The organism is Ensifer sp. ENS11 (genome assembly GCF_014851895.1).
GTDB lineage: Bacteria > Pseudomonadota > Alphaproteobacteria > Rhizobiales > Rhizobiaceae > Ensifer > Ensifer canadensis.
In genome coordinates this window covers 1-57,291 of record NZ_JACVAN010000005.1, presented here as the reverse complement: position 1 = coordinate 57,291, position 57,291 = coordinate 1, and the positions used below count along the sequence as shown (strand labels likewise).

At 62.3% G+C, this 57,291-nt stretch carries 52 protein-coding genes; 33 read left to right on the top strand and 19 right to left on the bottom strand.

The genetic code is table 11. From position 1 onward, the window contains the following. The 5 genes from IB264_RS11600 to IB264_RS11580 all read left to right on the top strand — a co-directional run bounded on the left by IB264_RS11600 (window position 1) and on the right by IB264_RS11580 (window position 4,847). Complete coding sequence (locus tag IB264_RS11600) at window positions 1-924, top strand: amidohydrolase family protein (protein WP_025430362.1); 924 nt, start codon at window positions 1-3, stop codon at window positions 922-924. Window positions 925-942: 18 nt separating this feature from the next. Further along, window positions 943-1,887 (top strand): amidohydrolase family protein, encoded by a 945-nt coding sequence (locus IB264_RS11595; RefSeq protein WP_025430361.1) that lies wholly within the window; start codon window positions 943-945, stop codon window positions 1,885-1,887. Between the two features lie 61 nt (window positions 1,888-1,948). Then, entirely contained in the window at window positions 1,949-3,322 is a 1,374-nt protein-coding gene (locus IB264_RS11590) for a UbiD family decarboxylase (protein ID WP_192433357.1), read from the top strand. 3 nt (window positions 3,323-3,325) lie between these two features. Beyond that, a complete protein-coding gene (locus IB264_RS11585; RefSeq protein ID WP_057207107.1) occupies window positions 3,326-3,913 on the top strand; it encodes a UbiX family flavin prenyltransferase in 588 nt (195 codons plus the stop codon). A 1-nt stretch (window position 3,914) separates the two neighbouring features. Beyond that, window positions 3,915-4,847: an XdhC family protein gene (locus IB264_RS11580; protein WP_107027020.1), complete on the top strand. Its 933-nt coding sequence runs from the start codon at window positions 3,915-3,917 to the stop codon at window positions 4,845-4,847. A gap of 42 nt (window positions 4,848-4,889) precedes the next feature. Here IB264_RS11580 and IB264_RS11575 read toward each other — a convergent pair whose 3' ends face one another. Then, entirely contained in the window at window positions 4,890-5,894 is a 1,005-nt protein-coding gene (locus IB264_RS11575) for a LacI family DNA-binding transcriptional regulator (protein ID WP_192433355.1), read from the bottom strand. A 135-nt stretch (window positions 5,895-6,029) separates the two neighbouring features. Between IB264_RS11575 and IB264_RS11570 the strand changes: the two genes are divergently transcribed. Genes IB264_RS11570 through IB264_RS11560 form a run of 3 tightly spaced genes read left to right on the top strand, consistent with a single transcriptional unit; the run spans window position 6,030 to window position 9,492 of the window. Further along, the gene (locus tag IB264_RS11570; RefSeq protein ID WP_245449133.1) at window positions 6,030-7,391 is read left to right on the top strand and encodes a uracil-xanthine permease family protein; all 1,362 of its coding nucleotides are present in this window, start codon (window positions 6,030-6,032) and stop codon (window positions 7,389-7,391) included. Further along, complete coding sequence (locus IB264_RS11565) at window positions 7,388-8,788, top strand: amidohydrolase (protein WP_192433353.1); 1,401 nt, start codon at window positions 7,388-7,390, stop codon at window positions 8,786-8,788. The genes IB264_RS11570 and IB264_RS11565 overlap by 4 nt, the downstream gene beginning before the upstream one ends. Next, window positions 8,785-9,492 (top strand): sulfite exporter TauE/SafE family protein, encoded by a 708-nt coding sequence (locus IB264_RS11560; protein ID WP_057207115.1) that lies wholly within the window; start codon window positions 8,785-8,787, stop codon window positions 9,490-9,492. The genes IB264_RS11565 and IB264_RS11560 overlap by 4 nt, the downstream gene beginning before the upstream one ends. A gap of 456 nt (window positions 9,493-9,948) precedes the next feature. On the opposite strand, the gene IB264_RS11555 is transcribed toward IB264_RS11560, so the two are convergent. From IB264_RS11555 to IB264_RS11525, 7 genes are all read right to left on the bottom strand, one after another. Further along, a complete protein-coding gene (locus tag IB264_RS11555; protein WP_025430353.1) occupies window positions 9,949-10,653 on the bottom strand; it encodes a GntR family transcriptional regulator in 705 nt (234 codons plus the stop codon). A 188-nt stretch (window positions 10,654-10,841) separates the two neighbouring features. After that, window positions 10,842-12,038 carry a cyanate transporter gene (locus IB264_RS11550; RefSeq protein ID WP_192433351.1) on the bottom strand — a complete coding sequence of 399 codons (1,197 nt, stop codon included), beginning with the start codon at window positions 12,036-12,038 and terminating at the stop codon, window positions 10,842-10,844. Window positions 12,039-12,178: 140 nt separating this feature from the next. Beyond that, a complete protein-coding gene (locus IB264_RS11545; protein WP_156408056.1) occupies window positions 12,179-12,316 on the bottom strand; it encodes a hypothetical protein in 138 nt (45 codons plus the stop codon). Continuing rightward, complete coding sequence (locus tag IB264_RS11540; protein ID WP_057216876.1) at window positions 12,313-14,052, bottom strand: ABC transporter ATP-binding protein; 1,740 nt, start codon at window positions 14,050-14,052, stop codon at window positions 12,313-12,315. The genes IB264_RS11545 and IB264_RS11540 overlap by 4 nt, the downstream gene beginning before the upstream one ends. Window position 14,053: 1 nt before the next feature. Continuing rightward, window positions 14,054-14,950, bottom strand: coding sequence for an ABC transporter permease (locus IB264_RS11535; protein WP_025430350.1), 897 nt, complete (start codon window positions 14,948-14,950; stop codon window positions 14,054-14,056). Further along, a complete protein-coding gene (locus tag IB264_RS11530; protein ID WP_057216878.1) occupies window positions 14,950-15,915 on the bottom strand; it encodes an ABC transporter permease in 966 nt (321 codons plus the stop codon). Before IB264_RS11530 ends, IB264_RS11535 begins: the two co-directional genes overlap by 1 nt. Before the next feature lie 160 nt (window positions 15,916-16,075). Continuing rightward, window positions 16,076-17,650 carry an ABC transporter substrate-binding protein gene (locus IB264_RS11525; protein ID WP_057216880.1) on the bottom strand — a complete coding sequence of 525 codons (1,575 nt, stop codon included), beginning with the start codon at window positions 17,648-17,650 and terminating at the stop codon, window positions 16,076-16,078. A gap of 164 nt (window positions 17,651-17,814) precedes the next feature. On the opposite strand from IB264_RS11525, the gene IB264_RS11520 reads away from it, so the two are divergent. From IB264_RS11520 to IB264_RS11470, 11 genes are all read left to right on the top strand, one after another. Further along, complete coding sequence (locus IB264_RS11520; RefSeq protein WP_192433349.1) at window positions 17,815-19,239, top strand: amidohydrolase family protein; 1,425 nt, start codon at window positions 17,815-17,817, stop codon at window positions 19,237-19,239. After that, window positions 19,214-20,410 carry an amidohydrolase gene (locus IB264_RS11515; protein WP_057216882.1) on the top strand — a complete coding sequence of 399 codons (1,197 nt, stop codon included), beginning with the start codon at window positions 19,214-19,216 and terminating at the stop codon, window positions 20,408-20,410. Before IB264_RS11520 ends, IB264_RS11515 begins: the two co-directional genes overlap by 26 nt. Before the next feature lie 214 nt (window positions 20,411-20,624). After that, window positions 20,625-21,341: a GntR family transcriptional regulator gene (locus IB264_RS11510; protein ID WP_025430345.1), complete on the top strand. Its 717-nt coding sequence runs from the start codon at window positions 20,625-20,627 to the stop codon at window positions 21,339-21,341. Window positions 21,342-22,113: 772 nt separating this feature from the next. Then, window positions 22,114-22,770, top strand: coding sequence for a flavin reductase family protein (locus IB264_RS11505; protein ID WP_057216884.1), 657 nt, complete (start codon window positions 22,114-22,116; stop codon window positions 22,768-22,770). Continuing rightward, entirely contained in the window at window positions 22,770-23,585 is an 816-nt protein-coding gene (locus IB264_RS11500) for an aspartate/glutamate racemase family protein (protein ID WP_025430343.1), read from the top strand. Before IB264_RS11505 ends, IB264_RS11500 begins: the two co-directional genes overlap by 1 nt. Window positions 23,586-23,689: 104 nt before the next feature. Then, window positions 23,690-25,087 carry an amidohydrolase family protein gene (locus IB264_RS11495; protein ID WP_246811737.1) on the top strand — a complete coding sequence of 466 codons (1,398 nt, stop codon included), beginning with the start codon at window positions 23,690-23,692 and terminating at the stop codon, window positions 25,085-25,087. A 553-nt stretch (window positions 25,088-25,640) separates the two neighbouring features. Then, a complete protein-coding gene (locus IB264_RS11490) occupies window positions 25,641-27,218 on the top strand; it encodes a nickel ABC transporter substrate-binding protein (RefSeq protein WP_025430341.1) in 1,578 nt (525 codons plus the stop codon). A gap of 12 nt (window positions 27,219-27,230) precedes the next feature. Further along, complete coding sequence (locus IB264_RS11485) at window positions 27,231-28,166, top strand: ABC transporter permease (RefSeq protein ID WP_192433347.1); 936 nt, start codon at window positions 27,231-27,233, stop codon at window positions 28,164-28,166. After that, window positions 28,157-29,065, top strand: a complete 909-nt coding sequence (locus IB264_RS11480) for an ABC transporter permease (protein ID WP_025430339.1) — start codon at window positions 28,157-28,159, stop codon at window positions 29,063-29,065. The genes IB264_RS11485 and IB264_RS11480 overlap by 10 nt, the downstream gene beginning before the upstream one ends. Beyond that, window positions 29,058-30,053 (top strand): ABC transporter ATP-binding protein, encoded by a 996-nt coding sequence (locus IB264_RS11475; RefSeq protein ID WP_057207128.1) that lies wholly within the window; start codon window positions 29,058-29,060, stop codon window positions 30,051-30,053. Before IB264_RS11480 ends, IB264_RS11475 begins: the two co-directional genes overlap by 8 nt. Continuing rightward, on the top strand, window positions 30,050-31,066 hold the full coding sequence (locus IB264_RS11470) for an ABC transporter ATP-binding protein (RefSeq protein WP_025430337.1): 1,017 nt from the start codon (window positions 30,050-30,052) through the stop codon (window positions 31,064-31,066). The genes IB264_RS11475 and IB264_RS11470 overlap by 4 nt, the downstream gene beginning before the upstream one ends. A gap of 178 nt (window positions 31,067-31,244) precedes the next feature. On the opposite strand, the gene IB264_RS11465 is transcribed toward IB264_RS11470, so the two are convergent. Continuing rightward, complete coding sequence (locus IB264_RS11465) at window positions 31,245-32,177, bottom strand: LysR family transcriptional regulator (RefSeq protein WP_057216886.1); 933 nt, start codon at window positions 32,175-32,177, stop codon at window positions 31,245-31,247. 91 nt (window positions 32,178-32,268) lie between these two features. Between IB264_RS11465 and speB the strand changes: the two genes are divergently transcribed. The 5 genes from speB to betA all read left to right on the top strand — a co-directional run bounded on the left by speB (window position 32,269) and on the right by betA (window position 38,235). Beyond that, complete coding sequence (speB, locus tag IB264_RS11460) at window positions 32,269-33,240, top strand: agmatinase (protein WP_192433345.1); 972 nt, start codon at window positions 32,269-32,271, stop codon at window positions 33,238-33,240. Window positions 33,241-33,268: 28 nt separating this feature from the next. Continuing rightward, window positions 33,269-34,777 carry an aldehyde dehydrogenase gene (locus tag IB264_RS11455; RefSeq protein ID WP_192433343.1) on the top strand — a complete coding sequence of 503 codons (1,509 nt, stop codon included), beginning with the start codon at window positions 33,269-33,271 and terminating at the stop codon, window positions 34,775-34,777. A 120-nt stretch (window positions 34,778-34,897) separates the two neighbouring features. Further along, complete coding sequence (locus IB264_RS11450; RefSeq protein ID WP_107027011.1) at window positions 34,898-35,068, top strand: hypothetical protein; 171 nt, start codon at window positions 34,898-34,900, stop codon at window positions 35,066-35,068. A gap of 1 nt (window position 35,069) precedes the next feature. Continuing rightward, entirely contained in the window at window positions 35,070-36,533 is a 1,464-nt protein-coding gene (locus IB264_RS11445; RefSeq protein ID WP_192433341.1) for a cytosine permease, read from the top strand. 16 nt (window positions 36,534-36,549) lie between these two features. After that, the gene (gene betA / locus IB264_RS11440; RefSeq protein ID WP_057221077.1) at window positions 36,550-38,235 is read left to right on the top strand and encodes a choline dehydrogenase; all 1,686 of its coding nucleotides are present in this window, start codon (window positions 36,550-36,552) and stop codon (window positions 38,233-38,235) included. Window positions 38,236-38,367: 132 nt separating this feature from the next. Here the strand turns inward: betA and IB264_RS11435 are convergent, their stop codons facing one another. After that, window positions 38,368-39,852, bottom strand: a complete 1,485-nt coding sequence (locus IB264_RS11435; RefSeq protein WP_057216894.1) for a PLP-dependent aminotransferase family protein — start codon at window positions 39,850-39,852, stop codon at window positions 38,368-38,370. A 223-nt stretch (window positions 39,853-40,075) separates the two neighbouring features. Between IB264_RS11435 and IB264_RS11430 the strand changes: the two genes are divergently transcribed. The 6 genes from IB264_RS11430 (at window position 40,076) to IB264_RS11405 (ending at window position 45,870) form a co-directional block, all read left to right on the top strand. Next, window positions 40,076-41,194: an ABC transporter substrate-binding protein gene (locus tag IB264_RS11430; RefSeq protein ID WP_084814045.1), complete on the top strand. Its 1,119-nt coding sequence runs from the start codon at window positions 40,076-40,078 to the stop codon at window positions 41,192-41,194. Window positions 41,195-41,265: 71 nt separating this feature from the next. Further along, window positions 41,266-42,150, top strand: a complete 885-nt coding sequence (locus IB264_RS11425; protein WP_057221074.1) for an ABC transporter permease subunit — start codon at window positions 41,266-41,268, stop codon at window positions 42,148-42,150. Then, window positions 42,147-42,935: an ABC transporter permease gene (locus IB264_RS11420; protein ID WP_025430328.1), complete on the top strand. Its 789-nt coding sequence runs from the start codon at window positions 42,147-42,149 to the stop codon at window positions 42,933-42,935. Before IB264_RS11425 ends, IB264_RS11420 begins: the two co-directional genes overlap by 4 nt. A gap of 2 nt (window positions 42,936-42,937) precedes the next feature. Next, on the top strand, window positions 42,938-43,996 hold the full coding sequence (locus IB264_RS11415; RefSeq protein ID WP_084814044.1) for an ABC transporter ATP-binding protein: 1,059 nt from the start codon (window positions 42,938-42,940) through the stop codon (window positions 43,994-43,996). A 63-nt stretch (window positions 43,997-44,059) separates the two neighbouring features. After that, window positions 44,060-45,082, top strand: coding sequence for a sugar phosphate isomerase/epimerase (locus IB264_RS11410; RefSeq protein WP_084814043.1), 1,023 nt, complete (start codon window positions 44,060-44,062; stop codon window positions 45,080-45,082). Beyond that, the gene (locus tag IB264_RS11405) at window positions 45,079-45,870 is read left to right on the top strand and encodes an inositol monophosphatase family protein (RefSeq protein WP_084814042.1); all 792 of its coding nucleotides are present in this window, start codon (window positions 45,079-45,081) and stop codon (window positions 45,868-45,870) included. Before IB264_RS11410 ends, IB264_RS11405 begins: the two co-directional genes overlap by 4 nt. A gap of 136 nt (window positions 45,871-46,006) precedes the next feature. Here the strand turns inward: IB264_RS11405 and IB264_RS11400 are convergent, their stop codons facing one another. After that, a complete protein-coding gene (locus tag IB264_RS11400; RefSeq protein WP_025430324.1) occupies window positions 46,007-46,381 on the bottom strand; it encodes a VOC family protein in 375 nt (124 codons plus the stop codon). Between the two features lie 346 nt (window positions 46,382-46,727). Beyond that, window positions 46,728-47,432 (bottom strand): SDR family oxidoreductase, encoded by a 705-nt coding sequence (locus IB264_RS11395; protein WP_025430323.1) that lies wholly within the window; start codon window positions 47,430-47,432, stop codon window positions 46,728-46,730. 107 nt (window positions 47,433-47,539) lie between these two features. On the opposite strand from IB264_RS11395, the gene gcvA reads away from it, so the two are divergent. Beyond that, window positions 47,540-48,439, top strand: coding sequence for a transcriptional regulator GcvA (gcvA, locus tag IB264_RS11390; RefSeq protein ID WP_084814041.1), 900 nt, complete (start codon window positions 47,540-47,542; stop codon window positions 48,437-48,439). Between the two features lie 234 nt (window positions 48,440-48,673). On the opposite strand, the gene IB264_RS11385 is transcribed toward gcvA, so the two are convergent. The 7 genes from IB264_RS11385 to IB264_RS11355 all read right to left on the bottom strand — a co-directional run bounded on the left by IB264_RS11385 (window position 48,674) and on the right by IB264_RS11355 (window position 55,544). Continuing rightward, a complete protein-coding gene (locus tag IB264_RS11385) occupies window positions 48,674-49,543 on the bottom strand; it encodes a DMT family transporter (RefSeq protein ID WP_051509330.1) in 870 nt (289 codons plus the stop codon). 830 nt (window positions 49,544-50,373) lie between these two features. Continuing rightward, a complete protein-coding gene (locus IB264_RS11380; protein WP_025430319.1) occupies window positions 50,374-50,619 on the bottom strand; it encodes a DUF982 domain-containing protein in 246 nt (81 codons plus the stop codon). Window positions 50,620-50,745: 126 nt separating this feature from the next. After that, the gene (locus IB264_RS11375; RefSeq protein WP_025430318.1) at window positions 50,746-51,048 is read right to left on the bottom strand and encodes a DUF982 domain-containing protein; all 303 of its coding nucleotides are present in this window, start codon (window positions 51,046-51,048) and stop codon (window positions 50,746-50,748) included. 817 nt (window positions 51,049-51,865) lie between these two features. Beyond that, window positions 51,866-52,129, bottom strand: a complete 264-nt coding sequence (locus tag IB264_RS11370) for a hypothetical protein (RefSeq protein ID WP_025430317.1) — start codon at window positions 52,127-52,129, stop codon at window positions 51,866-51,868. A gap of 346 nt (window positions 52,130-52,475) precedes the next feature. Then, window positions 52,476-52,844 carry a hypothetical protein gene (locus IB264_RS11365; protein ID WP_025430316.1) on the bottom strand — a complete coding sequence of 123 codons (369 nt, stop codon included), beginning with the start codon at window positions 52,842-52,844 and terminating at the stop codon, window positions 52,476-52,478. A gap of 498 nt (window positions 52,845-53,342) precedes the next feature. Continuing rightward, window positions 53,343-53,621: a MarR family transcriptional regulator gene (locus tag IB264_RS35585; RefSeq protein ID WP_057225945.1), complete on the bottom strand. Its 279-nt coding sequence runs from the start codon at window positions 53,619-53,621 to the stop codon at window positions 53,343-53,345. A gap of 960 nt (window positions 53,622-54,581) precedes the next feature. Further along, a complete protein-coding gene (locus tag IB264_RS11355) occupies window positions 54,582-55,544 on the bottom strand; it encodes a LysR family transcriptional regulator (RefSeq protein ID WP_192433339.1) in 963 nt (320 codons plus the stop codon). Window positions 55,545-55,683: 139 nt separating this feature from the next. Here IB264_RS11355 and IB264_RS11350 point away from each other — a divergent pair, with 139 nt between their 5' ends. Together IB264_RS11350 and IB264_RS11345 are read left to right on the top strand one after the other, a co-directional pair. Continuing rightward, window positions 55,684-56,286: an NADPH-dependent FMN reductase gene (locus IB264_RS11350; protein WP_025430311.1), complete on the top strand. Its 603-nt coding sequence runs from the start codon at window positions 55,684-55,686 to the stop codon at window positions 56,284-56,286. A gap of 67 nt (window positions 56,287-56,353) precedes the next feature. Further along, window positions 56,354-57,088 carry an NmrA family NAD(P)-binding protein gene (locus tag IB264_RS11345; RefSeq protein WP_025430310.1) on the top strand — a complete coding sequence of 245 codons (735 nt, stop codon included), beginning with the start codon at window positions 56,354-56,356 and terminating at the stop codon, window positions 57,086-57,088. Window positions 57,089-57,291: the final 203 nt, after the last annotated feature.

Below are 57,291 nucleotides of genomic sequence, written 5' to 3'. Positions count from 1 at the left end.
ATGATAATTGATCTAAGCTGCTACCCCACCGATTTGGTGGATCTGGCTTGGCGCCACGACGGGGCGCCGTTCACCGGTGAGCGGCTGCTGCAGATGATGGACGGCCCCTATTACGTCAACGGCAAGCCGCGCCGTATCGACAAGGCCTTCATCCAGCCGCCGCAGGGCAACACCATTTATACCCACGAGGTCATGGACCTGGAAGGCAAGGCCGCCATCCGCCAGTACATGGCCTATACGGAAAAGATGGTGACGGAGCATCCCGACCGTTTCCTCGGCTGCTTCGTCTACAACCCGCGCTACGGCACGGCAAATGGTGCCGAAGAGATCGAACGCTACGCCAAGGAGTTCGATTTCAAGATGGTGCAGCTCCAGGCGAACATGCACGCCTACCGCCCGGACCGCGCGCTTGATTGGTTACGGCCGGCCATGAAGAAATGCGCCGATCTCGGCCTGATGGTGAAGGTGCATACCGGGGACGGTCCGTATTCAATCCCGACGGAGTTCTACCCGATCATCCGTGAGTTCCCGGAAGTGAACTTCATCCTGGCGCATTTTGGCGTCCAGACCGGCGGCGTCTATGTGTTCGAGCCGATGCAGATGGCGCTCGACACGCCGAGCGTCTACGTGGAATCCGGCTGGTGCCTTCAGTCGCGTATCGTCGAATTCGCCAAGGTCCTGCCCAAGCACAAGATCCTCTTCGGTTCCGATACGCCGCCGAACGAGCCGGGCATGTGGATCAACCTTCTGGAAGTGCTGTGCCACGAGCCGCCGCAGGGCCTCAACCTCGATGAGGATACGCTCGAAGATTATCTCGGCAACAACGTCGCCCGGATGATCGGGCTGGAAGCGACGAAACCACCGGCCACCGTCGAGGAAGCCGAGGCGTATCTGCGCCAGCACGGCGTAGCACTTGCCGCGTAAATTTGAACGGAGTGAACAATGATCATCGATACCCATCTTCACCCGACCAACCTCGTCGACGAGGCGTGGCGTCATACCGGCGAGCCCTTCACTGGCGAGCGCATGCTCAAGCTGATGGACGGCCCCTATATGATCAACGGCAAGCCGCGCCGGATCGACATGGGCTTCATCCAGCCGCCGCCGGGCAATACCGGCTACCGCGACGGCAACCGCAAGGGCCGCGACGGCATTCGCGACTACATGGCCTATTGCGCCGAGCTTTGCCAGAAATACCCGGACCGCTTCATCGGCAACTTCAACTACAACCCGCGCTGGGGGCCTGAAAACGGCGCAGCGGAGCTGGAATTCCATGTCAAGGAATACGGCTTCAAGATGCTTAAGCTGCACGCCAACATGCACGGCTATCGCCCCGACCGCGCGCTCGATTGGCTGCGTCCAGCAATGAAGAAGTGCGCCGAACTCGGCGTGGTTGTGCTGATCCACACCGGCGACGGGCCCTACACGATCCCCACGATGTTCTACCCGATCATTCGCGAATTCCCGATGGTCAACTTCATCATCGGCCATTTCGGAATTCAGACGGGCGGCAACTATTCGTTCGAGTCGTTCTGGATGGCCATGGACACGCCCAATGTCTATTGCGAATCCGGCTGGTGCTTCCAGTCGCGCATCGTCGAGTTTGCCCAGCAACTGCCGAAGAACAAGATTGTCTTCGGGACGGACAGCCCACCGAACGATCCGGGCATGTGGCTGCGCGAACTCGAGGTGCTTTGCAAGGACCCGCCGCACGGCATCAACCTCTCCGAGGACGATCTGGAAGGCTATCTCGGCAACAATATCGCAAAGCTCGTAGGCATCGACCCATCGCCGCCGCCACGCGACCTGAGGGACGCCCAGGCGCGCCTGAAGGACAGTTATGCCGGTGTCGATCGTGCCACCGGCCGGCATCTGGAATTCGCCTGATTTGACGACAGCGGCGCCCTTTGGGGGCGCCGCCACCCATCCGCAGCATCGAGGCCGAGACATGACCAAGTATCACAAGCAAGACGTTCGCCGTTTCCTGGCCGACTACCGGGAAGACCATGGCCAGGACGTCATCACCATCGACCGGCCCGTCTCGGACGATCAGGACGTGACCGCGCTGATCTGGACCCTTGCCAACAAGGGCCAGCATCCGATGCTGCACCTCACGAATGTCAGCGGCATCGGAGCTGGGGTGCTCTCGAACATCTTCGCCTCGCGTGACCGCATCGCCCGTCTTCTGGGCTCGACCGCCGACGCCCTGCATGAAGCCTATCAGGCGCGCGCCAACCGGCCGTTCACGCCGGAGCTTCTGGAAAGTGGCCCGGTCACTGACGAGATCATTTCAGGTGATGCCGTCGATCTCCACGCGCTGCCCATGCTCAAGCACTTCGACACGGACCGCGCGAAATACATCACCAGCGGTATCATCATCGGCGAGCATCCCAAGACCGGTGCCGGCAATCTCAGCTATCACCGCGCGATGATCCATTCGAGGAATTCGCTCGCGACCTCGCTGCATTCACGCGGCCATCTCTGGCGGTTGATGAATATGGCGAAGGAGAGGGGCGAGCCCATGCCGGTCGCCATGGTGATCGGCGGCCATCCGCTCTTCATGCTCGCCGCCTCCGCCCGCCTTGCCTTCGGCGAGGATGAGCGGGATGTGGCCGGCGGTCTGATGGGCGAACCCCTGCAGGTGGTCCGCACGCCGAAATATGGTATCCGCGTTCCCGCCCATGCCGAAATCGTGCTGGAGGGTGTGCTGGATCCGGAAGCCCATGTGGAAGAGGGGCCGTTCGGCGAATTCACCGGCTATTCCTCCGACCGCTCGACGAACAATCTCTTCACCGTCGAAACCATTATGCGTCGGCGTGATGCCATCCTCGTCAGCGTTGCGGGCGGCAATTCCGCCGAACACCTCAATCTCGGCCGTGTGCCGCGTGAGGCGGAAGTGGTGGAAAAGCTGAGGGCTCGCTTCCCTTCGATCACGGCAGTGCATTACCCGTCCTCTGGCACTCATTTCCACGCCTATATCGCGATGAACCAGATGCGCGAGGGTGAGGCCCGACAGGTCATGCTCGGCCTCCTCGGCTGGGACCAGTATCTGAAGACTGTCGTCGTCGTGGATGCGGATGTAGACATCACCCGCGACAGCGAGGTGCTCTGGGCGCTCGCCACCCATTTCCAGCCCCACAAGGACGTCGTCATCATCGAGGGCCTGCCGGGCAATGCGCTCGATCCCTCGGCAAGCGGCATTGGCACGACCTCGCGCATGGGCCTCGATGCCACGCGCGGGCCGAATTTCCACGGCGTGCGCGCCCGCATCAGCGACGAGGCATCCGCCCGTGCTGCGGCGCTCCTCGAAAGTGTGGGGTAGGCGATGACGACGCGGCCCAGACGTATGATCGTCGGTATTTCGGGCGCTTCCGGCGTGGTCTACGGCAAGCGCATCCTCGAAGTGCTGCGCGACCTCGACATCGAAACGCACCTGATCATGTCGCGTGCGGCCTGCATCACGCTTGCGGCCGAGGCGGATTTTTCGAAGCAGGATCTCGAGGCGCTCGCCACGACCACCCATTCCAACAAGGATATCGGAGCCGTCTGTTCCTCCGGCTCCTACAAGACGCTCGGCATGATCGTCGCGCCCTGTTCGGTAAAGACGCTGGCAGAGATCGCGACCGGCACGACCGACAACCTGCTCTCGCGCGCCGCCGACGTGGTGCTGAAGGAGCGCCGCCGCCTCGTGCTGATGCTGCGCGAGACGCCGCTCCATCTCGGCCACATCCGTAACATGGCGCAGGTCACGGAGATGGGCGGTATCATCTATCCGCCGGTGCCGGCCTTCTACGCCAAGCCCCAAAGTCTCGGCGAGATGGTCGACCATACGGTTGGCCGCGTGCTCGACCTCTTCGACCTCGACCCTGGCATCGTACGGCGCTGGCAGGGAACGCAGGCAGGGGCCGAATAGCATGACCGCCCGCATTGCTCCCGACCTGGAACCGATCGCGCAAGTTCCCCGCGCCGCTTTCCTGTCGGACGATGCGATCGACATCCTGCGCTTTGCCGCAAAGTCTCTTGAAGACGGCTACGTTGCCGCCCTGGTTACGCTCGTTCAAATCCACGGCGGTGCGGCCCGCGCTATCGGCGCGCAAATGGCGGTGCGGCAAGACGGCCTCTATTGCGGGTTTGTTTCCGGCGGCTGCACCGAGGCGGCGGTTGCGGCTGAGGCCGTGATCGCCCTGCAAAATGGCACGGACCGAAATCTCCGGTTCGGCGAAGGTTCGCCCTTCCTCGACATCGTGCTGCCCTGCGGCGGTGGCATCACGCTCGCGATCCACGTCATCCGCGATGCAGCCGTTCTGCTCCGGACACTTGCGGCCTTACAGCAGCGCACGCCCGTTCGCCTGCGCTACCATCCCCGCCAACGGACGCTCGTCTTCGAGCCGGGCGAGGGGGCGACCGGTTGGCAAGGGGATTGCTTCGTGCGCGCCTACCGCCCACGGCAGAGGCTTCTCGTCGCCGGTACGCCGATGGAAGCCGGCGCCGTGGCACGCGTCGCAGCCGCGTCCGGCTACGAGATCATTGCCGCCGAGTGGGGCCGGATGCCTCCGCAGGATCAATTGGACGGGGATACCGCGGTCGCGCTCCTGTTCCACGATATCGACCGGGAATTGGCATTGCTCGAGCGTGCCTTGGCATCGCCGGTCTTCTACATCGGAGCACTCGGAAGCCGGCGCACCCATGCCAAGCGCTGCACGGTCCTACGGCAGCGCGGTTACGGTGAGGCCGACCTTGCCCGCATCAAGGCTCCAATCGGAATCTTCGACAAGGCAAGGGACGCGAATTCGCTTGCCCTTTCGGTCGTTGCAGATGTCGCGAAATCACGCGTTGCGTCCGAGTAGTCAGGGAAATGTCCGGTGCCCCCAGGATTGCAATGTACAAACCTACACCGGTGGCGCCCCCGACGAAGCTCGCGGCACCAGCGTTGGTGGCGACACAACGCCTGGTTCGTGGTCGTGGTGGCCCAGACGGGCCAGGAGCAGATCGACCGCCGCCGCCGCCACCTGATCGAGATGAAGATTAACCGCCGTGAGGGGCGGGGTGGCCAACTTGGCACGCATGCCGTCATAACGGGTCGCAAGGCGGAGGTCCTGGGGAACCTTGCGTCCGACGGAGCGTGCCGCGTCCAGAACGCCAGTCGCAAAGGCGTCGACCGGCACGCATAGGGAAGAAATGGTGGGGTCCGCCCGCAGGAGAGCTTCGGCGGCCACGGCCGCGGCCTGTTCGCCCCCCCGTTCGTCAACGCGAACGGCAAGGGGTGAGAGGCCGGCTTTCGCCATGCGCTCCGCATAGATGGTTTCCATCTCGATATAGGAATTGCGTCTTTGCACGCCGGTTATCAGCCCGACGCGACCGCCGCCTGCGAGCAGGTGATCGAGCATTAGGTGGGCCGTTGCCCCACTCTGCAGATCCACGAAAGGAAGGTCGGCCCGGCCGGGTGCGCGTCCGATGGACACGACATCGACGCCGCGATTGAAGAAGAAATCCAGCACCGGATCATTGAGTTCCGGCTCGACGACGATGGCGCCATCCACTTCAAGCGCGTCCAGGCTGTCGCTCGGACCCAGCGGAGGGACAAGGCACAGCGCGATGCCGCGCGAAAAGGCTGCGACGGCTGCGGCTGCGGCGATCTCCATCAGGAAACCCAGGCGCGAGGGACCAGCAGCAACCGCGAATGGCATCGATGAGACGAGCGCGATCGATCCGGCCCTTCCGGTTCGCAAGCGTTGCGCACGGTAGTTGGGCCTGTAGCCAATTTCGTGTGCGAGTGCCTCGATGCGCTTGCGTGTTTCCGGCTCAACATAGCGGCGCCCGCTAAACGCGTGCGACACGGTGGTGACTGACACGCCCGCCGCCTTGGCTAGGTCGGCGATAGTAGGTTTTCCCATGATGCCTCCAGTTTGCCCGTCTTAGCATGTCGCCGGCACTCTGCAAAACGATTTGCATTCGACGAATTCCATGGTACGAGTCGTGTATGCAAAACGATTTGCATGGCGGCTTGAGGAGGCCGGGAGGAGGAAATGATGCAAAATGAAATGAATGGAGTGGTCGATCCGGCCGATGAAAGGCTGCCATTGCGCAGCCTGGTCTTGTTTGGCGTTCAGCATGTCCTGGTGATGGCGGCGTCTCCTATCACCGCCGTTTTTCTGGTGAGCAAGGCTCTTGGCTTTTCCGAGGCCGTGACGGTCTCGCTCATCAGCGCAACCTTTTTTGTCTGCGGCCTCGGTTCGATGCTCCAGAGCTTTGGCCCGAAGGGTTTTGGCGCGCGCTTGCCCTTTGTCATGGTACCGGGCGGCGCGCCGATCGCCATCTTCCTGGTGATCGCGCAGCAGACCGATGTCCAGACGGCGGTGGGCGCTGTCATTGTGACGGCCATCTTCTATTTTCTCGCGCTGCCCGTCTTTCGCCGACTTCTGCGCTACTTTCCGCCAATCGTCGTTGGAACGATGCTGCTCTTGGTCTCTGTCAACCTCGTGCGCATCTATGGCGTGACGATCACCGGCAAGCCCGGAACGGAAGGCTTCGCGGCGCCGATCGAGGTTGGTCTGGCCCTGATCACCATCATTCTGACGGTCGTCGCTGCGCGCGTCTTTCGCGGTACGCTTCAGCGGCTTGCCGTCATGCTCGGTCTGGTAGGCGGTTCACTCGTCGCTCTTGCCCTCGGCCATATGGATTTGTCCGGCGTCCTCGTCGGCCCGGTCGTCGCCGTTCCGCAGCTGTTTCCGTTCGGCATGCCGAAGTTCGATCTTATCGCCGCCGTGCCTCTCATCGTCTTCTCGATCATTTCGATGGCGGAGGCGACCGGTCAGACCATCGCCACCGCCGAGATCGTCGGGCGGAGGGGAGATGTGCATGCGATCGTTCCGGCAACCATTCGCGGCGATGCGTTGATGTCTCTCGTCGGCGGCCTGTTCGGCACCTCCTTGATCATCACCAGCGGCGAGAACGTCGGCATCGTGCGCGCCACCAATGTCAAGTCGCGCTACGTAACCGCCATGGCGGGCGCAATTCTCGTCCTGATCGCTCTCGTCGCGCCGGTCGGACGCATGGCCACGGCGTTGCCTGGTGCTGTCGTCGGCGGCACGGCGGTCATCGTCTTCTCGATTATCGGCGTCATCGGGATCGACCTTTTGCGTCGTGTCGATCTGCGCGAACACGGTCCGATGTTCACCCTGGCCTCAGCCCTGTCGATCGGCCTTCTGCCGATCCTGGTGCCGGGCGTCTACAGCCAGTTTCCGCAATGGACGCAGATGGTCCTCGGCAACGGGCTTGCCGCTGGCACCATCACGGCCGTCGTCGTCAACGCCTTCTTTTCCCATTACGGCGCCGGCACTGCGGCATCGGCGCCTTCACTGAAATCCACTGCCCAGGGAGCAAACGAGTGACCGCAATCCGCCAAAAACTGTCGACAACCGATGACCTGCTTCTGCGTCCAGGTTACATCCTGCTGCCGGAAGGGCCACGGGCCGGTATGGCCGTCGTCATACGCGCCGGCAAATTTCACAGGGTCGACACGGCGCAGGCGATAACCAGGGACTATCCGGAGCTCGCGCCGACCGACCTGCCGGGTCATCTGCTGATGCCCGGCTTCGTCGACACCCATACGCACCTGACCCAGTCACTCGGCAAAGCCCTGGTATTCGGGGAGCCGTCCGAGATCTTTCGGCGGATCTGGGTGCCGCTGGAAGGCAGTCTGGACGAGCGAATGGTCTATCTCTCTGCCAAGCTCGCCGCACTGGAGTGTCTGCGCGGTGGCTTCACCACCGCCGTCGATGCCGGCACCCGTTCGCAGGGCCATATCGGCGCGCTCGTGCGCGCCGCGCGCGAAGTCGGGCTTCGCAGCGTCGTCGGCTTTATCTGCAATGATCTTGGCGGCGCCGCGCATATCCCTGAACCAGACGTCATCCTGCAACAGGCCGAGGAGCACCTGTCGACCTTTGGCAGTGATCCGCTGATCCATCCCTCTCTGGCGATATCCATTCCGGAAGCCGCCAGCGATGCGATGTTGAAGGCGGTTTCCGACACGGCGGCCGCGGCCGGGGTCGTGTTCCAGACCCATGTCAACGAACATCTCGTTGCCGTGGAACGTTCGCTGGTGGCGAGGGGCCGCCGGCCAATCGAACACCTGGACCACCTGGGGGCCCTCGGCCCCCAGGTTCTGCTGGCGCATTCAACGCTCGTCACACCGCATGAACTCAACCTCTTGCGGAAAACCGACACCGCCGTCGCCTACAATCCAGTGGCAAGTCTGTGGAAGGGCAATGCGGTGGCGCCAGCGCTGCATATGGCAGCCCTCGGCATCCGCTTCGGGCTGGGCACCGACGGTACCCGCGCCGACGGGTTTCGGCTCATGGATGCGGCCGAAGGCTTGCAGCGCGCGGGCATTGGCCTTGCTACGGGAGATTCGTCCTGCGGTGGCGGCTCACTCTGGCTGGATCGTGCGACATCCGGTGCTGCGAACGTGGCGGGCCTATCGGCGGTAACCGGTTCGATTGCCGAAGGCCTTGCCGCCGACTTCCTGCTCGTCGATCTCGACCGGCCGGAGTTTACCCCCTCGCACGATCTCATGTGGGAGCTTGTCCGTTACGGCAATCGCGACCAGATCGATGCCGTCTTCACCGGCGGGCGCCTCAGGCTTTGGCAAGGCTGGCCCATCGACTGGGATGCGCGGGCATTGTTGGCGGAGATAAGGGGGGACGCGGCTGCTGTTATCGCGGCGGCGCCGATCCAGAGAATTCACCCGCTCTCCGAAACGCATCGCGGTCTTGGGCACTATCAATGAGCATTAGCCTTATCGCCATTCTGGCCATCGTGACGTTCGTCTCCGCGTTCATCCAAGGCGCACTCGGGATCGGCTTTGCCCTGATTGTCGCGCCGGTCGTCGGGATGTTGAAGCCTGAACTGCTTCCAGTGACACTGCTCCTGTTGATGCTGCCGCTCAATCTGCATGTCGCGCTACGCGAGCGCGCGCACGTCGACTGGTCGGGCGCGACCTGGATCACCGTTGGCCGGTTTGCTGGAACGTTCGCCGGTCTCTGGTTGCTGGCCGCGCTTTCACTCGACCAGCTGGACCTTGCGGTCGGTATTTTCACGGTGATTGCCGCCGCCGCCGCTCTTGTTGCCCCACCGTTTACGCCGAACAAACCGAGCGCCCTCGGTGTCGGCCTGTTCACGGGGGTCACCGAAACCGCCACCGGCATCGGCGGCCCACCTCTCGCCTTGCTCTACCAGCATGCCAAGGCACCGGTCTTGCGTGCAACGGTCGCCTTTTGCTTTCTCGTCGGGGAGGTGATGTCGCTGGTCGTGCTGGCTATCTCCGGACGACTGGGTTTTGAGCAGCTGCTTGCGGCACTCTATTTGACACCCGCCGTCCTGCTTGGAAGCGCGGTCTCCAGGTTGGCGCATCATCGTATCGGCGGACGCGGTCTTCGCGTTGCCGTTTTGAGCTTTGCCATCGTCAGCGGAGTGTTCCTCATTGTGCGCTGAGGCAAGGAGGGACGAAATTCCACACGCGCATGGGGGCCGGAAGGCGCCCGCTGGGTCTTGCAGCAAGCTCTTCATTGGCTACAGGCCGTCTGGGAAAGGTTAGGGTATTGGCTGTTTCGGCGGAGAGTTCCGTACTTTTCGGTGGCTTTGTGCGGATTGAATACAAGATTATAGGAGAAATGCATTCAATCTGGTTGGAGTTGCACGCCAGGTTACGTTGCAAGGAGGATGCTTGGCGTGGTGCCGGTCATCCTCGTCGTCTTCCTGCTCTTGCGGCTCAGTCTGGGTGATCCGGCGATCCTGACGTGTCGGATCGCAGCGCTCAGGGATACGAGGTCGTCACCGGTCTCACCCTGTTTCGTCTTCCGATTTAGACGGAATCGAACAAACGCTCTATCTCTTTGTTTTTACGCATTTCCTGGCGGAAAACCGCTTCGCACTTTTCCTGGAAATGCTCTAGGCAAGGCCCTCCGCCGCAGCGTAGGCGGACAGCACCTCCTTGATGTTTCGGTCGCCATCCGTGGGAAGGAGTGCGCGTGTCGTAACCGACTCGAGGTGATGCCCCATAAGGGTGGTCGCCTCGTCGGTCTTGCCAGCAATCAAGTTGTCCAGAAGGTCCCGGTGTTCCGATACGGCGCATTCCGAAGAATGCGGTCGGCCATAGAGCGCGAGGATCAGGGAACTTCGGGCGACCAGTTCGTTCACGTAACGAATTAGGCTCGTGTTGTTCGTCATCTGCGCAAGGAGGGTATGGAACTCGCCCGCCAGCCGGATCGACGGGGCCCGCTCCTTCTTAGCGGCTTCCTCGAGCGAAATATGCGTGGAAAGCACGTCGATTTGCTCGCTGGTCAATTTGCCCGAAAGTGTTTCCACCACGAGCCGTTCCAGCGCCATCCGAGTAAGGAACAGATTGCGCCCTTCTTCGAGCGTCGGCCGTGAAACCATCGCCCCCTTGTTCGGGCGTAACTCGACCAATCCCTCCTGGCTAAGGCGAACCAGCGCCTCGCGGACCAGGGTTCGGCTGACACCAAGCCGTTCGCCGATAGAATCTTCCGGCAGTTTTGATCCTGGCGAAAGCGCCTGGTCGAGGATTGCGCGTTTCAGGACACGATGAACGGCCTGAGCGCGGCCACCGCCTACATCGCTCTCTTTCTTTGCCATTCTGATTTCTCCAAATCCTGGTGATTGTCACCTCGAATTGCATACAAAATGGCGGCATGTCCAGTGCCTTGGTATCTCGAGAGGCAAGCTGTTTCGACACCCGTCCTGTGCGAGGTCCGAGGCATCAACGTCGACCGAACGTGACGAGGCCAAAGTGCCACCGCCGATTCAGAGCAAATCAATCTCGCTCAGATCGGTGATTGCATCTCTTGCGCATAGCGTGATGGGTTGAAGCGCATGTAAAGGAAGAACACGCTGGCGACGCAGAGAAGATGCATCACCCAGCCTGGGGCGAAGCTGCCGCTGACGTCGTGCAGGAATGCGGTGGCGAAGGGGCCGAGGGACGCGATCAGGAAACCGCCACCCTGCATCAACGCCACCAGCACGCCCGCCTCCTCCGGCCGCGGCAGGTGATCGAGGGCGGTGACGATCGCCAACGAGAAGCTGCTGCCGAGGCCAGCACCGCACAGGGCTGCCCAGACGGCGGGCGCTGCCTGCGGCATGAAAGCGAGACCGGCAAAGCCGACTGCCTGCATCGCCAGCGTCATGCGGAGGAACGCTCGCCGGTCGATGCTGCGGCGGGCAAGAACCGGCAGGGCGAGGGCCGCCGCTGCCTGACAGATTGCCATCAATGCCACGAGATTGCCGCTGTCGCCGCTGCTCCAGCCAAGAGATTGGTAATAGGAGGCCAGCCAGGCGACGGCGGAGGAGTAACCGGCGTTGACCAACCCGAAGGCGACGATAAGCGTCCATGTACGCGGCCGGCGGAGCAGCCGGCCGGTGAGCGTCTTGTCTGGACGGTCGCTGCGCGAGTCCGACAGGATGAAGCATGCGGCGCAGAGAGCGACAAGTGCGGGCGCCGCGAGCCAGGCCAGCGCTGGGCGCCAGCCATAACCGTGATTGACGAGAAGTGGCGTCAGCCGCGCGCCTAAGGCCCCGCCACCCATCAGGAACGCGGAATAGAGTCCAGTGACAACCGGGATGCTTTGGGGAAACTCCGCCTTGATGATGCCGGGAAAGGCCGCCTGGATGAAGGCGGCGCCGGCGCCACAAAGGGCGGCGGTTGTCACCAACGCTACGCCGCCGGGCGCGACGAGCCGCAGCAGGGAGCCGGCGGCTAGCACAAGCAGGGCGATGAGAATACCGCGGCGCGTACCGATCCTGGCCTGCAGCGAGGGCGACACGAAGGCGCCGACGCCCATCAGCATCATCGGCAGCAGCGTCAGCAAGGCCAGACTGCCATATCCCATCCCGGTTTCGGCGACGATCTCGGACAGCACGGGCCCCGGTGCGGTGAGAAACGGCCGCAAATTGACAGCAACCAGCAAGACGAGAGTGAGCAGCATCCATTGCCGGCCCGTCGCGGGCTGGGTTGATTTCGGCATGATCGGGTATTTCCTTTACGTCTTCTTTTTATTTTGCTGTGGCCCGAAAAGGCATGCGCGCGGCAGTGCACCAATTCGTTTGCGACGTGCAATAACTTCGGCACAGCAGCAAAGCCACGCCGTGCACGGGATTCATTCAATCAAATCCGTATCTCGGCTGTGACGCGGAAGACGCGCGGCGTTTCCAGCGTATCGCGCAAACCTGACCAGTCGATCATGAGATCGGCTTCAAGCTGGGCGGCATCGAGAACGGCGTGCCGGCAAGGGGAGATTCTCATCCGTTTTGCCATCCACGGCCAGGCCGAGGCGAGTTCGCGCCCAGGATGCGCTCAAGTGACGGGGCAAGGCGAAGAAGCTCACGGGTATATTCGTGTTGCGGCGCGGTGAAGAGCGTTTCGGTATCGGCAAGCTCGACGATCTGCCCTGACTTCATGACGGCCACGCGGTCGCACATCTGACGGATCACCGCGAGGTCGTGGCTGATGAACAGCATGGAGAGGCCGGCGAGGTCGCGCAGATCCTTCAGGAGGTTGAGGAGTTGCGCCTGTACCGAGACGTCGAGCGCGGAGGTCGGCTCGTCGCAGATGAGCAGCGAAGGGCGCGGCCCGAGCGCGCGCGCAATGGCGATCCGCTGGCGCTGACCGCCGGAGAAAGCGTGCGAGAAGCGCGACCCGGCATCGGCGGGAAGGCCGACAGCTTCGAGCAGCGTCCTGGCGTCCTGCCGGGCTTCCTGCGCATTGGAAGCGAGCTTGTAGAACAGGATGGGCTCGGCAATCGCGGAGTTGATGCGCAGGCGCGGGTTGAGTGCCGAATAGGGGTCCTGGAACACCATCTGCAGGGACTGGCGCACCGATTTTTCACGTCGGGCGCCGAGCGCCGTTCCCTGAAAATCGATGGTGCCCGAACTCTGGGTGACGAGGCCGGCTATGGAGTTGGCGACGGTGGTCTTGCCGCAGCCGGATTCGCCGACGAGGCCGAAAATCTCGCCGCGCCGGACGTCGAACGAGACGCCCTTGACCGCCTTGAAGACTGACGCCTTGCGGCCTGGGATCAACGAACGGCTGCCATACTCCACCGCAAGGTCGCGCACGGAGAGTACCACGTCGTCGCGGCTGCCCGCCTCGCTCTTTGCACTCTTGCGGCGCACGGTGGCGCGGGCGTCGAGCGACACCTGCGTTTCCTCACTCGGGACCGGTAGACGCTCGAGGCGTGTTTCGATCGGCGGCACGGCGGCGATCAGCGTGCGGGCATAGGGCGCCTTCGGCGCGGTCAGCACCTCGCGCGTCGGCCCGCTTTCCACCACCGCGCCGTTCTGCATGATGGTGACGCGGTCGGCGATCTCGGCGACGACACCCATATTGTGCGTGACGAGCAGAATGCCGACGCCGCGCTCGTCCGCAAGATTGCGGATGAGCTTGAGGATCTGGGCCTGCACCGAGACGTCGAGCGCGGTCGTCGGCTCGTCGGCGACGATAAGCTGCGGATTGCAGGCGAGTGCGGTGGCGATGACCACGCGCTGGCGCTGTCCGCCGGAAAGCTGGTGCGGATAGCTGCTGAGCCGGCGTTCGGGCTCCGGAATACCGACGGCCTTCATCAGTTCCAGCGCGCGGGCCTTCGCCTCCTTGGACGAAAGCTTCAGATGGGTGAGCATGCCTTCGCAGAGCTGGCTTTCCACCGTGAAGAGCGGGTTGAGGCTCGTCATCGGATCCTGGAAGATCGCGCCGACATCGCGTCCGGGCACAATGCCTTCGGTGCGGCCGGTGCGTAGGTCGATCTGCTTGCCGGCGATGACGATGGAGCCGGATGCGATTCTACCAGGGGCCTGCAGGAGACCCATCAGCGCATTGCCGACAGTGGTCTTGCCGGCGCCGGATTCACCGACGAGGGCGTGGATTTCCCCGGGGCGGATCATGAGATCGGTGTTCTTGACGGCCTTAAGCGTGTTGCCGTTGGCCAGCGGATACTCGACGCAGAGATTGCGAATGTCGAGGACGGGGAGCGTGGATTCGGTCATCTCAGCGAACCATCAGTTTCGGGTTGAAGTGGTCGCGCAAATAGTCGCCGATCACGTTGACGGCCAGCACAAGGACGACCAGTACAGTCGCCGGCATCACCGCAATCCACCAGAGGCCGGAGAACAGGAACTGATTGCCGATGCGGATCAACGTACCGAGCGAGGGATAGGTCGGCGGCATGCCGGCGCCGAGGAAGGAGAGCGTCGCCTCCGTCAGGATCGCGCCCGCAAGGTTGATGGTGGCGATGACCATCACCGAACTCATGATGTTTGGTAGAATGTGGCGGCCCATGATGCGGCCGGACGGCAGGCCGATGACCTTGGCGGCGCGCACGTAGTCGCGCGCAACTTCCACCATGGTCGAGGCGCGCACGGTGCGGGCATATTGCACCCATTCGTTGACGGCAATGGAGAAGATCAACACCAGCGGCGCCCAGGCAAGCATCGTTTCGGCGCTGAGCTGCGCGCGGGCGATGCCGCTGATGAGCAGTGCGACGAGGATGGTGGGGAAACTGACAAAGACATCGGCGATGCGCATGACGATGCCATCGATCACGCCGCCGAAGAAGCCGGCGACGAGACCGAGCACGACGCCGACCACGGCCGCGAAGACCACCGCGCCGACGCCGATGACGACGGAGATCCTGAGCCCGAACAGGATGACGGAGACGAGGTCGCGGCCCTGGTTGTCGGTGCCGAGCAGGAAGCGGGGATCACCGCCCTCCATGAACGCCGGGGGGATTTCCATGTCGATCAGCGAATAGGATGAGACGTCGCGAGGATCCATCGGCGCGATCAGCGGGGCGAAGATGACGAGGGTCAGCATGATGAAGAGCACCAGGCTGGCGATCATCACGGAAACCGGCGGAAGCCGGCGCATCAGGGATTGCGTAGCCATTATCGTGTCCTCAGGCGCGGATCGATGAAGGTGTAGAGAATGTCGACGATCATGTTGATCATGACGAACAGGAAGCCAACGAACAGAAGGTAGGCAGCCAACACCGGCACGTCGGGATAGCCGACGGCATTCGTGAAGAGCAGGCCCATGCCCGGCCATTGGAACACTGTCTCGGTGACGATGGCGAAGGCGATGAGCTGGCCGATCTGCAGGCCCGTAACGGTGACGACCGGCATTAGCGCGTTGCGTAGAGCGAGCCGCCCATAGATATAGGCGCGCGGCAAGCCGCGGGCGAAGGCGAAGCGGATATAGTCCGACGACAGCACGTCGATCATCTCCGAGCGCACCAGCCGCATGATCAGCGTGAGCTGGAACAGCGCCAGCGTGATCGACGGCAGGATCAGCGACTTCAGGCCCGAAAGGGTGAGGAAGCCGGTCTCCCAAAAACCGATATCGACGAGGTCTCCGCGTCCGGAGGACGGCAACCAGCGCAGGTTCACTGCGAAAACCAGGATCAGCAGCAGGCCGGTGACGAAGGTGGGCATCGAAATACCGACCAGTGTCGCAGACTGGGTCAGCCGGGAGAGAAAGGAACGCGGTTTTAGCGCGCAGAGCACTCCGAGCGGAATGCCGAGCGACAGGGCCAGCACGGTGGCGACGACAACCAGCTCCAGCGTGGCCGGAAGACGGCTGAGCAACAGGCTGGTCACAGGCTGCTGGTAGCGGTAGCTCGTGCCGAGATCGCCGGTCAGCACGTGGCCGACGAAATCGACGAACTGCACCACGACCGACCTGTCGAGGCCGAGCGCGACACGGACCGCGTCCTTTTCTGCCTGGGTTGCGCCTTCACGGACCATCGAGGCGACGGGATCGCCGACGAAGCGGAACATGACGAAGGCAATGGCAGTCACTGCGACCATCACGAGGATGGCCTGAAGCAACCTGACTGAAAAGAGTCTGATCATCGGATAGTCCTTGAGGGAGCGATCTTGCCCGAAGGGGCGAAAACCGGGCTGTTGCGCTCCCGCGTCCCCCGCGCCGCCAGCAACGCGGAAGGGTTGACCCGGTTTGAGCGCAGTCCCGGCAGGCTTCGCTTGCCGGGACTGCGCCTTGGGAGAATCCCGACTACTTCTTCATCTGTGCGAACCACGGACGCACGTACTCGTCCGGGAACTGCGGCATGTCGAGCTTGCTGCTCATCGCCCAGGCGACCGGCTGCTGGTGCAGCGGCAGGTAGAATACCTGATCATGGGTGATGCGGAAGGCTTGCTTCAGCATCTCGACGCGTTTGGTTTCGTCAGTTTCAACGGCTGCGGCATAGGCCAGCTTGTCGATCTCGGGATTGGAGAGCCCATCGGCGTTGCTGCCGCCGAAGGTGCCGTCATTGGTCGCCAGCAGCGCTTGCAATGGGCTGAAGCCGTCCATCGGCGGCAGCGAAGCCCAGCCGAGAAGATAGACGTCGAACTCACCCTTGTCCGTACGCGGGAAATAGGTCGTCTTGCTCTCGACACTCACATTGGCCTGGACGCCGATCTGCGCCCACATGGAGGCGACCGCAAGGCAGATCTGCTCGTCGGCGATGTAGCGGTCATTGGGGCAGGCGAGCCCCGTTTTGAAACCATCCGGATAACCGGCCTCGGCCAGCAGCGCCTTGGCCTTGTCGACATCATAGGGAAGCGGCACGTCGATGGTTTCGTCGTAGCCGGTCACCGCCGGTGCGACGAGCATCCCGGCCGTACGCGACTTGCCGCGCATCAGGCGCTTCTGGATCGTGTTGGTATCGATCGCGTGCCACAGGGCCTGGCGCACCCGCACATCGAGCAGCGGATTGGGCTTGCCGGGGGTCGCATGAAGTTCCGGCCGGTAGCTGAAAATGAAGAATATGGTGCGCAGCGACGGGTTCTCGACGACCTTCAGCCCATCGGTGGCGGCGATGCGATCGACGTCCTGCAACGGAACGGGCGCAATCATGTCGACTTCACCCGATAGCAGCGCCGCGACGCGGGTCGCGTCGGAGGCGATCGGACGGAACTCGACCTCGTCCAGATTGTGCTGCGGCTTGTCCCACCAGTCCTTGTTCACTTCGAAGACCGAGCGCGAATCCGGTTCGTAGGTCTTCAGCTTGAAGGCACCCGTGCCGTTGGCATGGTTGCTGGCATAGGTGACGACTCCGGTCGAAGCATTGCCCGGCTTCAGCGCGTCATGCTCCTCCATCCAGGGCTTGCTCATGATGTAGATGGCGGCAAGGTCGTTGAGGAGCAGCGGATAGGGCCCGCGCAGGATGAGGTCGACAGTGTATTCATCTACCTTCTCGACGCCGACGACGGTTGAAAGGTTCTCGCGGTTGCGCGCGCCGGGGTCGATCTGGCGCTGGATGGTCGCCACGACGTCGTCGGCGTTGAAGGGCTGGCCCTCATGGAATTTCACGCCCTGGCGCAGCTTGAAGCGCCAGCGGGTCGGCTCGATGACCTCCCAGGAGGTGGCGAGCGCCGGCTCGAGCTTCAGGTCCTTGTTACGGCGCACCAGAGGGTCGAAAACCATATGGTGCACGCTTTGGGTAAAGCTGTCGACCTGTGCGTTGGGGTCGTAGGAAATGACATCGCCGGATGAAGCCCAGCGCAGTGTCTCGGCGAGGGCGGGGGCGGAAAGCGGCGCCACAAGGGCGAGACCCGCCAAGAGGGTCTTCAAAGAGGTTTTCACTGGTTTCTCCCGTTTAGCGTATACATATTATCTGTGTTATTGGATACGAATGTTCCCAGTAATAGTGTACATCTGATGCAAACAATATCAAGATGGCAAAAGTGGTTTTGGCGACGCTTCTCAAAAAAGAACGCCAGGCCCGACAGCCGGAAAGGGAACTTCCGATGACGAATGCACTGCTGATTGAAAACGCCACGATCGTTACCATGGACGCGGACCGTCGCGTTCTTGAGCGCGGCCATGTTCTGGTCGAGGACGGGCGCATCGCCGGCATCGGCGAGGGAAGCTTTGCCGGAGAATGGCAGGCCGAGCGCATCGAGGCTGCCGGCATGGTCGCGATGCCTGGGCTGATCGACACACACGCTCATGCCGGACATATGCTGACCAAAGGGTTGGGCAGTGCAGCCGAGGACTGGATGGACGTGACCGGCCGCATTTACGCGACTGCGACCGACCCTGAGTTCTGGGCAGCGGAAGCGGCGCTGTCGGCGGCAGAGCGGATCAAGTGCGGCACGACGACTGCGGCTCTGTTGTTTGGCGGCGGCCCGGACATTATGCGCAGCGAGGCGCCAGAGGCGGCGGAGGCGCATCTCGCCTCAATTGCAGCTATGGGGGTGCGTGAGGTTCTGGCCGTGGGGCCGAACCGATCCGGGCAAAATCACGTGTATCGCCAGTATACGCCGACGTCCCACAACGACATCGTCGTCTCCCCAGACCGGCAGATAGACGTGGCCACCGAGTTGGTCGATGCCTGGGCTGGACGCGACGACCGGCTGCAGGTCGTGTTTTCGCTACCGGTTTTCGATGAGCAGGAACTGCGCGGGGAAACGGTATACAGGATTGCATGCAAAGTCCGCGACCGCGCGCGTGAGAGGCGAAGCCTTCTGGTGCAGGACGGTCATCGCGACGGATCCATCGCCGCCAACGATGCGCGACTTGGTCTCTTTGACGAGCGGTCGCTCCTTGCCCATTGCATAGACCTGACCGAGGCCGACCGGGCGGTCCTGAAGCGGACCGGTGCCAAGGTTGCGCACAATCCGAGTGCGCTGATGTCGGTCTATGGCCGCTGCCCGGCACCGGAGCTGATGGAGGACGGCATAGTGGTTTCGCTCGGCACCGATGCCGCGGCGCCCGATCGGTCCTTCGACATGTTCCGCAACATGTTCCAGGCCCATCGCTACCACGCGCGCCATTTCTCAGATGATACCGTGCTGCCGCCGCTGCGGCTGCTGGAGATGGCGACGATCGACGGCGCGCGCGCCCTGATGATGGAGGATGAACTCGGCTCGCTTGAAACCGGCAAGCGCGCCGATATCGTCCTTGTGAATATGCGTCAGCCCCATCTCTGGCCACCGCACGATCCGGTGCAGCGCCTTGCCCGATACGCCAATGGGGCGGACGTGGACACCACCATCGTCGGCGGGCGTGTCCTGATGCGCGGGCGACGCCTCGTCGGCCAGGACGAAGACGCGGTCCTCGACCGTGCCCTGCGCGCATTTCGGCTGGCGATGGCGCGGGCCGGACTTAGTGATCGCAAGGCGCTTGGACAATCGAGGATCTACAATGACTGCAGACCTTCTTATCCGTAATGCCCGCCCCTTCGGTGGGCCTGTTGAGGACCTTCTCATCCGAGACGGTCGGTTTGTTGCGGCAGATTGTGCCCGTCCGGTGGCCGAGATCGACGCAACCGGACATGTCGCCTTGCCAGGGCTTGTCGAGGCACATACGCATCTCGACAAGACACTTGTCGGCATGGACTGGTTCGAGAACCGGGTCGGTCCGACCCGCAACGACCGAATCCTGGCCGACCGCAATGCCAAGCGCGAGCTTGGCATCAACGCCCGTCGGCAATCGGCCCGTCAGATCCTTCAGACGCTCGCCCATGGCGTTTTGAGCATTCGCAGCCACGTTGATGTCGACACCGAGATCGGCATCGCCAATGTCGAAGGCGTGCTGGAAACACGCGAGGCAATGCGCGATCTGGTCGATGTACAGATTGTGGCTTTCCCGCAAAGCGGCATGCTGCCGCGCGAGGGGACGCTTGAGTTGATGGATGCGGCCCTGAGGGCCGGCGCCGATATCGTCGGCGGCATCGACCCCGCCACGATCGAGCGCGATCCGGTGCGTCACCTCGATGCAATCTTCGCGCTCGCGGACCGTCACGGAAAACCTGTCGACATTCATCTGCATGAACCGGGCGACCTCGGTGCCTATTGTCTTGAACTCATCGTCGAACGGACCCGCGCCTTGTCGCTGCAGGGGCAGGTGATGGTGAGCCACGCCTATTGCCTCGGGACGCTCGACGCCTCACGGCAAAACGCGCTAATCGGCCAGCTCGCTGCAGAACGCATCGCGGTGATGACCGTCGGCAGTCCCTCTGCCCCGGCATTGCCATTGCGACTGATGCGCCAATGCGGTCTCACGGTTGCCTCCGGCTCTGACGGCATTCAGGGGACCTGGGAGCCGTTTGGAAATGGTGACATGCTGGAGCGCGCGAAGTACCTGGCTCAACGCAACGGTATGACCAACGATGTTGATCTCGAAGAAACCGCCCGCATCTGCACTTTCGGTGGTGCTGAAGGTATCGGTCTCGGCGGTTACGGTCTCTCTGAAGGCTGCTTCGGCGACCTGGTGCTGGTACCCGCGCGCGCGTTGGCGGAAGCCGTCGCCCTGACGCCGCATAGGCGCACCGTCATCCGGCGCGGCCGCGTGGTTGTGAATGGCGGCGAATTGGCTGGCGATTTGCCGGCCATCGAATGAAGCTTTTTCGATGAAAGGCGAAAAGTCGGGAATTTGGTGTTCGTAGTGGCGGGCCGCGATCGGTCGAGCCGTCACTATGCAACGGCCTAACCTGCCGGTTCAGCGGGCCGCCGACCGCGGCTTTACGGTTCGGCTTGCGTGGTGATAGTTGTTTGCGATCCAACGCTTGGCAATCGCTATCAATCGCACGCTTTGGCTATTTTCGAGGAAAATCATGACTCCCAAACCCAGCGACAGCAATGCAAGATCGGCGGTCCCCAAGTCAGATGCGGTCTATCGTATCTTGAAGCGTGCCATCCTCGACCAAGCATTCGCTGCGGGCACGAAACTTCCCGAGGATTCGATCGGTGAGCGGCTGGGCGTCAGCCGCACGATCGTGCGGCAGGCTCTGGCGCGACTGAACGGTGAGGGTCTGATCGAATTGCGGCCGAACAAGGGAGCATGCGTCAGCCACCCCAGTCTGGAGGAAGGGCATAATATCTTTGCCGTGCGCCGAGCGTTGGAGACGTTGGTCGTCGATAGCCTGATCGGCAGTCTGACGGCCCCGAAGATCAAGGAGCTTGAAGCGCACGTCGACGCCGAAGACAAGGCAAGGCTCGACAATCCGTCGGCCTCGATCCAACTCGCCGGTGAGTTTCACGTCCTGCTCGCACAGCTGACGGAGAACGCCATCCTATCGCGATACGTTACCGAGCTCGTCTCGCGCTCGTCCATGATTTTGTCGCTCTATGGTCGCCCTCATTCGTCCGATTGCGCCGTGTCGGAGCACCGCGAGTTGATTGCCGCACTTGCACGGAACGATCGCGAAAAGGCGTGCAAATTGATGGACCATCACATCGGGGCCATCACAACGCGCGCTCTGCTGAAAAGCAACTCGGAAAACGACTTGCCGGATCTCCTGGCTGCCTACGCAAAAGAAGAGGGCCTTTAGACCGTTTTGCCGCCTTGTGACCAGCGTGATCACTGGCGCTCCCTGCTGGACGTCAATGCCCGTTTTCCACGCGCGGACGAAAGTCAGGACTCCTACAGCGCCGCTACAGCGCCGCGCGTCTTATTGGACGCGCAAAGGTCGCTGTAGCGCTTTGACGGCTGCACCCATAACATAATACAATATTCGGCATCTATAGTATACAACTTGCCGCCAGCAGATTGGGCGGAAGGTGAGCAGATTTCGGCGCGCGTCGTATGCCACTCTCGCTTATACCCTCGCGTCGAGCAACGCACCTACAGCGCCGCGCGTCTTGTTAGACGCGCAAAGGTCGCTGTAGCACTCTGAATTGCTGCATGTTTTTACATCGAATACGATTTAACGAAACCTACAGTCGGTGATTGGCAACATCGTTGCGACCTTTTTCGCGGCAGCGCATTAGTTAAAACGTCTTCCCAAACATTCCTTTGTGCCAGCGGTTCGCGCCGGCAATATGGCGCAGGCACGCCTGAGATTGACTGATAATATTGTATGCATTAATTGGATGCAATATTGACACAAAAATGGATGCGATATAAATCAAAGATGGTATTCGGCGACGCCGGGAGAGCAACGTGCCAGATACGCCGGTTTCCGTGCGGAAAGCTCGGCGAGGTTCTCCTGTGCGTGGGTGTTTGCCGTGCCTACGGCTGCACGCTGGGACGTCCCAGCCGGTCGACGCGCCGTGCGTCGGCGCAGTGATAAGCGGTTGAACGGTCATGGAGGAGAACCGGACATGAATATCGATTTCACCACGCTACCCCCTCCCGATCGTTATCGATTGCTGACCAATTTCATTGGTCCGCGCCCCATCGCGCTTGTTGGAACCCGGTCGCCGGCCGGACACAATAATGCGGCGCCAATGAGCTTCTTCAACGTGTTTGCCCACGAGCCGCCTTTGGTGGTGCTCGGCATCCAGAACCGCGGCAATGGTGATGAGAAGGACACTGTCTCGAACATCCGCCGAACCGGCGAGTTCGTTGTCAACATGGTCGACATGGCGCTCGCCGAGGCGATGATCGTCTGCGGCGTCAACTTCGCCTCAGAAGTGGATGAACTGGATTTCGCCGGTCTGACACCGGTGCCGTGTGACCAGATCGACGTCGCTCGCATCGCCGAAAGTCCATGCAGCTTCGAATGCAGGGTCGACCGCATCCTCGACTATCACAAGCGCGTGCTCGTCATCGGCAAAGTCGTGCACATGCATATCCAGGACCGGTGCCTTGATGCCGAAGGGCGCTATGCGAATCCGGAAACCTACCAGCCGATCGCCAGGCTGCATGCCGACAACTACATCACTTCAGATCGCCAGTTCGAACTTAAAAAGCCGGAAGAGCTACTGCGCTTCGAGTTTGCACAAGTGAACCCCAGGCCGGAGAGAGCCACCCGATGATCCGCATACACGTCATCAATCCGAATTCGACAGCCTCAATGACCGACCAAATCGCACGTGCGGCCGAGGCAGCACGATCGGAGGGCACAGTCATCGAGGCGGAGACCGCAACGGACACGCCCGCCTCGATCGAAGGCTACGCGGACGAGGCGATGGCCGTGCCTGCGATGTTGGCGGCGATCCGTGCCGCCGAGAAGCGGGGCGTATCGGCGCACGTGATAGCCTGCTTTGATGATCCCGGCCTTGCCGCTGCGCGCGAGGTTGCCTCCGGTCCCGTCATCGGTATCTGCCAGGCGGCGGTGCAGATCGCAGTAACCGTAGCGACCCGCTTCACAGTGATCACCACGCTGCCGAGGTCGGTGCCGGTGATTGAGGATCTTGTCGCGCACTACGGGGCTGCCTCGCGATGCCGCCGTGTGCGCTCGGTCGACCTGCCGGTGCTAGCACTCGAAACCGACCCGGCAATCGCGCGCGCGAAACTCCTCGATGAGGCGCGCGCTGCGATACGCGAGGATGGTGTCGATGCCATCGTGCTTGGGTGCGCCGGCATGGCAGAACTGTGCGATTGGCTATCGCGCGAAACGGGGGTCCCCGTCATCGACGGCGTGGCGGCAGCCGTCAAGCTCGCCGAGGCATTGGTGAGCGGTGGCTTTCGGACCTCGAAGGCTGGCGCCTACGCTTATCCCCGCGACAAGTCCGGTGATCTCGTATCGGCGTGCCACCCCATCATTGATCAACGGATGGTTCTCACGCCCATTTCCCAAGAAGTGATCAGTTCGGCCGAAACGGTAACGTTTTGCAGTCTGCAACCGTAGCACATCTTGTCCCGTAGCTCGGCAAGATGCGACAGCTATCGGCTGTCCGTGCAAATCGAATTGTCATCATTACGCAAACTCCCCAAACCCACGATGAGGGAACGATGTTGGAACAGACACTGTCGCAAAGCCGCCGGGCATTTCTCGGCCAAACGGGGAAGCTGACCACCGCTTGCGCGGTCGTCGGGCTGACTGGCGGACTGGCTCACGAGGTATCTGCGAATACGGCCGAACCTGTTGCCGAGATTGGAGCAAACATGCTGACGGATCGTCACTACCTGCTGGCTGACGTGCGGCTGGAAGAAGGTTTCGAGTATGACGGCGACATCGTCATCGGCACCCGCACCGCGCTGTACACCGTCGAGATCAAGGACGGCAAGATCGCCGCGCTTCATCCCGCGAACGCAACGCTGCCCAGCGGTGTCGCGCGCTATCAGGCGTATGGCCAACTGATGCTGCCGGCCATGCGCGATATGCACATACATTTGGACAAGACCTTTTACGGTGGTCCCTGGCAGGCGCCGCGGCCGCGCCAAGGCAAGACCATCATGGACATGATTGCGCTGGAAGAAAAGCTGATCCCCCAATTGTTGCCCACCTCGCAGCAACGAGCCGAGGGCCTGATCGCGCTGCTTCAATCCAAGGGGAGCACCGTCGCACGGAGCCATTGCAACATCGATCCGGTCAGTGGCCTGAAAAGCCTTGAACACCTGCAGCGCGCGCTGGAAAATCACCGCGATGACTTCGTCTGCGAGATTGTCGCCTTCCCACAACACGGTTTGTTGCATTCCAAGGTCGACGGCTTGATGCGCGAAGCGATGCAGATGGGCGTGCACTATGTCGGTGGGCTGGATCCGACCAACGTCGATGGGGCGATGGAGAAGTCACTCGACGCCATGTTCCAGATTGCCCTCGATACCGGCAAAGGGGTAGACATCCACCTACATGAAACCAGTCCGGCGGGGATGGCGGCGATCAACTACATGATCGAGACCACGGAGAAGAATCCCGCGCTGCGCGGCAAGGTAACCATCAGCCATGCCTTTGCCCTGACTACACTGGCTCCTGAAGCATTGGAGGAGACTGCCTCCCGCCTGGCGGAAAATCAGATGACGATCGCCTCGACGGTCCCGCTTGGTGCTCTAATGATGCCATTGCCACAATTGAGCAAGGCAGGCGTGTTCGTGATGACCGGAACGGATAGCGTCATCGATCACTGGTCGCCGTTCGGCAGCGGCGACATGCTGGAAAGGGCCTATTTCTACGCGCAGCTTTATCGCGGGTCGGATGAGTTCCACTTGTCACGGGCCATGGCCATCGCCACCGGCGGCGTTTTGCCGTTGGATGATGAAGGCAAACGTGCCTGGCCAAATGCCGGAGATGACGCCGCCTTCACGCTTGTCGGTGCGAGTTGCTCCGCGGAGGCGGTGGCTCGCGTGCCGGCGCGCACCGCCACCTTCCACCAGGGGCGTCTGGTGTTCGGCAGTATCGGCAAAGCCTGAGGCCGACCCGCCGTTGCGAGCGCTCTCGCGTTCTGCACCGGCTGCGATACGCTTGATTACATCAACGGCGGCCGCATACGCAGGCCGCCGTTGTCGAGATTCCATCCAAAACCACACATGAACGACTGCGGCGACCGAACTCGGCCCGCGCATTTATCTTGGGCCTGCCTATCGCGCGGGCCACGCCGATCAGCGCACCTTATTGTGCGGCCTCCTTCTTCCGGAAGCCGATGGTCTCGTCAGCATTCAACTCCACTCGCATTGTATACAAGTTCTGCCGATATTGTTGAGGTGGAACGGCGTCGCAGCTGCCAGGATTCGCGCCAACAGCGTTTCGTCGCGGGCGAAACGCGACGATAACGTCGGTTGTGCCAGCGCATTCTCATCCCAATTCTCGTCTGCATACCGCTTTGTCGGCTAAAATGTCTACAATCTAAAATGCGATCTTGACGCAGGATTGTATACATGAGACAGTCAATTTGTCTATACAAAACGGCGTGGAGGCCGCGGTGTCTAGGCGGGCGCAGGGCGCGCCAAGGAGGAGAAAAAACTCATGTCAGTAAATAGACGTACGTTCCTGCAAGGGGCGGCCGGCGCTATCGGCTTGGCCATGGCGCAGGGTGCTTTGTCGAAAATCGTTTATGCGCAAGGTGCCGCCGGCACGCTCAGGGTTGCCATCGCCAAGCCTGCCGGCAATCTCGATCCGCAGAGTCACTACGCGATCTGGGCCATTCAGGACCTCATGTTCGAGCCGCTCGTGAAATACGGCAAGGGCGGTCAGATCGAACCTTGCCTGGCAACCGACTGGAAGATCGAAGACGGCGGCAAGACGCTGCATCTGACGTTGCGCGAGGGCGTGACATTCCAGGACGGCACCAAGTTCGACGCTGCCGCGTGCAAATGGAATCTCGAGCGCTGGATGGGCATCGACCAGTTCAGCTGGATGAATTGCTCAAAGCACTTCCAGTCGCTCGACGTGGTCGACGACTACCACGTCACCCTGCATTTCAAGGAGCCGGTGCTCGCGCTCATGCAGGAACTTTCCTACACGCGGCCGACGCGCTTCCTGTCGCCTAAATCCGTAGGTGCCGACGGCAAGTTCAAGGAGCCTGTGGGTACCGGGCCGTGGCGTCAGATCAGCGCGGACGACACCCAGAGCGTCTTCGAGCATCACGAAGGCTACTGGGGCGAGTTGCCGTCCTATGAACGCCTAGAAGCCAAGGTTATCCCTGATGCCCGTTCACGGGTTGCGGCATTGCGTGCCGAGGAACTCGACCTGATCGGCGGTTTCTGGATCGCGCCCTTGACCCCGGAAGAGGGCAAGCAGCTTGAGGCGGCCGGTTTCAACGTCGTCGTCGATCCGGGCAACGTCACGCTGGTGATGGCCTATAATCCCGACCGTGCTGAGGCGCTCAAGGATCCGCAAGTGCGCAAGGCCGTCAGCATCGGCATCGATCGCGCCGCGATTTCCAAGGTGCTTTACCATGGCTACGCCAAGCCCGCCGGCAACATGTTTTCGGGCGCCTTGCCTTATGCCGGAACGCAAAGTGATGCACCTGTCCGGGATGCTGCGGCCGCATCGGCGCTGCTCGAAAAGGCCGGCTGGACGGGAAGCCCCATCCGATCCAAGAACGGCAAGCCGCTGACGCTCGAATTGGTCGTCAGCCCGGACGCCGTGCCGGGATCACGTGTGATTGCCGAGGTCATCCAGTCCGAGATGAAGGAGATCGGTATCGACCTCGTCATCCGCTCGGTTGACCATGCCTCCAAGCACACGGACATGCTCGAACAGAAGTACGATCTCGGCTTCTTCCTGACCTATGGCGCACCTTACGATCCGTTCGGCTCGATCGTCGGACTGTGCCTGTCGACCTTCCACAACGACGTCGAGGGCAAGCTGGTCACCGATCCGGTCAACCTCGATCCGTTGATCAATGCGGCGATGGCCGCGACCGGCGATCAGATCCAGCCGACCATTCAGAAGGTCTATGACTGGCTGCGGGACAACGACGCGATTGCGCCGCTGGTCTACGTGCCGAGCATCTGGGCGCATTCCAAGCGGCTCCATGGCTTCAGCAGCCCGGTCACCGAATACGACATGCCCTACGAAAACATTCTGCTGGCCGAGTAGGAGGAGGGTACCTTGATCCACTTCATCAGCAAGCGGCTGAAGCATTCCCTGGTCCTTCTGTTCATGGCGTCCCTGGTTTGCTTCACACTCGTGGTGTCGGCACCCGGCAATGTTGCGGTTCTGATCGCGGAGCTTCGCGGGGCGGTCGCTACACCGGGCTATGTCGAACAGGTCGCCGAAGAGATAGGACTGCACAAGCCACTGCTGATGCGCTACGTGGATTGGCTTGGCGACGCTGTTCGCGGCGACTTCGGCATTTCCTACAGAACGGGACAGGACGTCAGCGCAGACCTGGCGAACCGGATGCTCGTGACCGGGCTACTGATTGCAGGCTCGGCTGTGATCGCCGCCCTCATCAGCCTGGCTTTGGGTTTCCTCGGGGCCTTCTGGCCCTACAAACTGCCGGACCGCGTATCGCGCGGTCTGGCGCTCCTCGGCGCATCGACGCCGACGTTCTTCGTCGGGGCGCTGATGATCTATGGCTTTTCCGTCACCTTCCAGCTTCTACCGTCGTTCGGTTTCAACGGCCCCAAAAGCTGGATCCTGCCATGGCTCACCGTCGCCGTTCTGCCGGCCGCCGTCCTCAGCCGCGTCGTGCGGGTAGGGCTGGAGGAAGCGATGACGAGCCCCTTCGTTCTGACCGCCAAGAGCAAGGGCCTTGGTCGCACAGCCATATTGCTCCGCGAGGCGTTGCCCAACATCACGCCCCTCTTCATCAACGCGCTCGGCACCCAGGCCGGGCTGATGACGGCCACTGCGATCATCGTCGAACCGCTTTTCGCCTGGCAGGGTCTTGGGGATTACTTCCTCGCCGGCGTCCGCTTTCGCGACTTCATGGTGGTGCAGGCATGCCTGCTCATCTTCCTGACCTTCTTTATCGTGGTGAATCTGATCGTCGATCTAGCGGTTCTTTTGACCGATCCGCGCATTCGCCGCCAATGGAGCTGATCATGAACATGCTCAATCCTATCCTGGCCCGATTGAACAAGATGCCGCGGGCGGCCTTGATTACCATCGGCCTATTCGTTGCTCTGGGTACTTTCGCGCCCTGGCTGGCGCCCCAGGACTCGAGCGCCCAAAACCTGCTGGAGGCCGGTCTCGGGCCAACGGCCGCACACTGGCTCGGAACCGATCACCTCGGTCGTGATACGTTTAGCCGTCTGATTATCGCTGCGAACACGTCGCTGGTGAGCGTCGGCTCGGTTCTCGGTATCGCCATGACCATCGGTATCGTGCTCGGAACGATCGCTGGTTACCACCGGGGCTGGGTGGACGACCTCCTGATGCGCATCGTTGATGTGGGCCTGTCCGTACCGAGCCTGATCATCTCGCTGGCCGTGATCGGGATCGTCGGTCCCGGATACTGGACGATGGTGCTGGCGCTGGCACTTGCCTGGTGGCCCATGAGTGGGCGTATCAGCCGCGCCGTGGCAGTCAGCATCATGAGTAAGCCTCATATCGAGGCGCTGCGGGTGCTGGGAGCCAGTCCCTGGCGCATCTATTTCGGCCATCTCCTCCCCGGTACGATCGGTTCGGTGATGGTCTATGCGACGGCAGACGCCGGCACTGCCGCTCTGGCGGTTGCGACGCTGAGCTTCCTTGGCCTCGGCATTCAGCCGCCAACGCCGGAATGGGGCCAGATGCTCGTCGACGCGTTGCCCTATCTCGAATCCGACCCGCGTCAGGTTCTGCTGCCGGGGCTTGCCCTCACGGCCGCCGTCATCGGCTTCAACACCCTCGGGGAGTCCATCGCTCTCAACCGCATTCCAAAACCGCTCACTCGGCGCATGCTCGCAGCGCGTCGGCTTGAGGTCGCAAGCTGGGGCAAGGAGAATTCCGATGCGTGACGAGCCGCTCCTGAACGTCAGCAATCTGACGGTCGACCTCCTAACCGCGAAATCGGCGGTCCGCCCCGTCGACGGTGTCAGCTATTCGGTCCGGCAGGGTGAATGTCTCGCCATCGTCGGCGAAAGCGGCAGCGGCAAGACGGTGATGAACTTCGCACCGCTTGGCCTGATGCCGACGGGCGTGTCGACGATGCTCTCCGGCTCCGTCAAGCTGGAGGGGCGCGAATTGATCGGCCTGCCCGAGCCCGAGATCCAGAAGCTTCGCGGCAAGTCCGTCGGCTTTATCTTCCAGGATCCGATGAGCGCTCTCAACCCGGTGCGCCGGATCGGGCGGCAGATTGCCGAGATGGCCGAATTGCATCTCGACATGACGCCGAGGGCAGCCGAGGCACGTGCCCTCGAGCTCGTGAAGCTTGTCGGGATCTCCGATCCCGTGGCCCGGCTCCGGCAATACCCGCACGAGCTTTCGGGCGGGTTGAGGCAACGCATCGTCATCGCCATTGCCCTTGCGGGCGAGCCGAAGCTGCTGATCGCCGACGAGCCGACGACAGCCCTCGACGTGACGGTTCAGGCGCAAATCTTGCGGCTGCTGAAGGACGTGCAGCGTCGTCTCAACATGGCGATGGTGCTGATCACGCACGACATGGGGGTGGTCGCGGGTGCCGCCGACAACATCGTCGTCATGTACGCGGCGCGTGCCGCCGAATGCGGTCCGGTGGACAAGGTCCTCGTCAGCCCGCGTCACCCCTACACCAGGGGGCTGATCAACGCGATACCGAGGCGGGAGGATCCAATTGGGTCGGAGTTTCGAGGGCTCCCCGGCATTCCGCCGACGCTCGGCGCGCCGATCAAGGGCTGCGCCCTTGCGCCGCGTTGCGAGCTTGCCGTCCCCGCATGCAGCAATAGCCGCCCCCCTTTGGTCCGGTCGGACGACGGTGCGGTTCTCGTGGCTTGCCCCGTCGTCAATCAAGGAAAGGCTGCCGCATGACACACGCACCGGTTCTTAAAGTCGAAAATCTCCAGACGCGCTTCAAGAGCGTTCAGCGGGGCAAATTTGTCCATGCCGTCGACGATGTCTCGATCGAACTCTATCCCGGTGAGATCGTCGGGCTGGTCGGTGAATCCGGCTGTGGCAAGTCGACGCTCGGGCGCACCATCGTCGGCCTCGAGAAGGCGAGCAGCGGACGGGTGTTGCTCGACGGCGTCGACCTCAGCGGCCTTTCAGGCGCAGCCCTGCGCGATAGCCGTAGGGCGCTGCAATACGTCTTCCAGGATCCCTATTCGTCCTTGAACGATCGCCAGACGGTGGGGGAGGCCATCGATGAAGCGCTTGTCATCGCCGGCACCAGATCGCCCGAGGAGCGGGATCGTCGCACGAAGGAGCTTCTGGATCAGGTCGGTCTGGCGTCCGCGGTCAGGGACCGTCACACGCGCGAGCTCTCGGGTGGTCAGCGCCAGCGCGTGGCAATCGCCAGATCGCTCGCCGTCAACCCGCGAGTGCTGATCTGCGACGAGCCGGTGAGCGCACTTGATCTTTCCATTCGTGCGCAGGTGATGAACCTGTTCCTGCGCCTGCAGAAGGATCTGGGCGTGGCATGCCTGTTCATCGCCCATGATCTTGCACTGGTGCGGCAGGCGGCTTCGCGGGTCTATGTGATGTATCTCGGCAAGATCGTCGAGCATGGTCCGTCCCAGGAACTTTACGACCATCCGGGCCACCCCTATTCGCAGATGCTGCTGGCGTCAGCACCGGAGGTGGATCCGCGTGTCGAGAAGCTCCGCAAGGGGCCGTTGATGATTGGCGAAGTCCCCAGTCCGACAAACCCACCGTCCGGCTGCCGGTTCCGAACGCGCTGCCCCCTGGCGGTGGACGACTGTGCCAAGGCTATACCGCCGTCCCATGGCCTTTCGCCGGGCCACAGCGCCGCCTGCATTTTTGCGCGGGATCTTCATCGAGGCAAGCGATCGGCGCTCCTTCAGCCCGAGGCATCGGTCGCGTGAAGCGCGAGGGCTGCTCGCCGACGAAGCGTTGTCGGCGGCGCTTTCTGCGACTTTAGAAGTTGCCATTCCCTCGCGTCCCCCTGATCAGGACGCGCGCCTGCCCCGCCATCAGGCGGGGCTTTTTTTTGTCCGACAATCGCTCAATCCAGATCCGCCATTTCCCAGAACGTCATCGGTGTCAGCTCGGCTTACGCACGCTTTCGGTAATCGCCTGCGCCATGGTCTCGGCTGCCCGGGAGGGTTTGTTGCGCGGGTAGGCGATGTGGAAGAGGTCTTCGAAGCTCATGCGCTCGGGGGCGAGCAGCCGCAGGCGGCCATCGCGCACCCATTCGTCTGCGTAGTGGTCGGGCAGGAAGCCGATATAGGCGCCGGATAGGAGCAGCAGCAGGGTCCCTTCCATATGCGGGGTCGCGGCCGCCCAGGTGAAGTTCACGCCGCAGATCGTCTCGTTCAGCATGTAGGTGCGCCCGGCGAAGGATTGTGTCTCCAGAACGGCGTCGGTTAGGTCGCCATCGGGTGTCGCGAAGAGCGGATGCCCCTCGGCGCAGTAGAGCTTCTGCATCTCGGAAAACGCCGGCTGGCTGCGGAAATGCGGCGTGACGCTGCCGACGGACGGCATGAGCACGATCTGGTAGGTGCCGTTCAGCAGGCCCTGATGCAGTACCTGCGGCGCGGCGACGTCGATTTCCAGGTGCACCCGCGGCGCCTTGGCATGAAAGGCGGCGAGCGCGCCCTGGAGGTCGAGGTTGCGGTTGGTGATCATGGCGTCCACGGTGCCGAAGCTGAGGCTGCCGGTAAGCTCCCCCTGCGCCTCGCCGATACGGCCCTGGAATTTTTCCAGCGAGCCGAAGAGTTCGAGGGCCGCCTCGTAGACGAGCCGCCCCTCGTCGGTGAGCAGGAAGCCGCTGCGTCCACGGCTGCACAGGCGCAGGCCGAGACGTTCTTCCAGATGGCGCATATGGGTGGAGATCGTCGCCTGCGTCATGCCCAGCGCTGATTGCGCGGCGGAAAAACCGCCGTGCTGCACGACCGAAGCGAAGACCCGCAGGAGCCGAAGCTCGGCATCGCCGAGCGAGAGATGGAGGACGCGGTGGCGGACCTTGTTGATCATGCATTGATTAATGCACAAGTGAACATGCAATCATAGATGCTTTTAAATGTATCTGCCTCCGGCACACTCCTTCCACCTATGGAGGGGTGACATGGCCAGCAATTCCTACGAAACCGGACGTTTGAACCTGCCGTTTGTCGGCATCTGCACGTTCGGCAAATATCCCTACCAGCCGGACTGGGACGCCATCGACGCCGATGTGGCGATCCTCGGCGCACCGTTCGACTGTGGCACGCAGTGGCGGGCGGGCACCCGTTTCGGGCCGCGCTCGATCCGCGAAGCCTCGACGCTGTTTTCCTTCGGCCACGGCGGCGCCTACGATCACGAGGACGACGTCACCTATCTGCCGAGCGGTGAGGTCTCGATCGTCGATATCGGCGATGCCGACATCGTCCACACCGACACGATGAAGAGCCACGCCAATATCGAATTCGGCGTGCGCAAGATCCTGGCTGCCGGCGCGCTGCCGGTGGTGCTGGGCGGCGACCATTCCGTCAACATCCCCTGCGTCAACGCCTTTGCCGAGGACTGCGAAAAGAACGGCCCGATCCACATCGTCCAGATCGACGCCCATCTCGATTTCGTCGACGAGCGCCATGGCGTGCGCTACGGCCACGGCAACCCGATGCGCCGCGCCGCCGAAAAGCCCTATGTCAGCGGCCTGTCGCAGTTCGGCATCCGCAATGTCTCCTCCACCGCCAAGGAAGGTTACGAAGATGCCCGCAAGATGGGCTCCGACATCCTCTCGGTGCGCCAGATCCGCGCGCTCGGCACGCAAGCGGTGGCCGAGCGGGTGCCGGCCGACGCGCGCTACTACGTCACCGTCGACATCGACGGCTTCGATCCGTCGATCGCGCCGGGCACCGGCACGCCGTCGCATGGCGGCTTCATCTACTACGAGGTGCTGGAAATTCTCGCCGCACTTGTCAAGCGCGGCACGGTCGTCGGCATCGATCTCGTCGAGGTCGCACCGGACTACGACCATTCCGGTTCAACATCCACTTTGGCCGCGCAGGTGCTCATGAACCTGATCGGTCGCGTCATGCATGCACGGGGAACGTGAGGCCGCAGGCCTACGAGGAGGACAGGACATGGACGAAAACGTCCGCAATTATCTGGATCAATACGGTGTCAGCGACGCGACCCGGCGGTTTCTGGCGAAGCCCCAGAAGATGTTCATCGATGGAGCCTGGGTCGACAGCGGCAATGGTGCAACCTTCGACGTCTTCGAACCTTCCACGACTGGCCTGGTAACCCGGGTGCCGTCAGGCACGACCGAGGATCTCGACCGCGCCGTCAAGGCGGCGCGCCGCCAGTTCGATGGGGGCGCCTGGCGCCGCCTCAAGCCGCTCGAACGCGAGCGCCTGATCCACCGCCTCGCAGACCTGATCGAAGCGCACGCCGACGAACTGGCGGAGATCGAAGCCATCGACATGGGCAAGTCGGTGACATTCGCCAGAGAGGTCGACGTTCAGGGCACGATCGATACCTTCCGATATTTCGCCGGCTGGGCCTCCAAGTTGCATGGGCGCACGGTCGAGCCGTCCCTGCCGGGCAATTACCTGGCCTATACCCGCAAGGAGCCCCTGGGCGTCGTCGCGGCCATCGTGCCGTGGAATTTCCCGCTCCAGACCATGGCCTGGAAGCTTGCAGCTGCCCTTGCAGTCGGCTGCACCACTATCGTCAAGCCGGCCGAGCTGACCTCGCTTGCGACCCTGCGCTTCGGCGAACTGGTGCAGGACGCCGGCATTCCGGACGGTGTGGTCAACATTGTAACGGGCCGGGGCAGCGTGATCGGCGCGGCCATGTCGGCCCACCCCGGCATCGACAAGGTCACGTTCACCGGCTCGACGCCGGTCGGCCAGGAGGTCGGGCGCACGGCCGTCGGGCATCTCAAGCATGTCACGCTGGAACTGGGCGGCAAATCCCCCGTCCTGGTGCTCGACGATGCGGATCTGGCAAGTGCGGCCCGCGCGGTGGTCAACGGCGTATTCTTCAACTCCGGACAGGTCTGCGACGCCGGCACGCGCGTCTATGTCCAGCGCTCGGTCCATGACGCCTTCCTCGACGAATTGGTCGCCGTCACCCGCACGCTGAAGGTCGCGCCCGGACTGGACCGCGACTGCTATATCGGCCCCCTGGTGTCGGCGCAGCAGAAGAAGGTCGTTTCTGCGTATATCGAGGCCGGCCGCCGCGAAGGCGCCGAACTGATCCATGGGGGCGGCAGCCCCGATCGGCCGGGCCATTTCATCGAGCCCGCCATCTTCGCCCGCTGCAAACCCGAGATGAGCATCGTGCGGGAGGAGATTTTTGGCCCGGTGCTTGTGACCGATGCCTTCGACGAACTGGACGACGCGGTCGCGCTGGCGAACGACTCCGCTTTCGGCCTCGCCGCCGCCATCTACTCGAACGACTTGTCCCGTGTGCATGGGCTTATTCCGCGCCTTAACGCCGGCTCGATCTACGTCAACGCCCACAGCACCATCGATCCCTCCATGCCGTTCGGCGGCTTCAAGGCATCGGGCTTCGGCAAGGATCTGGGGCCGGAGCAGCTGGATTACCTGATGGAAACGAAGGCTGTCTGGATCACGCTGCCATGAGGCCCTGACACATCGCCCGGCCGTCGCCCATGGGCGGCCGGCTCCAAGGATCGGCGGCTGATGGAGCCGCATTTCTCGCGGAAAGACGCCAGAAGGCGCGACGCGACAAGGGGAACGACAATGGAAGACAACGATACCGCCTGGCAAAACGAGCTGGCGCGCCGCGCCCGCATCTATGAGGATATCGAGGCGGGGCACCGCTTCGAGGGCACGATGACTGCGCTCGACTATACCGGCATGACCGTGTTGACGGTCGTGCTCGTCGCCGCCTTCTGGATCTGGGGGGCCTGAGATGACCGACCATGTCGCCCGTGGCGGTCTCTCGGCCGCAGAAATCGAACGCGAGGACGCCACCCGCCACAGCGCCGCTGCCGAGCGCGGTGATGCGCCGCTCCTGCCCTCCGAGAGGCTCTGGGGCTTCTGGGAATTCACCTATGCCAATTCGGCGCTTGCCATCGCCACTTGGGCCTTCCTCATTGGCGGCGCGATTGGCCTGTTCGTCGGGCCGAAGGAAGGTATCGCCGCGATCGTCATCGGCAACATCGTTGGCGTGGTGCTGACGTCGCTCGCTACCACCTGCATGTCCGGGCGCTACGGTGTCGAACAGTTCATCGCGCTGCGCAGCCAGTTCGGCTACAACGGTAGCCGCGTTGTCTACGTTCTGGCCGTGGTGCTGCTCACCATGGGCTGGCTGGCGGTGCTCGCCATGATGTTCGGCCGCTCGATCGACGGCCTGATGGCGCTCAGCGCCGGTGAGGCGGCCAACCCGACTGGCGTCAAGATGGTCATTGCCGCGATCGGCGCCATCCTCGTCACCTGGTTCATCGTCGCCAAGGGCCCAACCTCGATCAAGTTCTTCAACATGGTCGTGTCACCGGCCCTGGTGATCCTGATGGGCGTGATGCTCTACCTCATCCTCAGTCAGCGGTCTTTCAGCGAGCTTCTGGCGCTGCCGGCGCTCGATCCGCCCTTCGAGGACAATACGCTGAACTTCATCGTCGCGGTGGAGGTCAATCTGGCCGCCGGCTTCTCCTGGTGGCCCTATATCGGCAACCTGGCGCGCCTCACCAAGAACGAACGGACCGCCTTCTGGCCGAACATCCTCGGCATCTTCGGGGCGGCTGCCCTTGGCGAAATCGTCGGTCTGCTTGCGGCCGTCTCACTCGGCGAAAGCGATCCGACGATCTGGATGACCAAGATCGCCGGTCCGGTCATCGGCATCATTGCCCTGCTCTTCGTCGCCTTCGCCAACATGACCTCGATGGCGAACATCCTCTACACCTCCATCGTCGGGCTGCGCCAGGTCGGCACGGCGTCTGTGCGCCGCATTCCCTGGGGCACGGTCCTCTTCCTGTTCTGCCTCATCCCGCTCGGCCTGGTGGTGTTCTATCCGCAGATGTACGACGGCTTCTTCATTTTCCTCGTCTGGACCTCGGCGCTCAATTCTGCGCTCGCCGGCATCGGCATCGTCGATTATTTCTTCCTGCGCGGCCAGAAGCTCGACATGCGCAGCCTGCATGGCCCCCAGCAAAACGGTCCCTACCGCTTCTGGGGAGGCTTCAATCCCATCGGGCTCCTCGCCCTTGCCGTCGGCTGCATCGTCTACGTCGTCATCTTCAATCCGCAGACGCTCGCGAGCCTGCCGGCCTTCAAGTACCTGACCGCCTCCATACCCGCCTGTGTCGCGGCAGGTGCGGTCCACTACGTCCTGACCCGGCTCTTCGCCCGCGGGCGAGGCTGGGGCCAGTATCCGTAACCTTGGGAAAACCGTCATGACCGACACATACGACTACATCATCATCGGTGCCGGTTCGGCTGGCTGCGTGCTCGCCAACCGGCTCTCGGAAGACCCGGCCACGAAAGTCCTCGTGCTGGAATACGGCGGCAGCGACAAGTCGATTTTCATCCAGATGCCGACGGCGCTCTCCATCCCGATGAATGGCACGAAGTACAACTGGAAATACATGACTCTGCCGGAACCCGGCCTCGACGGTCGCCGGGTACACTGCCCGCGCGGGAAAGTCATCGGCGGTTCGTCCTCGATCAACGGGCTCGTTTACATGCGCGGCCACGCCCGCGACTTCGACGAGTGGGAGGAGCGGGGCGCGCGCGGCTGGCGCTATGCCAATTGCCTGCCCTATTTCCAGCGTGCCGAAAGCTGGCAGGACGGGGGCGACGCCTATCGCGGCGCTTCCGGTCCGCTCGCCACCAACGCCGGCAACCGCATGCAGAACCCGCTTTACCGCGCCTTCGTCGATGCCGGCCGCGAGGCCGGCTACATCGCCACCGCCGACCCGAACGGCCATATGCAGGAAGGCTTCGGGCCGATGCATATGACGGTGAAGGACGGCGTGCGCTGGTCGACGGCCAACGCTTATCTGAAGCCGGCGATGAGCCGGCCGAACCTCACGGTCATAACCCACGCCATGACGCGGCGTGTGATCCTTGAGGGGAAACGCGCCGTCGGTGTCGAATATGAGTTTGGCGGCACGCGCGTCGTGGCGAAGGCCAGCCGCGAGGTGCTGATCTCCTCCGGTCCGATCGGCTCTCCGCACCTGTTGCAACGCTCAGGCATCGGCCCGGCGGCGGTACTGCGAAAGGCGGGTGTCGCGGTGCTGCACGATCTGCCGGGCGTCGGTGAGAACCTGCAGGACCATTCCGAGGTCTATATCCAATATGCCTGCAAGGAGCCGATCACGCTCAACGGCAAGATGGGCCTTCTCAGCCGTGCCCTGATCGGTGCGGAATGGCTGCTGTTCAAGAAGGGACTTTCAGTCTCCAACCATTTCGAGAGCGGCGGTTTCATCCGTTCCGATGTCGCGCTCGAATGGCCGGACATCCAGTTTCATTTCCTGCCCGCCGCCATGCGCTACGACGGCAAGAAGCCGCTCGAGGGCCACGGCTTCATGGTGCTCACCGGGCCGAACAAGCCGAAGAGCCGGGGCCATGTCCGTCTGCGTTCGCCGGAGGCGCACGAGCAGCCGGACATCCTCTTCAATTATCTCGACCGCGAGGAGGACCGCGAAGGCTTCCGCCGCTGCCTGCGACTGACGCGCGAAATCATCGCCCAGCCGGCCTTCGACCGCTTCCGTGGCGAGGAGATCGCTCCCGGCACCAATGTGCGCAGCAATGACGAGATCGACGCCTGGGTGCGCGAGACGATGGAAAGCACCTATCACCCCTGCGGCTCCTGCCGCATGGGCGAGGATGCCATGGCGGTGGTCGACAGCGACCTGAAGGTGCGCGGCATCGCGGGACTGCGGGTCATTGACAGTTCCGTCTTCCCCACGGAGCCGAACGCCAATCTCAACGCGCCGACGATCATGCTGGCCGAGCGCGCCTCCGACATCGTGCGCGGCAATCCGATGCTCGCCGCCTCCAATGCGGACGTGGGTATTGCGCCCGGCGTCGGGGTGACCCAGCGCAGCGGTACGCCCGTGCGCGCCGTCCGGCACTGAGCTCGGTGGCGGCGATGTTGCGCGGCATAGGCTATATAATCGCCCGACGGGATTGCGACGACACCGAGGAGCCGCAGGACTGGGCTATCGCCATCGAGGCGTTCCTGAGCCGCATGGTCGCCCGTTGCGCCGTCATGTGCGGGCGATCGCCTCGGCCAGGCGAAGAAGGTGAGGCTTCATGCGGTCTGTCGGAACGCCCGCATAGCCGAGGATGAGGGCGCCCGGCCGGGGTGTTGCGATCGTATAGTCGGACAGTGGGTAACATTGCAGCCCGGCATCGCGGACGGCGGCGTGCACGGCCCGGTCGTTCCGGCCATCCTCCAGCCAGGCAAGCGCGTTGAGCCCGCTGTCGGAGCAGTCAATGCGCGCGAGGCCGGCGAGCGTCGCCCGTCCGGCCTCCACGAACACCGCGCGGCGCTCCGCATAGAGGCCGCGCATGCGGCGCAGGTGGCTGGCAAAGTGGCCGCCGCCGATGAATTCGGCAAGGGCGAGCTGGGTTTCCACCGGGACGCTGCGGTGGATCAGTCCCGAAAGGCTGCGGAAGGAGCCGACGAGCTGCGGCGGCAGCACGAGATACCCGACGCGAATGCCGGGATAGAGCGCCTTGCTGAAACTGCCCGCATAGATGACCCGGTCATGGCTGTCGATGGACCGCATGGAGGGGAGTGGTGCACCGTCGTAGCGGAATTCGCTGTCATAATCGTCCTCGATGATCCAGGTGTCGTTCGTTCGTGCCCATTCCAGGAGCGTGAGCCGGCGCGGCAGCGACAGCGTCACCCCGAGCGGGTGGTGACGCGACGGCATGACGAAGGCGAGACGCGCGTCGGGATGGCGCGCCATGGCGCCCGCGATGTCCATGCCGTCAGCGTCGACATCGGCAGGGCAGAGGCGCAGCCCGAGCGTTCGAAACAGGTTGCTGGTCGTCACCGGGCCGGGATCCTCGAACCAGATGCCGTCGCCGGGATCGGCCAGCGCGAGCGCAGCGAGCGTGAAGGCGGCATGCCCGCCAGGGGTGATGACGATCTGTTCCGGATCGCAAGGGTCGCGCCGGTGAAGCGCCAGATATTCGGCGATCCTCTGGCGCAGCACCAGCTCGCCGGCGATATCGCCATAGCCCATGGCCACCGCCTTGCCGCTGCGCGTTACCGCATTCCAGCACTTGCGCCAAACGGCGAAGGGAAAGCGGTCGAGCGCCGGTTGGTTGGGCAGGAAGGGCTTATGCTCCATCTGGCCGATTTCGGCCGACACCTCGCGCGACAGTTCGCCGATCCGCGACAGCCGGGGCGCTGCGATATCCGGCGCGTCGCTACGGACAGGTGTGAGGCGCGGTTTCGTCAGTTGGCGCGGCAGGGCCGCCGAGACGAAGGTGCCAGCGCCCTGCCGTGCTTCCAGATATCCCTCCGCCCTCAGGTTCTCCAGCACCCGCACCAGGGTCTGGCGCGACAGGTCCAGTTCCTCGGCAAGGATGCGGCTTGCCGGCAGGCGCGTCCCCGCGCGCAGGTGCCCGCGCAGGATCGCCATGCGCAATTGGTCCTGCACCTGGCGGAATTTCGGCAGGGCGCTTGCAGCGTCGAGGCGAAGGAAGGGCAGGATCGGGCCTTCGAACTGTTTGGCCAAGGCGTGCCTCCGAAAATTGGTACAGTCAAATGCACCATAATGGACGTTTGATTGTTGTCCAATTGTTACATCCTGCCCTTACATAAAAACGCACCGATGCAGCTCCCGAGGACGCAGACAGGTGCAAGGGGAACCGGACGGGCGGCGACGCCGACGACCGGATGCAAGGACAGCACGCAGCCATCGCCCACGAACCGTCGCAGACGGTCAACAGGAGGACTCCATGAAACGCTACGTATCCCGCGCCGCGAGCCGCGCGTTCGTCTCCACGCTTGCCATTGCGGTCGCGCTACCGGGGCTTGCCCGTGCGGAAGCCCCGCAGGACCTCGTGGATGCCGCCACCAAGGAAGGCATGCTGACGGTGATCGCACTGCCACATGACTGGTGCAATTACGGCGAAGTCATTACCGGCTTCAAAGCCAAGTATCCGGGCATCACCGTCAACGAGCTGAACCCCGACGCCGGCACAGCCGATGAGTTGGAAGCGATCCGGGCCAACAAGGGCAATACCGGTTCGCAGGCGCCCGATGTCGTCGACCTCGGCCTCGCCTTCGCGCCGGCCGCAGCAGAAGAGGGCCTGCTTCAGCCCTACATGGTGGCGACCTGGGACGAGATCCCGGCCAACATCAAGGACGAAAAGGGCTATTGGTACGGCGACTACTACGGCGTCATGGCCTTCGGCGTGAACAAGGACCTGCTTGCAACCGCGCCGGCCGACTGGTCGGATCTCGCCAAGTCCGAATACTCCGGCGCCGTGGCGCTGACGGGTGATCCGCGCTCCTCGGCGCAGGCGATCCTCGCGCTGATGTCGGCGGGCGTTTCGCGCGGTGCCAAGCCCGGTGCCGATTCCGGCGCCAAGGGGCTGGAACTCTTCGCGGAGCTGAACAAGGCTGGCAACTTCGTGCCGGTACTCGGAAAGGCCGGCACCATCGCGCAAGGCCAGACCCCGATCGTCGCGGCCTGGGATTACAACCTGCTCGCCTGGCGCGACGGCCTGAAGGGCAACCCGCCAATGGACGTGGTCGTTCCGTCAAGCGGCGTGGTGGCCGGTGTCTATGTGCAGGCGATCTCGGCCTATGCGCCGCATCCCAACGCCGCCAAGCTCTGGATGGAGTATCTCTATTCCGACGAGGGCCAGATCGGCTGGCTGAAGGGCTACTGCCACCCGGCGCGCTTCAACGCCATGCTGAAGGCCGGCAAGTTCCCCCAGGCGCTTCTGGACAAGCTGCCGCCGGCGGAAGCCTATGAGAAGGCCATCTTCCCGAGCGTCGAGGAGCTCTCCGCCAACAAGACCGCCATCGTCGAAGGCTGGGACAAGGTCGTCGGCGCCAACGTGAAATAGGGTTCGCGTTTGCTACAGAGGCTCCGCTTGCCGCGGAGCCTCCCGCGGCTCCACCCTCAGGGAAAAATCCGATGACGACAAGCGCCGCATCCCTGCCGGCCGCCCTCAGGCCGCGGCAGGTTCGCAATTGGTTCGGGGTTGCCCCCTTCTTCATCTTCGCTCTGCTTTTCCTGATCCTGCCGACGTTCAACATCGTCGTCGGCGCGTTCCGCAATTCGGACGGGCAGGCAACGCTGGAAAACATCGGCAAGCTCTTCTCGCCGTCGATCCGGGGAGCCTTCTGGATCTCCATCGAACTCAGCCTGCTGACGGCGGTGCTCGGCTGCGTGATCGGTTTCCTTATCGCCGCCGCCATCTCGCTCGGCGACCTGCCGCGCCCGCTGCGCAACGGGATACTCACCTTTTCCGGCGTCGCTTCGAATTTCGCCGGCGTGCCGCTCGCCTTTGCCTTCATCGCCACACTCGGTCGCCTCGGTTTCGTGACGATGCTGCTGCGCAACTGGTTCGGCATCAACCTCTACGGCTCCGGCTTCAACATCGTCTCGTTCCTCGGCCTGGCACTCACCTATCTCTATTTCCAGATCCCGCTGATGGTGCTGATCATCACGCCGGCGCTGGACGGGTTGCGGCGCGAATGGCGCGAGGCGGCCGAAAGCCTGGGCGCGAGCGGTTTCCAGTATTGGCGCCTGGTGGCGCTGCCGGTGCTGTGGCCGTCGCTGCTCGGCACGCTGGCCCTGCTCTTCGCCAATGCCTTCGGCGCCGTTGCAACTGCCATCGCGCTCACCGGCTCGTCGCTCTCCATCGCGCCCATCGTGCTCTTCGCCCAGATCCGCGGCGACGTGCTCAACGATCCGCACCTCGGTTATGCCATCGCCTTTGCCATGATCGTTTTGACCGGCATCGCCAACGGCATCTACATCCTCCTGCGCATGCGCGCCGAACGGTGGGTAAAATGACGGGAAAACGCCTCTGGTCCTGGCTCGCCGTCGCTCTCGGCGGGCTCTATTTCCTGCTGCCGCTCCTCGGCATGTTCGATTTCTCGATGCGCATGACGCGCGGCGAATACAGTTTCGAGGCCTACCGTGTCGTGCTGGCCGATCCGCAGTTCCAGCAGACCTTCGGCTATTCGGTCGTACTGGCGCTCCTGACCATCGTGCTCGGCATCCTGATCGTCGTGCCGACGGCCTATTTCGTCAGGCTGCGCCTACCGGGCCTGCGCCCGGTTGTGGAATTCATCACGCTGCTGCCGCTGGTCATTCCGCCGATCGTCATCGTCTTCGGCTATATCCGCATCTACAACACTTCCTCGATCCTGCCGCTGACGGGAAGCTGGTGGGGCACGAACATCCTGCTGCTGTTCGGCTACGCGACGCTGTCGCTGCCATATATGTACCGCTCGGTGGACACCGGCCTTCGCACCATCGACATCGCGAGCCTCACCGAGGCGGCGCAAAGCCTCGGGGCCGGCTGGGCGCGCATCCTCGCCGCCGTCATCCTGCCGAACGTCTTCGTCTCGGTCATGTCGGGGGCATTCCTGACCTTCGCCATCGTCATCGGCGAATACGTCTTCGCAGCACTCCTCAACGTCAATTCCTTCGGTCCCTACATGGTGTGGATGGGCGGCAACCGGGCATACGAGCCCTCGGCACTCGCCGTGGTCGCCTTCGCCATCACCTGGGCCTGCATGGGATTGATGCAGCTTTTCACCCGCTTTTCCAAATTCTCCACCGTGAGGCGCTGACCATGGCCTTTCTCGACATTCATCATCTGGAAAAATCCTTCGGCGCGACGCGCGTCGTCAAGGATTTCAATCTTGGCATCGAAAAAGGCGAGTTCGTCTCCTTCCTCGGTCCTTCCGGCTGCGGCAAGACCACGGTGCTGCGCATGGTGGCGGGGTTCGAAACGCCGACTTCCGGTTCGATCCGCATCGACGGGCGGGACGTGACCCGCATTGCCGCCAACCGGCGCAACATCGGCATGGTGTTCCAGGCCTACGCGTTGTTCCCCAACCTGACGGTGGCCGACAATATCGGCTTCGGCCTCAAGGTGGCGGGCGAGGGCAAGGCCGCGATCCGCACCCGGGTCGCCGAGATGCTTGAGCTGATTGGCCTGCCGCAGCTGGGCGGCCGCTATCCCTTCCAGCTGTCCGGCGGCCAGCAGCAGCGCGTGGCGCTGGGCCGAGCGCTTGCCGTGCGCCCGCAGGTGTTGCTTCTCGACGAGCCCCTCTCGGCGCTCGACGCGAAAATCCGCGTCAGCCTGCGCGAGGAGATCCGCCGCATCCAGCGCGACCTCGGCATCACCACCATCTTCGTCACGCACGACCAGGAAGAGGCGCTCTCCATGTCGGATCGCGTCGTGGTCATGCATCAGGGCGTGGCAGACCAGGTCGGAACCCCGTTCGAGATCTACAACCGGCCGACAACGCGCTTCGTGGCCGAGTTCGTCGGCACGCTGAACCTCATCGACGCCGAGCTCACGGACGCCGCTGCCGGCCGGATCCGGCTGGGCGACGTGCCGGTGGCGCTGAACCGGACGCTGGCGGGGCGTTCCGGCGACCGCATCAGCCTGGCGCTTAGGCCGGAAACGGTGGCGTTGGGGCGCAAGCAGGACGGCAATGTCGTTCTCTCCGGCCATATCGCCGAGGTGCATTTCCTCGGTTCGGTGATCCGCGTCCGCGTCGCGGTCGCCGGCCAGCTCCTCTCGCTCGATACGTTCAACCAGCCCGACAGGCCGCCGCCGGCGATCGGCGCGCCAGTCGAGGTCAGCGTTTCGGAGCGCGACCTTCTGGTGCTGGCCGCCTGACGGCGGCGGATCGCCCGTCAACCAACACGATTATCTTGCGGAGGAACCGGCACCGTGAAGGATATGCCATGGAACGCCATGCCGCGCCCGGACTGGCGGGCGAAAATTGCAGCCCTTGCCGCTGAAAGCCGCGGCCGACTTGCCACGCGGGCGAGGAGCGCCCCGCTGTTTGCGCATGCCTATGCCTTTCATCTCAACATGCGCTTCGGCGGAATGACGCCGCTGCATCTCATCGAATTCGCCCAAGCGCAGCAGCTTTGCGGCATCAAGATCCATGTCGAGGACGGCGAGCAGGCAAGCCTGAGCCGGATGCCGGACGCGGCTCTGCAAGCCTTTGCGGAGGCTGTCGCGCGCCACGGGCTGGAACTGCATGTCGAGACCAGCACGACGGAAGCGGCCGGGCTCTCGGATGCCGTGCGCATCGCGCTTGCCGCCGGCGCCACCTCGCTGCGCTGCTATCCGCGTTACGAGGGTCGCATTTCCGAGATCGTCGAGTGGACGATCGCAGACCTGCGGCGCCTCGCCGATTTCGATCCGCAGGCGCAGCTGCGCTACACGCTCGAACAGCATGAGGACCTGACGTCCGAAGAGCTGATCCGTATCCTGCGGGCAGTCGACAATCCGCGCCTCGGCCTGCTGTTCGATTTCGGCAACATGATCAATGCCTACGAATTGCCGCTGCCGGCGCTGGCGCTGCAGGCGCCCTACATTGCCGAAGTGCATGTGAAGGATTGCCTCGTCCAGCCGGATCGTGGTGGCTGGGCCCATCTTGCCTGCCTGTCCGGCGAGGGGCATCTGCCGATGGCGGCGATGTTTGTGGAATTGCTGCTTCTGGGCGAAGACCGACCGCAGGTTCTGGCCTTCGGGCTGGAGGAGGAAGAAGGGTATTTCGCGCCCGCCCTGCGGTTGCCTTCGGATGGGCCGGACCCGTTCATTGCCGCCCGCCCGGCGAGCTTTACCGATATCGGGCCCGGCAATCTGACAGCGCGTCTGCGGCAGGAGGCCGCCGCCGCCCAAAGGCAGGTCGAGACTGTCAGAACCCTGTTGCGTGAGATTGCGACCGAAGCCGAAAGGAACCAAGCATGACGCCTGCACAAACCTGCCCGCCGGCCTTTCTGGCGCTCGCCCACGCCATGGCGGACGCTGCCGCCGATGTGATCCGCCCGTATTTCCGCCAGCGCCTTGCCATCGACGCCAAGGCCGATGCCAGTCCCGTCACCATCGCCGACCGCGATGCGGAAGCAGCGATGCGGCAAATGATCGAGGTCCATTTTCCCGATCACGGCATCAGGGGCGAGGAGTTCGGCGCCTGCCGGACGGATGCCGAATGGATCTGGGTGCTCGATCCCATCGACGGCACGAAATCCTTCGTCTCCGGCTCGCTCGCCTTCGGCACGCAGATCGCCCTTCTTTATCGCGGTGAACCCATGCTCGGCATGATCAATCAGCCGATCACGGACGAACGCTGGCTCGGCCTGCCCGGCACGCCGGCGACCCTCAACGGCGACCCGATCCGAACCAGCGATCGAACGGCTATCGACCGGGCGATTCTCTACACCTCTGCCCTGGAACAGTTCGATCGCGAACGCCATAGCCAATTCGCCGAGTTGGCCGCAAAGGTCCACTTCACCCGGTTCTCGCACGACTGCTACGCCGCCGGCCTCCTGGCCTTCGGCAGCATCGATCTCCTCGTCGAAAGCAATGTCTTCGACTACGATATTCTCCCGCAGATGCCGATCGTGCTCGGCGCCGGCGGCATTGTGACGGATTGGGAAGGCAGACCACTCGCGGACGCGCGCCGGTATGACACCGTGTTGATGGCGGCGAACGAAAAAATCCATCGGGCCGCACTGGAGGCTCTTCGTCGAGCGTGATGTCCGACGCTGAACCCGGCCAAGGCGTTGATCCGGTGTCGGTTTTTGGGTCTGGAAGCAGACGGTCAACGCTTGACATGAGCGGCGGCGGCCGGTGGGGGGAGGTCCGCTTGTGGTCGTCCCCGCGATGGAAGGGTTAGGCCCCCGGTTCGTGGCAAACCACTTCGATATTGTGCCCGTCCGGACCAATGACGAAAGCTGCATAGTAGTTCGCGTGGTAGTGCGGGCGCAGACCGGGCGCACCATTGTCTTTGCCGCCCGCCTCCAGAGCGGCGCGATAGAAAGCTTCGACCTGCTGGCGATTGTCGGCCGTGAACGCCAAATGAAGATGCGCCGGCTTCTCCTCGGTTTGGTACAGGCACAGTGAAGCCTTGCCCTTTGGGCTAAGCTCGACACCGTATGTCGGCGGCCCCTCCGCGACGACAGCTACACCGAGCGGTTCGAGTGCGCTCAGGAAGAACGCTTTGCTCGCTGCATAGTCGCTCACTCCGAATTTGACGTGGTCAAACATGAGTTCTCCTGAAATGTGTCGGCCGTGCCTCACGGAGAAGCAGCCGGAGCGTGCCGCCTGCTGCGCCTTGCGCTGCAAAGCGGTCCTTCGCGGCCGTTTTGCGTGTCAGAGCTTAATGGCATGGCTCAGCCATCAATGGCAAGGAACAGGGGCGGGGTGCCCAGAAGGGTAGCGCCCCAATGAGTGAGCCCGCAGTGCACGCAGACTGAGCCGGCCATTGAGGTTGTACAGGCCCGTAGACCGGGCCGGTAAAATGCCGGTCTCTCAGGCCTGGATGGAGGAAATCGGGATCCCACCCAACAATCCTTGACCCGAACCTTCTCACATGACGATACAACAGCAGCGATCACACGGAGCGCGTGATGCCGCCGTCAACACGAATGTTCTGGCCCGTGATGTAGGCCGCACCATCGGAGGCAAGAAATGCCACCGTTGCGGCGATTTCGTCGCTGGTGCCATACCTTTTCATAGGCACGCCCTCGCGCCGTTCCTCGGTGGCCGGAAGGCTGTCGATCCAGCCGGGCAGGATATTGTTCATGCGGATATTCTCGGCCGCATAGGTGTCGGCAAACACCTTTGTGAAGGAGGCAAGGCCCGCGCGCGCCACCGCCGAGGTCGGAAACATGGCGCTTGGTTCGAATGCCCATGCGGTGGAGATGTTTATGATCGAGCCGGATTTCTGGCCTTGCATTATGGGCGTTACCAGCCGTGTCGGTCGCACGGCATTCAGGAAGTAAACGTCGATTCCGGTATGCCAGTCCTCATCCGTAATCTCAAGGATCGGCTTCCTCGGCCCATGCCCTGCGCTGTTCACCAGCACGTCGATCCGGCCCCAACGGTCCACCGTACCATCCACCAGGCGCTTCAGGTCGTCGTTGGATTGGTTCGATCCGGTGAGGCCAAATCCGCCGAGTTCCTGCGCCAGCGCCTCTCCCTTGCCCGAGGATGACAGGATGGCCACCTTGAACCCGTCAGCGGCCAGACGCCGGGCCGAGGCCGCACCCATACCAGAACCACCCGCCACGACGATCGCCACTTTTTCTGCTGACATATTCGTTTCCTTCATCGGGATTTGCGTTAATTGCCCACAGTGATAGCATCTTTCGTCTAGGCTCACGAACCAGAACAACACTTATCATCCAGTAGAAAAACTATCGCATGGCTGACGGTAATCGGCGACTTCCGCCGCTGAACGCATTGCGTGCCTTCGAGGCCGCATCGCGACATCTGAACTTCCGCCTCGCCGCTGAAGAGTTGGGAGTGACGCAGGGTGCAGTCGCGCAGCAAGTGCGCGGTTTGGAAACCTCCCTCGGCCTGAAGCTATTCGAGCGCCATACGCGGACGCTTGCGCTCACCGACGTTGGGCGCAGCTATGTGGGCAATATCAGCCGCGCCTTCGAACTGATTTCCGATGCGACGGAAGCCCTGAAACCCGAACCACGGCATCTGACCATCAGCGTGACGCCAACCTTCGCGTCACGCTGGCTGATCCCACGGTTGCCGGACTTCACGGAGATGCATCCCGACATCGGCCTGCGCATTCTGGCGACCGACCGGATCTCCAATTTCCAAACCGACGCGGTGGACTTGGCGGTGCGCTACGGGCGTCCGCCCTTCGGACCGGGTCTGATCGCCGACCTCCTGTACGAAAACGTGATCGTTGCTGTCGCAAGCCCTCTGTTGATCGAGAAGCTTGGACCGCCAACACAGCCTGAAAATCTCAGCCATTATGCGTTGCTACATGATGCCCATGATTTCTGGCCCCAGTTTCTGGATGTTGCCTTTCCCGCAGGGGTCGCCACCTCGGGCAAGAACATCCGGTTCAACCAAACCTCGCTCGCGATCGAGGCAGCGGCGGCAGGGCAGGGCCTCGCTCTCGCCAGCCTGTTCTTCGTGACGGACGATCTGGGTTCCCGTCGTCTTGTCCGCCCGTTCACGCCAGAATTGCGCGTTGGAGCGGACTTCTATCTGGTCTCGCCTCGCAAGCCGCGCCACCCGGCCGCTGTTCTGGAGGTTCGAGAATGGATGAGCGCGGCCAAGGCGGGTAGGATGGGCTGAGACATCGGATCAATCACAGCGGTTATGTGATTGTGTTCCCGCCATCGCGGTTGGACGTTTTGCAACGTCGCGGCACAGGGACTTTTGCCGCCGCCGATTGTCTCTCTTGCTCCGCTCCTCTCGTTGTTATGCCTTTCTTGGAAAAAGGTATAACTCGAATGAAAACATACCAACGTCGAAATCACCCGCCGCGAGGCACTGGCCTTTGGACGCGGATGGCGCCCACAATCCTGCCTACGACCGCTTCGTCAATTGATGTTCTCGCCAGATGGTGAAAAGGCCCGCGCCGACGACGATGAGAGCGCCTGCGATCATGTTGTGCGTTAAATTCTCGTCGAACAACATCACCGCTACAATGACATTGAGAACCAGCTGAAAATAGGTGACAGGCTGAACTTCGGCGGCAGGCAGCAGCCCATACGCCCTGATCAGGAAGTAGTGACTGAGCGTACCGCAGACGCAAAGCGCTGCCAGCGCAAGCCAGTCGAAAGTCTGGACTTCGGTCCAATAGAAGGGGCCAATGAGTGAAATCGCGAGAGCACCGACGACGCCGGCATAAAAGAGGCTTGTGACTGCCGAATCCTCATGGCTGACCGCGCGCGTGGCGATGCTGTAGAGCGCAAACAGCACGGATGCTGCGAGCGGCAGAAGAAGCGACATGTCGAAGTGAACATCTACGGGGTTTATGATCACCAAAACGCCAATCAGTCCAACCAGTACCGCCGTGCCGCGCCGCCATCCTACCGTCTCTCCCAGCAGCGGAATTGACAGGACCGTGATGATCAGCGGCGTTGCCTGAAAGATCGACTGGCTCATGGCGAGCCCGGCATGAACGTAGGAAAAGACGATGATGACGATTTCCGCGACGAGCAAAAGTCCGCGTGCAATCTGTAACCAAGGATGACGCGTCTGAACGGCGCGGCGATATCCGCCCGGTGACGATGCGGCGAAACAGAATACGAAGAGCGCAAACGCCCAGAACCGTATCATGGTTATGAAAAGCGCCGGGTAACGGTCACCAAGGTACTTGGTGATGGCGTCCTGGGCGGCGAAAATGCAGATCGCCAGGAAGGCGAAGAGGTAGCCGCGGGTCTTGGAGCTCATCACACACATACTCAGAATCGTTGACGATCCTGAATAGCATAGTCCTTGGGTCAAAGTCCGGTGCGAGCCGGCATGTTGTCGACGGCGCGGTGATGAAGCCAATGAAAAAAGGCTTGCAATCGTCACTCGGTCGCATGCGGCCGTGGCGGTCGACGCCAGCCCACCCTTTTCTCACATAAGGTTCGAGAGGAGGCGTCCTGTCCGCTTTAGCGCCGCTCATAATTCCGACCGGGAAGGTCAGGGCGGAAAATCTCTGCCTTTGAGCGTGAGGTGGGCCGGGAGGGGGAAGGCGAAATCACTGCGCGCGCGTCATTTGCGCTTTCCGAGGCAGCGCTTCCCGCGTGTCACGTTCGGTACTTGTATCAATCGATATTGACACCGTCACCGACGGGGGCTGCCCAGTGGTAAAAGAGGTCGCGTCGCTGGCGACTCCTATCGGTAACGAGGCGCCTTCCAGCGTATTGGTTCGCGGGCCACTTTCACACTCGTCAAACGATCTGCACCGCAGTTGGGTCAACGAAAGCGCGGTCGTTTGGGCGGGGCGTTGGTTTCGAGCTCATGTCTGCTCGCGAACTTGCCCAACAGGGAAAGGAGCCTGCCCTGATCCCTGCTGCTTATGCTGTGGCGGATGCAATGCTCCACGACGTCGAACACAGGTTGGTGGGGCTGCGAACGCAGTTTTTGATCATTGATATGTTTGGACATGAGCGTACCTCCGGCCAGATAACGCCGGGAAGGGCCGACGAGTTCCCTTCGTGCGGCCGCTTTCGGCGCCTCGTTTTCACGACGCCGCAATTCAGTATGTGCAAGACGAAGGCGGCAGCGTGATGTCAGTGCAGTTTTGTAATCTTGGCCTCGGCGATTGCCTCGACAAACGCCTCACGGGCTTGTTCCCAAGGGTAGGTACCAAGCATTGCGTCCGTGCACTTGTTGAGGGCGTCGGTGAAGGCGACGCCATAGTCTACCGGCCAGCTGTCGTTAAGCAAAGTAGCTGCCCGCGCGGGCGTCCAAACCATCTGCACTCCGTCGAGGTCGGGAAGCTGGATGATGACGCATTCGTTCCAAGTTTCGATCATCGCCCTGTCCTTTTCTTCGCAGGGATAACGATCGGATGCAGCCTTCGTTCCGAAGCGGTCCCGGCAGAAGCAGGGCCCCGGTTTGCGTGGATCGCCGGAGGTCGTTCCGTGATCGCCAATGTAACCTTACGCAGCCCTTTGAGGATTGCTGCCCCGGGGCACCTCCACCTGCTCAAATGCAGCAGTGGCCGGCAAACCGGCTTCAAGACACGCTGCGATGAACGCTTCGCGCGCGACGGCGACTGGGGTCGCCCGCTGAAGTGCACCGCGGCAAGTCCTGACCGCGCGCTCGTAGCGCTGTCCTCGACGAAGCGGCCACTCATTTTCCAGGAAATCAAGAGCCTCATAGACGGACGAGAAGACGTGATGCGTGCCGTTCTGAAACTTTACCAAGAGCGGCACAGACCATGGCATTTCCGCAATGAACATGGGTTCCTCCTTCACATGCAAGCGGATGAAGAAAGACAGTTTAAATTAGGTGCAGCGAATGGATGTTCAAGCGGGCAATTGACGCCCGCAAAGAAAAGGCCCCTGCGGGAGGGGCCGAGAGAACGACAGCTGTTGCCGGGGGGCTGCCAGCTGTCATGGGGTGTCCATAAAACGCGGGCGCTGGCGAATTGTTCCAAACCTGCTGACCTCGCACCGGGCTGCTCCAGATATCCCTGGCGCGCATAAACATCTAGCGTCCGTGACCTTGCCCCTTTGAAATCCATCTTGAATTAAGCTCCGGCCGATAGCGCGTGACGGTGCTTGGCGAAATTTAAGAGATTCTCACATCACCTTCATGTGCAGCGGTGGACCGGGCTAACTCCCGTCTGCAGGGTCACCGTTTGGGTTCGGCGCTGGCATCTCTCTTATATCTCGCGCGGGATGTTTGCGGTCGTCGGGCTCCGATGGCGCTTCCTTGTCGTCGGGACGGCGGATTGGCTGTGCTCTAGGGTCGACCCTCTTGGGTGGGTCAGCAGTCTTCTTGGACATGTCCAGTTCCTCCAGGTTCAATGACAAGAAGCGATTGACGGGACTGAAGGTTCCGGGACCGCTGGGAGGGGTGGATGGTCAAGGGACTTGAAGCTCGGGCGGCCGAAATGTCGCTGCTGCGGGCAATTATCTTCAAGGCTTCCTCGGCCTCGTCGGCGCTGACGACGCCCCAAACCGCCAATCTCTCATGAAGCCCTGTAAGCGCGCCTGCGACGGGCCGCCGATCCATGTACAAAGCGAAAACCAGCATTCTCTTTCTCGATCGGCGTCACTTGGTTTCTGGTAGATCCAGCGGGCAACCAATGCGGACGACCACGCGCTCGGCCCCGGCAATCTCCTCGGCTATCCGTCGAATGGTTTGCGAAGCGTCCCGTTCCCGCAGTACGCCTTCTATAATCACCACGTCGCCGAGCGCACGAAAACAAAGGCCTCGTGTGTCGAACGGTGCCTCGGAACTCACGGCACCGCGTATCGAATCCAGCAGCGCGCTGTATCCATAAAGTCTATCACCATCGGGCGCGATCAGGATCATTGCGAAACTCCTTTCATCATCATATGAGCAAACCCTAATTGTTAAGGAAAGTTCCCACTGAGCGTTCCGAAGTTTCTTGCATACCCGATCGTCAACACGCCAACGGCCGCGACGCATGGCAAGCCGGGCGACATCCTCGATGGTTGGATGGCGCACGGCACGGCTCGTCAATTGCGCTGTGGAACTGCCGCAGCGTCAATCGTGTTTGAACAGGAGAAGTTGCTCCATCAGGAAAGTGCTCTTCCTACAGCCTCAATATCCCCGAATGCGGCGCAGCCACAAAACCTGATGATCGGCAGTGGAAAAGTTTGGCGCGGTCTCTCATCGCAGCCGTCCGGGTCCCGGGCTATTTTTGTGATCGCTCCAAAAGGATACGCATCTCATCGAACCGCCTTTTTCGCGCAGCGTCCTCCTCCTGGGGCGTATAGCAGGTGTTCGATTGGCAAAACCGGACCAATGCAAAGGGCGGCTTTGCGTCACTGAATTCACATTCAAACGTGTCCGACATTTCCGATTTTGCCACGTTGGCACGAGTCGAATAGGTCAGCCGCACGCCCGGCGGCTTCAGTTCCGGGAAGGACTGAACAATTCCAAGATGCAACACATCGGTCAGAAGGAAGTTTTTTGCGACCGTGGCGCATATCGCTTCCAGATCCCCTGACTGGGCGAAAGCTGGAGATGCGACCAGGTTCAGCAAAAGCACATAGCGTATCATGTAGTTCCTCCAGGGCTTTACCTTGTAGGTAACTAGAGGCGGAACAATAATATCAATTGGTCGTTGCGCGAAATTTCGACCGGCAGGAAGAAGTCGGCAGAGGGTTTGACGCCGGTAGGCGGGAAGCCCTCGCGAGCCGATCGTTGGATGGGAACAATCCTGCGCTTTCGCCATTATATTAGTGCACGCGCAAAAGCGATCCCGAACTTAATCCCTCCGGATCGTGTGCAGGATGGCCTCCTCGAAAGGAGGCCATCTGTCTATTACAGCGGCCGACACGCCCATGGCCGGATGATTTGCGAGATTGTCCATCACCGACACGATGCGCGCTACAACGCGGCCGGCCGCGTCGGGGTGTGGCCGAGCATACGGCGAGCATCGGATGACGTTGCAGCAATTGCCACGGTGAAAAAGCGACTTCCTTGCGGCGATTACGTCCGCCTTGACGTTCCCGAATGACCGTTCTCGTGCAACCACGGTGGATTCCGCTAAGGCCGATCACCATGTCTGTGCTCTTCGGGGGCTGGTCCTAGTTTGCTGTGCCGGAGTTGAAGCGACGAAGCAGGGCCGTAAAGAGGCGTAGATCCGCCTCGCTCCAGCCGTGGAGACGACGGCGAAAACCTCGCCCTTGTACTTGATCGCTGCGCGTATCTTGGTGGCGCCCTGGTCTGTCAGGGACAGTATTACGCCACGCTTGTCGGCCGGATCGGGACGAGACTCGACGATTCCGGCTTGCTTTAGCTGTCGCACCAGGCGGCTAGTCGCGCTACGGTCCATAGCATCATGTTATCCCTCGAACTTTCGCGGCAGCTGGAAGGAACCGGCGTGGCAGTGATCTGCCTAGACCCGGGTTTTAATGTCACTGGTCTGGGGCGCGAGCTGAGCATTGCGCCAATGCTCGAACGGATCCTGACGAGGCTGAAGATTGGCGATCCCCGTCGAGGCGCGGACATTATCGTTCGTCTCGCCATGGATGCTGAGTTCGGGACCGCTACGGGCGGATATTTGTGATAGGTAACTCGCTGGTTGATGTCAGCTATCGGCCCGAAACAGACGCAGGCAGTCTTTTGATAGTGTCTCAGTCTTAATCCGGTAGCCGCTGAACAACCTCAACAATGTCTCGCGTGCGTGACGCCCGCCCGCCCCATTTGGTATCAAATTCGTTGCCCGCGGATTGAATAGCGGCGTTCGCCGCCTCTAAACTAGAGAACTCATAGAAGGCAGTGTGCTTCGAGGGATCGGTTCGGCTCCAGGTGCGCCAAGCCCGGAGCGCCCCAAACACGCGCAATGCGTCTGGCATATGGCGATCGTACCATTGGTCGAAGAGGGCTCGGTCCACTTCATTCGGAACATCGGCATGCACTATTAGCAGCGCTTGAGTGGACATTTCGCCCCCGCTTTTCTCAGATCGCATATGACAAGACGCGCTCCGATAAGCATACAAGAGTTTGGCGCGGTTCACGAGACCGCGGCGCAAATCGGCCGCCCTCTCGGTGGAGGATGCAACGCCGCTGGAGCCTGTCTCGCCCGCCGACGACCCGAATGCGCGGCAGGCATTGTGGGCCATAACCCACGAGGTGCTTGGGGCGATTTCCTGAGGCGGACGAGTCTTCGCGGCTGAAAGGACCCGACGAGCGTGCCCGGAGTCCTGCAGGAGCGCGTACGGAGCGGAACACTGACATAGGCCCCGGAAAACCGGGGCATCTTGACGTCTATTGCCGACCTACCGATGCTATATCAGAGCCGTGGGTCGGGCCCTTCTGAAGTTGGATCGGCAGCTGGCGCGAATTGCTGCAATCCTTGTTCGCTCAACAATTCGGCACGTATCTTGCCGACGACGGAGTCGATGAAAGCCGAAACCGCCAGTGGCAAGTGGGCCCGGTTGGGGTAGACGACGCTCATGCCGAGATTGCGGCGCATGTATTGGGGCAACACCGGCACCAGTCGGCCGACCGCGAAATCGGCTGTGCCCAGGATTGGTGTCAACGCGATGCCGAGGCCTGCTATCGCCGCCTTTCGGATCGCCTGTGCGGTATTCGCCATCACGCGGCCGGTGACAGTCACCTCCTCCTCGGCGCCGTCGGGACCTTGAAGGCGCCAGGTCGCATAGTCCCGGGCCTGTGGCATGAACAGACAGTCATGACGGGTCAGCTCCTGCAATGTGACAGGCGTCCCGCGCGCGGCAAGGTAGGAGGGGCTGGCGACAAGTCCGAACGAGCGGGTTTGGATCTTGCGGACAACATAGTTCGGACCACGCGTTGCGTTCCCTCGGAAGGCGACATCGATGCCTTCTTCGATAAGATCAACCGTGGCGTCGCTTAACACGAACTCGATACGCACTTGTGGGTGCGAGGCCAGGAACTCGGCTATCCATTCCATTTTGTAGAAGTCGAAGAAGTCGGCGGGCATCGCCACACGTATCAGCCCCCTCGGCACCCGCGCGCCGGCAATCAGATCCTCTCCCGCTTGTTGCAGTCCATCCACGGCCGCAGCGCTATTATCGTAGAGTTCATGTCCGGCATCGGTGAGTTTCAGCTTCCGGGTGGATCGCTGCATGAGCCGGGCGCCGAGCTGCTCTTCCAATTCCTGAATGCGCCGGCTGACCGTATTGGCGGGAATCCCCAAACGACGTCCGGCCTCCGCGAAACTGCCAAAGCGAACAACCTGCACGAACAGGCCGATGTCGTTCAGGTCGAGCATCGTCGATATTCCTTCTAAAAATGGGGGAGTTAAATCCGATAGCCCCGCCTAGTCAATTAAATATGCGGCGAGCATTTTAGGGACAGCGGGAATTGCACGCAGTCCCGATTGTTCGACAAGCCTGAAAGGAAGCACCCACATGTCCAAGAACCCACATATCGGCATCGTCGTCGGCTCGACGCGAGAGGGCCGCTTCAGCGAGCGGGCGGCCGCATGGTTTCACAAGATTGCCGCTCGGCGCAGCGATCTCAGCGTCGAAATTGTCGACCTGCGCGACTACCCGATGCCATTCTTCGATGAGCCGGCATCGCCGGCCTGGATGCAGCCGAAGGATCACGTCGCAGAGCGTTGGGCGGCGAAGCTGGCCGCGTTGGACGGGTTCGTCTTCGTCACGCCCGAATACAATCACGGATACAGCGCAGTGCTGAAGAACGCGCTGGACTATGCCTTCCAGCAATTCAACCGCAAGCCGGCCGCCTTCGTCGGGTATGGCGGCGTCGGGGCCGCACGCGCCATCGAGCAACTGCGCATGGTTGCCGTCGAACTTCAGATGGCGCCGATCCCCAAGTCCGTGAACATCGGCATGGCCGAGTTCCTTGGCATCTGGCAGCAGGGCAAGGATTTCGCGGATTTTCCGCATCTCGAACAGGCGGCGGGCGTTCTGTTGGATGACTTTTCCTGGTGGAGCCACACGCTGCAGACCGGGCGTCAGGCCACATCCGCACTGGCTTCAGTCGGCTGAACGCGTTGGGTCGCCGCTCGGCCCAACGGGCGGCGGCCCAATTTGGTCCAGTGAAAGGAGATTGGTCATGAGTCAGAAGCTTGCTGTCGTCGTCACGGGAGCCACAGGCCAACAAGGCGGCGCTGTCGCGAAGAACCTGCTGGAGCGCGGCCACGAGGTTCGCGCCGTCACGCGCAATACCGACTCCGCGAAGGCAAGGAAGCTCGCAAACGCTGGCGCCACCCTCATCCGCGCCTCACTCGAAGACACGGCCACGCTCACCAAGGCGCTCGAAGGAGCGACCTCTCTCTTCGTGATGACGACGCCATTCGAAGGAGGTCCGCAAGCCGAGACGCGGCAGGGCATCTCCGCCGCGGACGCAGCCAAGGCCACAGGCGTACACCTCGTCTTCAACTCGGTCGGCTCTGCCAATCGACAGACGGGCGTCCCGCACTTCGACAGCAAGTATGAGGTCGAAAAGCACATCGCCAAGATCGGCGTGCGCGCCACGGTCCTGACAGCGTACACGTCCCTGCGCGCCGTGCTTGCCGAGCACACTACCTTCGACCCGAAGGTGGGTGCGGCCCTCACCCTCGCGGCTGCGGTCGGCAACGCCTACATGAGCCGTATCGCCAGTCGGCTCGCCCAGATGAATGGCTGGACCGAAGAGCAGGTCGGTGCCTTAACGACGGGCACCTCGACAAACGACGTCAAAATCGATGTGCTGGCCGCCTGGTCAGGGAAGTGGCTGCCAATTCGGGAAACGTTGCCGACGTCACCTGGAAGGCCGCTCAATTCGCCGGCTGGAGCGATGAGCAACTAGCCGACGTGTTTGCTTACGTGGGGGCGACGGTATTTACGGGGTACTTCCTCAATTACGCACAAACGGATTTGGATGTCTTCTCTATTCGGCGTGGTGAGGTCAAGCACCTTCTGACTGTCCGTAGCTATGGTTGATTGATGTCTTCGCAGTATCGCGCTTCTCTCCGGGATCGGCCTGCGTGGCCCTCCCACTATGGGACCAGA

What these genes read in the sequence shown, in the direction of transcription:
- IB264_RS11585 (WP_057207107.1), top strand. Translation starts at nt 3,326, where the DNA reads ATGACGACGCGGCCCAGACGTATGATCGTCGGTATTTCGGGCGCTTCC.
- IB264_RS11465 (WP_057216886.1), bottom strand. Translation starts at nt 32,177, where the DNA reads ATGATCAACAAGGTCCGCCACCGCGTCCTCCATCTCTCGCTCGGCGAT.
- IB264_RS11490 (WP_025430341.1), top strand. Translation starts at nt 25,641, where the DNA reads ATGTCAGTAAATAGACGTACGTTCCTGCAAGGGGCGGCCGGCGCTATC.
- IB264_RS11575 (WP_192433355.1), bottom strand. Translation starts at nt 5,894, where the DNA reads ATGGGAAAACCTACTATCGCCGACCTAGCCAAGGCGGCGGGCGTGTCA.
- IB264_RS11430 (WP_084814045.1), top strand. Translation starts at nt 40,076, where the DNA reads ATGAAACGCTACGTATCCCGCGCCGCGAGCCGCGCGTTCGTCTCCACG.
- IB264_RS11590 (WP_192433357.1), top strand. Translation starts at nt 1,949, where the DNA reads ATGACCAAGTATCACAAGCAAGACGTTCGCCGTTTCCTGGCCGACTAC.
- IB264_RS11580 (WP_107027020.1), top strand. Translation starts at nt 3,915, where the DNA reads ATGACCGCCCGCATTGCTCCCGACCTGGAACCGATCGCGCAAGTTCCC.
- gcvA (WP_084814041.1), top strand. Translation starts at nt 47,540, where the DNA reads ATGGCTGACGGTAATCGGCGACTTCCGCCGCTGAACGCATTGCGTGCC.
- IB264_RS11520 (WP_192433349.1), top strand. Translation starts at nt 17,815, where the DNA reads ATGACGAATGCACTGCTGATTGAAAACGCCACGATCGTTACCATGGAC.
- IB264_RS11405 (WP_084814042.1), top strand. Translation starts at nt 45,079, where the DNA reads ATGACGCCTGCACAAACCTGCCCGCCGGCCTTTCTGGCGCTCGCCCAC.
- IB264_RS11375 (WP_025430318.1), bottom strand. Translation starts at nt 51,048, where the DNA reads ATGTTCATTGCGGAAATGCCATGGTCTGTGCCGCTCTTGGTAAAGTTT.
- IB264_RS11385 (WP_051509330.1), bottom strand. Translation starts at nt 49,543, where the DNA reads ATGAGCTCCAAGACCCGCGGCTACCTCTTCGCCTTCCTGGCGATCTGC.
- IB264_RS11425 (WP_057221074.1), top strand. Translation starts at nt 41,266, where the DNA reads ATGACGACAAGCGCCGCATCCCTGCCGGCCGCCCTCAGGCCGCGGCAG.
- IB264_RS11380 (WP_025430319.1), bottom strand. Translation starts at nt 50,619, where the DNA reads ATGATCGAAACTTGGAACGAATGCGTCATCATCCAGCTTCCCGACCTC.
- IB264_RS11550 (WP_192433351.1), bottom strand. Translation starts at nt 12,038, where the DNA reads ATGCCGAAATCAACCCAGCCCGCGACGGGCCGGCAATGGATGCTGCTC.
- betA (WP_057221077.1), top strand. Translation starts at nt 36,550, where the DNA reads ATGACCGACACATACGACTACATCATCATCGGTGCCGGTTCGGCTGGC.
- IB264_RS11600 (WP_025430362.1), top strand. Translation starts at nt 1, where the DNA reads ATGATAATTGATCTAAGCTGCTACCCCACCGATTTGGTGGATCTGGCT.
- IB264_RS11420 (WP_025430328.1), top strand. Translation starts at nt 42,147, where the DNA reads ATGACGGGAAAACGCCTCTGGTCCTGGCTCGCCGTCGCTCTCGGCGGG.
- IB264_RS11395 (WP_025430323.1), bottom strand. Translation starts at nt 47,432, where the DNA reads ATGTCAGCAGAAAAAGTGGCGATCGTCGTGGCGGGTGGTTCTGGTATG.
- IB264_RS11545 (WP_156408056.1), bottom strand. Translation starts at nt 12,316, where the DNA reads ATGAGAATCTCCCCTTGCCGGCACGCCGTTCTCGATGCCGCCCAGCTT.
- IB264_RS11540 (WP_057216876.1), bottom strand. Translation starts at nt 14,052, where the DNA reads ATGACCGAATCCACGCTCCCCGTCCTCGACATTCGCAATCTCTGCGTC.
- IB264_RS11455 (WP_192433343.1), top strand. Translation starts at nt 33,269, where the DNA reads ATGGACGAAAACGTCCGCAATTATCTGGATCAATACGGTGTCAGCGAC.
- IB264_RS11515 (WP_057216882.1), top strand. Translation starts at nt 19,214, where the DNA reads ATGACTGCAGACCTTCTTATCCGTAATGCCCGCCCCTTCGGTGGGCCT.
- IB264_RS35585 (WP_057225945.1), bottom strand. Translation starts at nt 53,621, where the DNA reads ATGGACCGTAGCGCGACTAGCCGCCTGGTGCGACAGCTAAAGCAAGCC.
- IB264_RS11445 (WP_192433341.1), top strand. Translation starts at nt 35,070, where the DNA reads ATGACCGACCATGTCGCCCGTGGCGGTCTCTCGGCCGCAGAAATCGAA.
- IB264_RS11370 (WP_025430317.1), bottom strand. Translation starts at nt 52,129, where the DNA reads ATGATCCTGATCGCGCCCGATGGTGATAGACTTTATGGATACAGCGCG.
- IB264_RS11570 (WP_245449133.1), top strand. Translation starts at nt 6,030, where the DNA reads ATGCAAAATGAAATGAATGGAGTGGTCGATCCGGCCGATGAAAGGCTG.
- IB264_RS11475 (WP_057207128.1), top strand. Translation starts at nt 29,058, where the DNA reads ATGCGTGACGAGCCGCTCCTGAACGTCAGCAATCTGACGGTCGACCTC.
- IB264_RS11410 (WP_084814043.1), top strand. Translation starts at nt 44,060, where the DNA reads ATGCCATGGAACGCCATGCCGCGCCCGGACTGGCGGGCGAAAATTGCA.
- IB264_RS11450 (WP_107027011.1), top strand. Translation starts at nt 34,898, where the DNA reads ATGGAAGACAACGATACCGCCTGGCAAAACGAGCTGGCGCGCCGCGCC.
- speB (WP_192433345.1), top strand. Translation starts at nt 32,269, where the DNA reads ATGGCCAGCAATTCCTACGAAACCGGACGTTTGAACCTGCCGTTTGTC.
- IB264_RS11495 (WP_246811737.1), top strand. Translation starts at nt 23,690, where the DNA reads ATGTTGGAACAGACACTGTCGCAAAGCCGCCGGGCATTTCTCGGCCAA.
- IB264_RS11415 (WP_084814044.1), top strand. Translation starts at nt 42,938, where the DNA reads ATGGCCTTTCTCGACATTCATCATCTGGAAAAATCCTTCGGCGCGACG.
- IB264_RS11510 (WP_025430345.1), top strand. Translation starts at nt 20,625, where the DNA reads ATGACTCCCAAACCCAGCGACAGCAATGCAAGATCGGCGGTCCCCAAG.
- IB264_RS11355 (WP_192433339.1), bottom strand. Translation starts at nt 55,544, where the DNA reads ATGCTCGACCTGAACGACATCGGCCTGTTCGTGCAGGTTGTTCGCTTT.
- IB264_RS11530 (WP_057216878.1), bottom strand. Translation starts at nt 15,915, where the DNA reads ATGATCAGACTCTTTTCAGTCAGGTTGCTTCAGGCCATCCTCGTGATG.
- IB264_RS11480 (WP_025430339.1), top strand. Translation starts at nt 28,157, where the DNA reads ATGGAGCTGATCATGAACATGCTCAATCCTATCCTGGCCCGATTGAAC.
- IB264_RS11505 (WP_057216884.1), top strand. Translation starts at nt 22,114, where the DNA reads ATGAATATCGATTTCACCACGCTACCCCCTCCCGATCGTTATCGATTG.
- IB264_RS11345 (WP_025430310.1), top strand. Translation starts at nt 56,354, where the DNA reads ATGAGTCAGAAGCTTGCTGTCGTCGTCACGGGAGCCACAGGCCAACAA.
- IB264_RS11560 (WP_057207115.1), top strand. Translation starts at nt 8,785, where the DNA reads ATGAGCATTAGCCTTATCGCCATTCTGGCCATCGTGACGTTCGTCTCC.
- IB264_RS11470 (WP_025430337.1), top strand. Translation starts at nt 30,050, where the DNA reads ATGACACACGCACCGGTTCTTAAAGTCGAAAATCTCCAGACGCGCTTC.
- IB264_RS11350 (WP_025430311.1), top strand. Translation starts at nt 55,684, where the DNA reads ATGTCCAAGAACCCACATATCGGCATCGTCGTCGGCTCGACGCGAGAG.
- IB264_RS11535 (WP_025430350.1), bottom strand. Translation starts at nt 14,950, where the DNA reads ATGGCTACGCAATCCCTGATGCGCCGGCTTCCGCCGGTTTCCGTGATG.
- IB264_RS11555 (WP_025430353.1), bottom strand. Translation starts at nt 10,653, where the DNA reads ATGGCAAAGAAAGAGAGCGATGTAGGCGGTGGCCGCGCTCAGGCCGTT.
- IB264_RS11365 (WP_025430316.1), bottom strand. Translation starts at nt 52,844, where the DNA reads ATGATACGCTATGTGCTTTTGCTGAACCTGGTCGCATCTCCAGCTTTC.
- IB264_RS11595 (WP_025430361.1), top strand. Translation starts at nt 943, where the DNA reads ATGATCATCGATACCCATCTTCACCCGACCAACCTCGTCGACGAGGCG.
- IB264_RS11400 (WP_025430324.1), bottom strand. Translation starts at nt 46,381, where the DNA reads ATGTTTGACCACGTCAAATTCGGAGTGAGCGACTATGCAGCGAGCAAA.